Source organism: Robertmurraya sp. GLU-23 (genome assembly GCF_052983275.1).
Window position 1 is genome coordinate 1 of sequence record NZ_JBRKCV010000016.1, and the last position, 57,671, is coordinate 57,671.

At 36.5% G+C, this 57,671-nt stretch carries 50 protein-coding genes, 1 tRNA gene, 1 rRNA gene, 2 pseudogenes and 1 riboswitch (1 of these 55 running past the window's edge); of the genes and pseudogenes, 19 read left to right on the forward strand and 35 right to left on the reverse strand.

Annotated elements, in window-relative coordinates:
• A 16S ribosomal RNA gene (locus tag ACVBAX_RS19765) occupies positions 1-60 on the reverse strand; the annotation flags it as partial.
• A gap of 356 nt (positions 61-416) precedes the next feature.
• Between ACVBAX_RS19765 and ACVBAX_RS19770 the strand changes: the two genes are divergently transcribed.
• Positions 417-593 (forward strand): hypothetical protein, encoded by a 177-nt coding sequence (locus ACVBAX_RS19770; RefSeq protein WP_430776522.1) that lies wholly within the window; start codon positions 417-419, stop codon positions 591-593.
• A 35-nt stretch (positions 594-628) separates the two neighbouring features.
• Here ACVBAX_RS19770 and ACVBAX_RS19775 read toward each other — a convergent pair whose 3' ends face one another.
• The 3 genes from ACVBAX_RS19775 to thiC all read right to left on the reverse strand — a co-directional run bounded on the left by ACVBAX_RS19775 (position 629) and on the right by thiC (position 4,296).
• On the reverse strand, positions 629-1,549 hold the full coding sequence (locus tag ACVBAX_RS19775) for a DMT family transporter (RefSeq protein ID WP_447118513.1): 921 nt from the start codon (positions 1,547-1,549) through the stop codon (positions 629-631).
• A 37-nt stretch (positions 1,550-1,586) separates the two neighbouring features.
• Positions 1,587-2,288 carry an MgtC/SapB family protein gene (locus tag ACVBAX_RS19780; protein WP_447118514.1) on the reverse strand — a complete coding sequence of 234 codons (702 nt, stop codon included), beginning with the start codon at positions 2,286-2,288 and terminating at the stop codon, positions 1,587-1,589.
• A 223-nt stretch (positions 2,289-2,511) separates the two neighbouring features.
• Positions 2,512-4,296: a phosphomethylpyrimidine synthase ThiC gene (thiC, locus tag ACVBAX_RS19785; RefSeq protein ID WP_447118515.1), complete on the reverse strand. Its 1,785-nt coding sequence runs from the start codon at positions 4,294-4,296 to the stop codon at positions 2,512-2,514.
• Positions 4,297-4,438: 142 nt separating this feature from the next.
• Positions 4,439-4,553, reverse strand: a riboswitch (TPP riboswitch).
• A gap of 265 nt (positions 4,554-4,818) precedes the next feature.
• Between thiC and ACVBAX_RS19790 the strand changes: the two genes are divergently transcribed.
• A tRNA-Ala gene (locus ACVBAX_RS19790) sits at positions 4,819-4,891 on the forward strand.
• Positions 4,892-5,129: 238 nt separating this feature from the next.
• Here the strand turns inward: ACVBAX_RS19790 and ACVBAX_RS19795 are convergent.
• The 4 genes and pseudogenes from ACVBAX_RS19795 to ACVBAX_RS19810 form a co-directional block, all read right to left on the reverse strand.
• Entirely contained in the window at positions 5,130-5,273 is a 144-nt protein-coding gene (locus tag ACVBAX_RS19795) for a tyrosine-type recombinase/integrase (protein ID WP_447118516.1), read from the reverse strand.
• Positions 5,274-5,300: 27 nt separating this feature from the next.
• Positions 5,301-5,560, reverse strand: a pseudogene (locus ACVBAX_RS19800) (aminomethyltransferase beta-barrel domain-containing protein); the annotation flags it as partial.
• Positions 5,561-5,679: 119 nt separating this feature from the next.
• Positions 5,680-6,924: a sensor histidine kinase gene (locus ACVBAX_RS19805; RefSeq protein WP_447118517.1), complete on the reverse strand. Its 1,245-nt coding sequence runs from the start codon at positions 6,922-6,924 to the stop codon at positions 5,680-5,682.
• Between the two features lie 9 nt (positions 6,925-6,933).
• A complete protein-coding gene (locus ACVBAX_RS19810) occupies positions 6,934-7,605 on the reverse strand; it encodes a response regulator transcription factor (protein WP_447118518.1) in 672 nt (223 codons plus the stop codon).
• A gap of 443 nt (positions 7,606-8,048) precedes the next feature.
• Between ACVBAX_RS19810 and ACVBAX_RS19815 the strand changes: the two genes are divergently transcribed.
• The 6 genes and pseudogenes from ACVBAX_RS19815 to ACVBAX_RS19840 form a co-directional block, all read left to right on the forward strand.
• Positions 8,049-9,032 (forward strand): efflux RND transporter periplasmic adaptor subunit, encoded by a 984-nt coding sequence (locus tag ACVBAX_RS19815; RefSeq protein ID WP_447118519.1) that lies wholly within the window; start codon positions 8,049-8,051, stop codon positions 9,030-9,032.
• A gap of 1 nt (position 9,033) precedes the next feature.
• Entirely contained in the window at positions 9,034-9,774 is a 741-nt protein-coding gene (locus ACVBAX_RS19820) for an ABC transporter ATP-binding protein (protein ID WP_447118520.1), read from the forward strand.
• Positions 9,722-10,891, forward strand: a complete 1,170-nt coding sequence (locus tag ACVBAX_RS19825; protein ID WP_447118521.1) for an ABC transporter permease — start codon at positions 9,722-9,724, stop codon at positions 10,889-10,891. Before ACVBAX_RS19820 ends, ACVBAX_RS19825 begins: the two co-directional genes overlap by 53 nt.
• Positions 10,892-11,003: 112 nt before the next feature.
• A complete protein-coding gene (locus ACVBAX_RS19830; protein WP_447118522.1) occupies positions 11,004-11,435 on the forward strand; it encodes a hypothetical protein in 432 nt (143 codons plus the stop codon).
• Between the two features lie 232 nt (positions 11,436-11,667).
• A complete protein-coding gene (locus ACVBAX_RS19835; protein WP_447118523.1) occupies positions 11,668-13,002 on the forward strand; it encodes a cadherin-like beta sandwich domain-containing protein in 1,335 nt (444 codons plus the stop codon).
• A 143-nt stretch (positions 13,003-13,145) separates the two neighbouring features.
• Positions 13,146-13,351, forward strand: a pseudogene (locus tag ACVBAX_RS19840) (DegT/DnrJ/EryC1/StrS family aminotransferase); the annotation flags it as partial.
• A gap of 567 nt (positions 13,352-13,918) precedes the next feature.
• Here the strand turns inward: ACVBAX_RS19840 and ACVBAX_RS19845 are convergent.
• The 14 genes from ACVBAX_RS19845 to ACVBAX_RS19910 all read right to left on the reverse strand — a co-directional run bounded on the left by ACVBAX_RS19845 (position 13,919) and on the right by ACVBAX_RS19910 (position 28,232).
• Positions 13,919-14,044, reverse strand: coding sequence for a hypothetical protein (locus tag ACVBAX_RS19845; RefSeq protein WP_447118524.1), 126 nt, complete (start codon positions 14,042-14,044; stop codon positions 13,919-13,921).
• 117 nt (positions 14,045-14,161) lie between these two features.
• Entirely contained in the window at positions 14,162-15,670 is a 1,509-nt protein-coding gene (gene putP, locus ACVBAX_RS19850; protein ID WP_447118525.1) for a sodium/proline symporter PutP, read from the reverse strand.
• Positions 15,670-15,855 carry a hypothetical protein gene (locus tag ACVBAX_RS19855; protein ID WP_447118526.1) on the reverse strand — a complete coding sequence of 62 codons (186 nt, stop codon included), beginning with the start codon at positions 15,853-15,855 and terminating at the stop codon, positions 15,670-15,672. Before ACVBAX_RS19855 ends, putP begins: the two co-directional genes overlap by 1 nt.
• A 95-nt stretch (positions 15,856-15,950) precedes the next feature.
• Positions 15,951-17,003: a proline racemase family protein gene (locus tag ACVBAX_RS19860; RefSeq protein WP_447118527.1), complete on the reverse strand. Its 1,053-nt coding sequence runs from the start codon at positions 17,001-17,003 to the stop codon at positions 15,951-15,953.
• 60 nt (positions 17,004-17,063) lie between these two features.
• Positions 17,064-18,032, reverse strand: a complete 969-nt coding sequence (locus ACVBAX_RS19865; protein ID WP_447118528.1) for an ornithine cyclodeaminase family protein — start codon at positions 18,030-18,032, stop codon at positions 17,064-17,066.
• 26 nt (positions 18,033-18,058) lie between these two features.
• Complete coding sequence (locus tag ACVBAX_RS19870; protein WP_447118529.1) at positions 18,059-19,360, reverse strand: TRAP transporter large permease; 1,302 nt, start codon at positions 19,358-19,360, stop codon at positions 18,059-18,061.
• A 24-nt stretch (positions 19,361-19,384) separates the two neighbouring features.
• Entirely contained in the window at positions 19,385-19,915 is a 531-nt protein-coding gene (locus tag ACVBAX_RS19875) for a TRAP transporter small permease (protein WP_447118530.1), read from the reverse strand.
• 113 nt (positions 19,916-20,028) lie between these two features.
• Positions 20,029-21,039 (reverse strand): TRAP transporter substrate-binding protein DctP, encoded by a 1,011-nt coding sequence (gene dctP / locus ACVBAX_RS19880; RefSeq protein ID WP_447118531.1) that lies wholly within the window; start codon positions 21,037-21,039, stop codon positions 20,029-20,031.
• 38 nt (positions 21,040-21,077) lie between these two features.
• Positions 21,078-22,649 (reverse strand): L-glutamate gamma-semialdehyde dehydrogenase, encoded by a 1,572-nt coding sequence (gene pruA, locus ACVBAX_RS19885; protein ID WP_447118532.1) that lies wholly within the window; start codon positions 22,647-22,649, stop codon positions 21,078-21,080.
• Positions 22,650-22,673: 24 nt separating this feature from the next.
• Positions 22,674-23,588 (reverse strand): proline dehydrogenase family protein, encoded by a 915-nt coding sequence (locus ACVBAX_RS19890; protein ID WP_447118592.1) that lies wholly within the window; start codon positions 23,586-23,588, stop codon positions 22,674-22,676.
• Positions 23,589-23,627: 39 nt separating this feature from the next.
• On the reverse strand, positions 23,628-24,794 hold the full coding sequence (solA, locus tag ACVBAX_RS19895; RefSeq protein ID WP_447118533.1) for an N-methyl-L-tryptophan oxidase: 1,167 nt from the start codon (positions 24,792-24,794) through the stop codon (positions 23,628-23,630).
• Positions 24,795-24,846: 52 nt separating this feature from the next.
• On the reverse strand, positions 24,847-26,106 hold the full coding sequence (locus ACVBAX_RS19900) for an allantoate amidohydrolase (protein WP_447118534.1): 1,260 nt from the start codon (positions 26,104-26,106) through the stop codon (positions 24,847-24,849).
• A 488-nt stretch (positions 26,107-26,594) separates the two neighbouring features.
• Positions 26,595-27,464, reverse strand: coding sequence for a MurR/RpiR family transcriptional regulator (locus ACVBAX_RS19905; protein WP_447118535.1), 870 nt, complete (start codon positions 27,462-27,464; stop codon positions 26,595-26,597).
• A 168-nt stretch (positions 27,465-27,632) separates the two neighbouring features.
• Positions 27,633-28,232, reverse strand: a complete 600-nt coding sequence (locus ACVBAX_RS19910; protein ID WP_447118536.1) for a HutD/Ves family protein — start codon at positions 28,230-28,232, stop codon at positions 27,633-27,635.
• 288 nt (positions 28,233-28,520) lie between these two features.
• Between ACVBAX_RS19910 and ACVBAX_RS19915 the strand changes: the two genes are divergently transcribed.
• Positions 28,521-29,819, forward strand: a complete 1,299-nt coding sequence (locus ACVBAX_RS19915) for a Glu/Leu/Phe/Val family dehydrogenase (RefSeq protein ID WP_447118537.1) — start codon at positions 28,521-28,523, stop codon at positions 29,817-29,819.
• A 146-nt stretch (positions 29,820-29,965) separates the two neighbouring features.
• Here the strand turns inward: ACVBAX_RS19915 and ACVBAX_RS19920 are convergent, their stop codons facing one another.
• The 6 genes from ACVBAX_RS19920 to ACVBAX_RS19945 all read right to left on the reverse strand — a co-directional run bounded on the left by ACVBAX_RS19920 (position 29,966) and on the right by ACVBAX_RS19945 (position 38,339).
• Positions 29,966-31,333 (reverse strand): PTS transporter subunit EIIC, encoded by a 1,368-nt coding sequence (locus ACVBAX_RS19920; protein WP_447118538.1) that lies wholly within the window; start codon positions 31,331-31,333, stop codon positions 29,966-29,968.
• 222 nt (positions 31,334-31,555) lie between these two features.
• Positions 31,556-32,440: a LysR family transcriptional regulator gene (locus ACVBAX_RS19925; RefSeq protein WP_447118539.1), complete on the reverse strand. Its 885-nt coding sequence runs from the start codon at positions 32,438-32,440 to the stop codon at positions 31,556-31,558.
• A 75-nt stretch (positions 32,441-32,515) separates the two neighbouring features.
• Positions 32,516-33,481 carry a formylglycine-generating enzyme family protein gene (locus tag ACVBAX_RS19930; protein ID WP_447118540.1) on the reverse strand — a complete coding sequence of 322 codons (966 nt, stop codon included), beginning with the start codon at positions 33,479-33,481 and terminating at the stop codon, positions 32,516-32,518.
• A 47-nt stretch (positions 33,482-33,528) separates the two neighbouring features.
• Entirely contained in the window at positions 33,529-35,301 is a 1,773-nt protein-coding gene (locus tag ACVBAX_RS19935) for a sulfatase (protein ID WP_447118541.1), read from the reverse strand.
• Positions 35,302-35,393: 92 nt separating this feature from the next.
• On the reverse strand, positions 35,394-37,298 hold the full coding sequence (locus ACVBAX_RS19940; protein ID WP_447118542.1) for a beta-glucoside-specific PTS transporter subunit IIABC: 1,905 nt from the start codon (positions 37,296-37,298) through the stop codon (positions 35,394-35,396).
• 279 nt (positions 37,299-37,577) lie between these two features.
• Positions 37,578-38,339, reverse strand: a complete 762-nt coding sequence (locus ACVBAX_RS19945) for a MurR/RpiR family transcriptional regulator (RefSeq protein WP_447118543.1) — start codon at positions 38,337-38,339, stop codon at positions 37,578-37,580.
• Between the two features lie 272 nt (positions 38,340-38,611).
• On the opposite strand from ACVBAX_RS19945, the gene ACVBAX_RS19950 reads away from it, so the two are divergent.
• Complete coding sequence (locus ACVBAX_RS19950; protein ID WP_447118593.1) at positions 38,612-39,442, forward strand: sulfite exporter TauE/SafE family protein; 831 nt, start codon at positions 38,612-38,614, stop codon at positions 39,440-39,442.
• Between the two features lie 71 nt (positions 39,443-39,513).
• Positions 39,514-40,755: an anaerobic sulfatase maturase gene (locus ACVBAX_RS19955; protein WP_447118544.1), complete on the forward strand. Its 1,242-nt coding sequence runs from the start codon at positions 39,514-39,516 to the stop codon at positions 40,753-40,755.
• Between the two features lie 223 nt (positions 40,756-40,978).
• On the opposite strand, the gene ACVBAX_RS19960 is transcribed toward ACVBAX_RS19955, so the two are convergent.
• Positions 40,979-42,178 (reverse strand): coiled-coil domain-containing protein, encoded by a 1,200-nt coding sequence (locus ACVBAX_RS19960; RefSeq protein ID WP_447118545.1) that lies wholly within the window; start codon positions 42,176-42,178, stop codon positions 40,979-40,981.
• A 796-nt stretch (positions 42,179-42,974) separates the two neighbouring features.
• Between ACVBAX_RS19960 and ACVBAX_RS19965 the strand changes: the two genes are divergently transcribed.
• The 5 genes from ACVBAX_RS19965 to ACVBAX_RS19985 all read left to right on the forward strand — a co-directional run bounded on the left by ACVBAX_RS19965 (position 42,975) and on the right by ACVBAX_RS19985 (position 47,196).
• Positions 42,975-43,337, forward strand: coding sequence for a winged helix-turn-helix transcriptional regulator (locus ACVBAX_RS19965; protein ID WP_447118546.1), 363 nt, complete (start codon positions 42,975-42,977; stop codon positions 43,335-43,337).
• 149 nt (positions 43,338-43,486) lie between these two features.
• Positions 43,487-44,131 carry a 3-hexulose-6-phosphate synthase gene (hxlA, locus tag ACVBAX_RS19970; RefSeq protein WP_447118547.1) on the forward strand — a complete coding sequence of 215 codons (645 nt, stop codon included), beginning with the start codon at positions 43,487-43,489 and terminating at the stop codon, positions 44,129-44,131.
• 6 nt (positions 44,132-44,137) lie between these two features.
• Entirely contained in the window at positions 44,138-44,695 is a 558-nt protein-coding gene (gene hxlB, locus ACVBAX_RS19975; RefSeq protein WP_447118548.1) for a 6-phospho-3-hexuloisomerase, read from the forward strand.
• A gap of 584 nt (positions 44,696-45,279) precedes the next feature.
• Positions 45,280-46,116: a Cof-type HAD-IIB family hydrolase gene (locus ACVBAX_RS19980; RefSeq protein WP_447118549.1), complete on the forward strand. Its 837-nt coding sequence runs from the start codon at positions 45,280-45,282 to the stop codon at positions 46,114-46,116.
• A 69-nt stretch (positions 46,117-46,185) separates the two neighbouring features.
• Positions 46,186-47,196: a Gfo/Idh/MocA family oxidoreductase gene (locus tag ACVBAX_RS19985; protein WP_447118550.1), complete on the forward strand. Its 1,011-nt coding sequence runs from the start codon at positions 46,186-46,188 to the stop codon at positions 47,194-47,196.
• Between the two features lie 266 nt (positions 47,197-47,462).
• On the opposite strand, the gene pfkA is transcribed toward ACVBAX_RS19985, so the two are convergent.
• Positions 47,463-48,422 (reverse strand): 6-phosphofructokinase, encoded by a 960-nt coding sequence (gene pfkA, locus ACVBAX_RS19990; protein WP_447118551.1) that lies wholly within the window; start codon positions 48,420-48,422, stop codon positions 47,463-47,465.
• Between the two features lie 402 nt (positions 48,423-48,824).
• On the opposite strand from pfkA, the gene ACVBAX_RS19995 reads away from it, so the two are divergent.
• Positions 48,825-49,133 carry a hypothetical protein gene (locus ACVBAX_RS19995; RefSeq protein ID WP_447118552.1) on the forward strand — a complete coding sequence of 103 codons (309 nt, stop codon included), beginning with the start codon at positions 48,825-48,827 and terminating at the stop codon, positions 49,131-49,133.
• A 419-nt stretch (positions 49,134-49,552) separates the two neighbouring features.
• Here ACVBAX_RS19995 and ACVBAX_RS20000 read toward each other — a convergent pair whose 3' ends face one another.
• Positions 49,553-50,089 carry a D-glycero-alpha-D-manno-heptose-1,7-bisphosphate 7-phosphatase gene (locus tag ACVBAX_RS20000; RefSeq protein WP_447118553.1) on the reverse strand — a complete coding sequence of 179 codons (537 nt, stop codon included), beginning with the start codon at positions 50,087-50,089 and terminating at the stop codon, positions 49,553-49,555.
• Positions 50,090-50,303: 214 nt separating this feature from the next.
• On the opposite strand from ACVBAX_RS20000, the gene ACVBAX_RS20005 reads away from it, so the two are divergent.
• Together ACVBAX_RS20005 and ppdK are read left to right on the forward strand one after the other, a co-directional pair.
• Positions 50,304-51,119 carry a pyruvate, water dikinase regulatory protein gene (locus ACVBAX_RS20005; protein ID WP_447118554.1) on the forward strand — a complete coding sequence of 272 codons (816 nt, stop codon included), beginning with the start codon at positions 50,304-50,306 and terminating at the stop codon, positions 51,117-51,119.
• A 2-nt stretch (positions 51,120-51,121) separates the two neighbouring features.
• On the forward strand, positions 51,122-53,791 hold the full coding sequence (ppdK, locus tag ACVBAX_RS20010) for a pyruvate, phosphate dikinase (protein WP_447118555.1): 2,670 nt from the start codon (positions 51,122-51,124) through the stop codon (positions 53,789-53,791).
• 548 nt (positions 53,792-54,339) lie between these two features.
• Here ppdK and ACVBAX_RS20015 read toward each other — a convergent pair.
• The 4 genes from ACVBAX_RS20015 to ACVBAX_RS20030 form a co-directional block, all read right to left on the reverse strand.
• Complete coding sequence (locus ACVBAX_RS20015; RefSeq protein ID WP_447118594.1) at positions 54,340-55,248, reverse strand: sugar-binding transcriptional regulator; 909 nt, start codon at positions 55,246-55,248, stop codon at positions 54,340-54,342.
• A gap of 174 nt (positions 55,249-55,422) precedes the next feature.
• Positions 55,423-56,160, reverse strand: coding sequence for an SDR family NAD(P)-dependent oxidoreductase (locus ACVBAX_RS20020; protein ID WP_447118556.1), 738 nt, complete (start codon positions 56,158-56,160; stop codon positions 55,423-55,425).
• Entirely contained in the window at positions 56,157-56,864 is a 708-nt protein-coding gene (locus ACVBAX_RS20025; RefSeq protein WP_447118557.1) for an SDR family NAD(P)-dependent oxidoreductase, read from the reverse strand. The genes ACVBAX_RS20020 and ACVBAX_RS20025 overlap by 4 nt, the downstream gene beginning before the upstream one ends.
• A 14-nt stretch (positions 56,865-56,878) precedes the next feature.
• On the reverse strand, positions 56,879-57,671 hold the 3' portion of the coding sequence (locus ACVBAX_RS20030) for a zinc-dependent dehydrogenase (RefSeq protein WP_447118558.1). The gene runs 287 nt beyond the window's last position; only the last 793 of its 1,080 coding nucleotides appear in the window; its start codon lies off the right edge, out of view; the stop codon is at positions 56,879-56,881.

Genomic DNA, 57,671 nt, shown 5'->3' on the forward strand with positions numbered 1-57,671 from the left:
TTGCATGTATTAGGCACGCCGCCAGCGTTCGTCCTGAGCCAGGATCAAACTCTCCAATAAAGAGTAAGATTAGCTCTTAAAGTTAAAACGTTGGCTAGTGTATTTTTCAACACTAATCATTTTTTGTTGACGTATGATTTGTTTAGTTTTCAAAGAACAATTTGTTAGGTTATCGCTCAAAAGCGACTTCCATAATATATCACATCGTACATTTTAAAGTCAACAACTTTTTTACTTTTGTTTTTTCAAAACGTTGCTTCCTCGTGAGGACAAGAAATAATATATCACGAATAAAATTCAATTTCAATATAATTTTAAAAAAGTTTTTCTTTTAAAAGTAGAATCTCTTAAGAGGAGTAATAGATTTGGTTTGCTAGCATATAAATACTATAAAAAATAATAGAAAGGAGTAACACATGCTATTAGAATCATTCTCCTTATACCTATCACTATTTATGGCCATCTTCTTATTTTACTATGCTTACTGGGAGGGAATTCGAATCGCCAATAGCGAAGGCAAAGTATACGGTGGTACATTTATCTTTACATTCGTTTCAGCTTGTATTTTTTCTGGATTTACCTACACACTCTAAAAGAAGGAGAACCTTTATGTTAAAGGTTCTCCTTCTTATTCAACGATTTCTTTAAGTGTATCTTTTTTAATTTTCTTCTGTTTTCCACTTCTCTCATTTAATAAAAACAAGGAGATACCCACTATAACAACGCTTCCCCCTAATACCTGAGTAAATAAAACTTTTTCTGATAAAAGATAATACGCAAGGATTGTTGCTCCGATCGGCTCAAATAAGATAGCCATCGATATAACGGAAGTACTAATCCACTTGATTGCCCAATTGAATAAGGAATGGCCTAATAAGGTAGGGATAAGTGCTAATAAAATAAAGTTCCACCACTCATTTTTCGGATAGGGATATAGAGATTCTCCGACAATAAGGACATAAAGCAATAAAACAATCGAGCTTATACTATATACAACAAATGTATAAGTAACTAAAGAAATTCTCTTTCTTACTGATTGTCCAAACATTAAATACGCTGTAACAAGTGCACATGCTAGTAATGCAAGAATATCCCCAAATAAAGCTGTTCCACTTACTTGAAAATCCCCCCAGCTAATGATGACACTCCCTACAATCGCTGCTACTGCACAAAGTATGGCTTTTAATGTAAAGCGCTCTTTAAAAAACAAAAAAGTACCGACAAATGCAAACAACGGCTGAAGCGTGACAAGTACAGTAGAACTCGCCACAGATGTGTAGTTTAAAGATTCAAACCATAATATGAAGTGAAAGGATAAAAACACTCCAGCAAGAATTGCATATAACCAATCTCTTCCCGAGATAAGCGCCAATTCCTTTACATACTTCATTAAAAAGACCGGTAACATAAACAAAACAGAGAAAAGTAGTCGGTAAAAAGCAATTACCCCCGAAGGAGCATCAGAAAACTTTACAAAAATGGCGGAAGCTGATACTGCAATTACACCGACGATTAATGCAAAATACGGATTGACTATTGTACGATTCATTCGTTTCCCCTTCTTAATTCCTCCCTGATATCACTATTTACTCAACGCTTTCGACTTCAACTTGGTTTACACCATTAATTGATTTTAACTCGTAATAAATATCTGTGGTGTAAATACCTTTATAGGTTGTGACTAAGCAACTAATCAAAATATCATCTGTCTCTTCTTTGACCTTTAAGTGTTTCACCCCTAACTTTCTACCTTTAATTTCTTTAATCATTTCTGTTAAGTTGGTTGATTTCTCTAAAAATAACTTCACTTTAATTTCTTTCTCTTTTAACTTTTTCGGCCCAATTTTATCAAATAAAAATGGTATTACTTTAATACCGAAAATTAAGAATGATATGCCAGCGAGAGCCTCTATGTAAAAACCAGCACCAATCGTAATTCCAATTCCAGCAGATGCAAGAACCAACGAAGCAGTTGTTAGACCGGAAATGGCTTCATTCCCTCTCTTCATTATTACCCCTGCTCCCAAAAAGCCAATACCACTAATGATATATGAAGGAATTCTGCCTGGATCCATTGGTCTTGAATACTCTTTAGCATATAAAAAGGCGGATTCATATGACACTGTCGTTAACAAACAAGCCATGACAGAAATAATGAGACAAGTTTTCAATCCTAGTGGCTTCCCTTTTAGTTCTCGTTCCAATCCGATGACAATCCCAGCAACTGCAGCAAAAGATAATTTAAAAAGAACATCGTAACGAGTAAATTCTATAAATAGTTCTTTCATATATTATCCCCCTTAATGATGTAGTTATATTTTTGGTGAAAGAATTAGGAAACGATGCGTATATCATATATACCTATTCCATCCGAGCTCCATTCATTCCGTCAATATATTATATGAAATATAACACACAAAAAACGATTTTCCATACAATTTAATTTAATAACGAAAATAATAGAAGGAAGTCAATTGGAACGACTTCCTTCTATATATTTATTTGCATATATTATCGATAGATACTTCCACCTGTTTGTTTAAACTCGTCAGCTTTTTCTTTCATTCCTTTCACCATAGCTTCATTCGTATCAAGTTGGTTTTCTTTTGCGTAATTACGAATATCATGTGAAATCCTCATGCTGCAAAACTTCGGTCCACACATAGAGCAAAAATGGGCTGTTTTAGCTCCCTCTGCAGGTAAGGTTTCATCATGGTACTCCAATGCCCGTTCTGGATCTAAAGATAGATTAAACTGATCTCTCCAGCGGAATTCAAATCTTGCTTTTGATAGAGCATCATCTCTCTTTTGTGCGCCTGGATGACCTTTGGCTAAATCAGCCGCGTGAGCCGCAATCTTATAGGTGATTACCCCTTCCCTAACATCCTCTCTATTAGGTAAGCCTAAATGTTCCTTTGGTGTCACATAACAAAGCATGGCCGTACCATACCAACCGATCATCGCAGCCCCAATGGCTGATGTGATATGGTCATACCCTGGAGCAATATCAGTCGTTAAAGGCCCTAATGTATAGAATGGAGCTTCCTTACAAACCTCTAACTGTTTATCCATATTCTCTTTAATGAGATGCATTGGTACATGCCCTGGCCCCTCCACCATTACCTGTACATCATGCTCCCATGCAATCTGGGTTAGTTCTCCTAATGTCTCTAGTTCTGCAAACTGTGCCTCATCATTTGCATCTGCAATAGAACCAGGACGTAAACCGTCCCCAAGAGAGAACGCTACATCATAAGCCTTCATAATTTCACAGATTTCGTTAAAATGAGTATAAAGGAAATTTTCCTGGTGATGATACAAACACCACTGAGCCATGATCGAGCCACCTCTTGAAACAATGCCCGTTAATCGTTTCGCCGTTAGAGGAACGTACCTTAAAAGAACCCCGGCATGGATGGTGAAATAATCGACACCTTGCTCTGCTTGCTCAATTAATGTGTCACGATAAACTTCCCAAGTTAAATCCTCGGCAATACCGTTCACTTTTTCAAGTGCTTGATAAATAGGAACTGTACCTACCGGAACGGCAGAATTACGGATGATCCATTCTCTTGTTGTATGAATATTTTTTCCTGTTGATAAATCCATAATGGTATCTGCCCCCCAGCGGGTAGCCCATGTCATTTTTTCCACTTCCTCTTCAATGGAAGAGGAAACAGCTGAGTTTCCGATATTCGCATTTATCTTCACGTGAAAATTACGTCCGATGATCATTGGCTCCATCTCTGGATGATTGATATTCGACGGAATGATCGCTCTTCCTTTTGCCACTTCCTCACGAACAAACTCTGGTTTCATATTTTCTCTAATGGCGATAAACTCCATTTCAGGAGTGATAATCCCTTTTTTGGCATAATGAAGTTGGGTTACATTCTGACCTTTTTTCGCTCGTAATGGTTTTCGGTTGAGTCCCGGAAAGATTTTATGATTCGCTCTTGGGTCATGATCATCTTTAAATCCATTGTCTTCCGGCTTTATTTCTCTTCCTTTATATTCTTCTACATCTTCTCTTTCTCGTATCCAGTTATGTCTTAGATTAGGTAAGCCTTTAGTTATCTCGACTGAAAATTGGTTATCGGTATATGGTCCACTTGAATCGTATACCCGAACTGGTAGATTTTCTTCTTCACCAAAAGTTCCAGATGTAGGACTAAGTGCAATTTCTCGCATAGGTACTTGAATATCAGGTCTTGAGCCTTCTACATATACCTTTTTACTTCCTGAAAAACTTGACATAATGGAAATACTCGATTGATTTAATGAAGTTGATGCCATGATAAATCTCTCCTTTTATAAAATGTAATAAAAGGACGAGATCTAGAAAAAACGGGGGATCGAAGTAAGAAAAACACAATAAAAAAGCCGGGTCCAAAAATAGACGGACCCGGCTTAATATGTAGAAGTGTAATCTAAATTAATAGATTGTTATTAACTTCCCCACGCTGGTATGATCCAGATCAGGTCCAAAGGGTCAAGAAACTTAAACGTGTCTCTCTCTCAGCCCAAACTATTGGACTCCCCTAGTTATTGCTATTCAATTCTCATTTATTATACATGAAACCATAGGAAATGGAAGGGTAAATTTTCCTGAATAGTTATAAAAGACCACGATTCAGAACCACTTTATGAAAGATTCGGAAGTTATCGTATAAAGGTTACGAGTTATTCATAACTGCCCTATGAAGCCCTGATATTACATGCCTCCTACAATATTTAGCTTAGGCAAAAAAATGCGTTTTCAGGTATTGTAAAAATACAATGATGTAGTATAATATTTTTATATCGTTTCAGAAATTCGGGGCATTAGCTCAGCTGGGAGAGCGCTACGCTGGCAGCGTAGAGGTCAGGGGTTCGAGCCCCCTATGCTCCATAACTATATAAGACCTATTATACCGCAGGTTCTTCCTAATGAAGAGCACCTGCGGTATTTTAGTTTATGTGCCAAACAGTTCACAAGTGTTCACAGGTTTTTATGACGAAGATAGCCTTGCTCCACCTTTACCGCTGCTTCATCCTGGATATCTTGTGTGACTTGAGAATAAATAACGAGTGTGACAGCACTTCTATGATGACCAAAACGTTCTTGAACGACTTTGGGATTGACTCCTTCAATTCAATAAATGGGTCGCATGTGAATGCCGCAGATTATGAAAAGCCATGCGCTGTAAGCCCGCTTTTTCGATGATGCCATAAAACTCACCCAGGAGGTTTCTTGGATTTTTAAAGCCGCCAAAAGAATTGGGAAATACCAAATCATTGTCTTGGTAGATATTTCCAAGTTATTCTTTCATTTTGTCTAGTTTGATTTTTTGTTGCTTTAAAGCATCACCTACATAAGTTAATTGTTGTTATCACGGTAAACATCTGTTATTGTTCCTCCACCTAGGCATTCTTCTCCTTTATAGAAGACAACTGCTTGTCCTGGTGTTATGGCACGAATCGGTTTGTGGAAATTAACTTTAACTTGGGAATCATTCAACCATTTTACCGTTACTTCATTGTCCTATTGACGGTACCGGAATTTTGACATACATTCTAAAGTACTAGCAATCGTTTCCTTTGATAGGGTTACCAAAATCCTACTATTTGCTGACTCTATCACCTCTATCCCTTGAGCCCACCCCTTATCAACTGCTTTAATAATAGGAGAAACCTAGATTATCTTTTTTGAGCTTTAGGAAAACTTACTTCAATTGTTGTGCCTATACTTGGAGTGCTTTGAACCTTCACTTTTCCATGATGCTTATCAATAATCCATTTAGCTATTGACAAACCTAATCCTGTTCCCTCCTCAGATGTTCTGGCATTATCGCTTTGAAAGAAACGATCAAAAATTCTGGGGATGTCCTTTTCCGGAATCCCAATTCCGTTGTCACTTACCGTAAAGACAATCAAGGAATTTGTCTGAAGACAAGACAATAGGATTTCTCCGCCTTTATCTGTATATTTTATGGCGTTATCCAATAAAATAACAATCAACTGATGTATCCTTTCCTTATCCGCAAAAAATTTAATGGAATCTGAAACTTCTAATTTCAGGGACTTATCTTCATACAAAGCAAAATCTTCATATTGAAACACAATTTCTTTTAATAGTTCGTCAAATAGGAAGACCTGCTTCCTCATTTCTATTTGATCAGAGTCAGATCTTGCTAGAGTCAATAAATTAGCAACCAATTTGGAGAGCCTTCTTGACTCAGCAGAAATGGTTGATATATCTAGTATTTTATCTTGAATAGTCGAATACGGATTCCTGAAAAGTATATCTGTTTTGATTTGAATGACAGATAAAGGCGTTCGCAGTTCGTGCGAAGCATCTGAGACAAATTCTTGTTGTTTTTGCCATGCACTTTTTATTGGTACAAGGGCCCTTCCCGCCAAAAAGTACCCCGCAGCAATCGCACCAATGACTCCAAGACTGCAGCCAACAAGTATGATTAACAAAAGCCTATCCATTAGCTCTTTTTCAGAATCAACATTTCGAATAAATTGAACAGTAACTGTACCAAATTTTGATTCAAAATCAAAAGCAATATACCGATAAATATATCCCTCAACCTCAATATCCTCTAATGAATTTTTTTTCTTGGGACGAACTAACTCTTCTCTATCTCCAAATAAATCATCCGCCCAGATTTGTTCCGTTAAAAGCTTTTCATCTTGCCATATAAGAGTCATGATTCTTGGATCTCTTCTTATAAATGGTGGTCCTATCCAATCAGGATTTTCACCGAGAGTAGGTGGCTGTTGAAAGTTATCAACGGATTGGAGTAAAGACTGGTTTACATTCTCGTATAATCTATTTTCTGTAAAAAGATAAATAACGCTTCCCAGTATACTTATTAACACAATAAAAACTAAGGAGTTTAATAAGGTAAGTCTGACATGAGTTTTCCGAAACATAACTTTCTCCTACTCTTCATTCAACATATAGCCGACACTACGTATCGTTTTAATATCGGAATGATAACCAAAGGGTTCTAATTTTTTGCGAAGATGATGCATAAATACTTCAACGACAGCTATTGTAGTATCTGAGTCAAATCCCCAAACGCGGTCATATATTTGTTCCCTTGTTAGAATGGCCCCTTTATTTTGAATAAGATACTCCAATAGCTCATATTGTTTTGTCGTTAGCTTGACCTGTTCTCCCTCAACTATAATATCGCGTTCCTTCCCCAGTAATTCAATCCCTCGATATCTAATTGTTTGATTAGTTGTTAGGCTGCCACTTCTCCTTAATAATGCACGAATTCTTGCCTTTAATTCAGCAGCTTGAAACGGCTTTACTAAATAGTCATCCCCTCCACTATCTAATCCTTTCACACGATCTTCTAAGGAATCTCTAGCGGTTAAAAATAGAACGGGTACCTTAATCCCCTCTTTCCGTATTCTTTTAAGAACTTCAAAACCATCGATTTCAGGAATCATGACATCTAGAATAATCACATCGTGAATATTCTTCATCGCTAAATATAATGCATCTTCCCCTGTTGTTGCTTGATCCACTTCAAATTCATGTGATAAAAGCTGAACGATGGATTCTAGTAGGGAAAGATTATCTTCTACTACTAATAAATGCAAGTATACCACCTCTTGATTATATGACTTATTGATTAAACGACCATGTTCGGGATGTTTCGACTCTTTTATATTATTTACATCATGCGTGATATTCTCTTCTTATTGAGAAAGAATGAAACAAACCAATCGTACTTCAGAAGTAAACACTCTATAATTCACAATTATTCTAATAATCCCATTATGTATCTTTTTCCTTAATTTCACCTTAAGAAGAATAATGATATGTGAAAATAAAAAATATTATTTACCACTTAAAGCCCGCTCCCAGTTATATGCGATGTTATTGAATAACCTCCTTAATCTTCCCTTCCACTTCTAAATCACCATCTCAATATTCTTTTTAATAATCGTTGTCTTAAGGAAAAGTTAAGAAAAACTTTTTATAATCAGTTCGCATAAGGGAGCTAATAATTTTGCCATCCATACTAAAAGGAGGAATAGTAGTGAAAAAATGGATTTCTATAGTTGCAATCGTGCTACTTGTCGGTGGAGGTGGCTTTTGGTTATTCAAAAGCCAGCAAACTGCCGAACCTGCTGCCGCACAGATTATGACAACTACAGTTCAAAAAGGGGACATTAAAGTCCAGGTCAGTGGAGCTGGTACTGTATCTTCAATTAACAGCACTGATATCACGTCAAAATCAGAGGGTATTGTCGATGAAATCTTGGTTGAAGTCAACGATAAAGTGGAAGAGGGAGACGAATTAATCAGCTTTACGGATGGAAGTGACCCAATTACTGCTACTCATGCTGGTACTATTACTTCCTTAGATATCGAGAGTGGAAACCGAATCCAATTATCACAGGTAGTCGGTCATATAACAGACTATGATTCATTACAAACTGTAATCAGTGTAGATGAGCTAGATATAGTCAGTATTAAAACAGGACAACCCGCTGAAATAACAGCCAGTGCCTTCCCTGATGAAACATTTAAAGGGACAGTAACGGGGGTTGCCAAAGAAGGAGAATCACAGAATGGAGTTTCAAGCTTTAATGTTACCGTACAATTTACGGATCCGAAAGACTTGTTAATTGGAATGTCAACGGAAGTAAGTATCACAACAGAAAGCAAGCAAGATGTTCTATATGTTCCAATTGAGTCAGTCAAGAATAACGGTGGAGAAAAATATGTAACTATACAGGAATCTGCTTCGAGCGATAATGCAGAAGCAAATACAAAGAAACAGGTAGTAGAAACAGGAATAAATGACAGTCAAAATATTGAAATTACTTCTGGATTAACAGAAGGTCAAATTGTTCAATTAGCGTTAACCATTTCATCTGAAAATCAGTCAGGTAGAAACCAAGGGTTCCCAGGTGCCACTGGAGGACAAGGATTCCAGGGTGGCAGAGGACAAGGATTCCCTGGTGCTGGAGGACAAGGATTCCAGGGTGGAGCAGGAACAGGTGGAGGTGGCCAATAACATGGGAAAACCAATCATCGAGATTGACAGATTGTCAAAATCCTATGAGCTTGGGGGTGAAACTGTCCATGCCCTCCAAAGGGTTTCCCTTCAAATTAATGAAGGAGACTTTATCTCAATTATTGGTCCGTCTGGTTCAGGAAAATCTACATTTATGAACATGATTGGCTGTCTCGATAAACCAGATTCTGGGGTATATCTACTAGATGGTAAAAATGTGGCCAGAATGAGAGATAATGAACTTGCATCCATACGGAATATTAAAATAGGTTTTATATTTCAGAACTTCAATCTGTTAAATAAGTTATCAGCAATAGAGAATGTTGAGCTTCCCCTCGTCTATAGAGGAATGGGAGTGAAAGAGCGAAGAGAAACAGCTAATTCCTGCCTGGAAATGGTAGGATTGCACGGTCGGCAACACCATTTGCCAACCCAACTATCTGGTGGCCAACAGCAAAGAGTAGCCATTGCTAGGGCACTTGCCGGTAAACCTTCTGTCCTACTTGCTGATGAGCCTACAGGAGCTTTAGATAGTAAGACGAGTAAAGAGGTGCTGGAGTTGTTAAAGGAATTAAATGCAAAAGGACATATTATCATTTTGATTACACATGACTTAGATGTTGCGAGAGAAGCAAAACGGGTTGTTCGTATTCATGACGGTCAATTATATGAAAATGGAGGTGACTGGTTTGAATTTACTGGAATCCATCAAGATGGCCCAAAAGAGTATCAAAAGCAATAAACTAAGATCTTTTCTAACAATGCTTGGTATTATTATTGGAGTTGCTTCAGTCATTACATTGGTTTCTGTTGGTCAAGGCTCCTCACAATCGGTAACCGAAGAGATTGGTAGTTTAGGGACAACCTTATTGACACTTAGTGTTACAGATACAGAGTCAGTGCAGCTCAAAGAAGGTAATCTTGATCAATTCGAAGAGTTTAATGGTATTTCTGAGGTGGCTCCCCTTGTTTCCGGAAGGGTGTTTGCGAAAAATGGAGAAAATTCAACACAAGTTTCCATCACAGGTACAACTTCATCTTATTTATCTGTAAGAGATTTATCTCTTAGTCAAGGCCGCTTTATTTCAGACATGGATCATGAATTAAGGCAAAAGATTGTCGTTCTTGGTTCAGATACGGCTGAAACTTTATTTCCAAGAACAAATCCGGTTGGGGAAAGCCTCCAAATTGATGGTGTCTCCTTTAAAGTGGTCGGTGTTCTAGAGTCAGTTGGAAGCTCACTTGGTACAAGTGGCGATAATGTCATTATCGCCCCTCTTTCCACTACTCAAAGAGTGACGGCTAATACCAACATAGGCACTATCTATTTGAAAACAGAAAATGAAGACATGGTGTCCCTAGCAAAGCTTCAAATCCAAGGTGTCATGACTACCTTATTTCCAAATCTAAGTGATGCATATTCTGTTTCGAGCCAAGATGATTTAATGGAAACCATGGGTTCTGTATCAGATACAATGACACTTATGCTAGGCGGAATTGCAAGCATATCCTTGCTAGTCGGCGGAATCGGTGTTATGAACATTATGCTCGTCTCCGTTTCAGAACGGACAAAGGAAATCGGGATACGGAAAGCCATCGGAGCTAATCGAAAATCAATCCTCATTCAATTCCTTATTGAGGCTGTAGTTTTAAGTACTATGGGTGGACTTATTGGTGTCCTTTGCGGTCTGGGTACTTCAAAGTTGATTGAGGTATTCACTAGTATGAACATCATATACTCGCCTTCGGTTACACTAGTTGCTTTCCTTTTCGCTTTTGCCATTGGTCTCATCTTTGGAGTATTCCCAGCAAACAAAGCTTCTAAATTAAACCCTATTCAGGCTTTACGCCATGAATAATAAATCACGTTTAACCTCAACATGACTTCTAGAGGGAAAGAATTTGTAAGAGTAAGGTCAAGAATTCATTATAGAATACTAGATTAAAATAATTGATAAGGAGACGGAACAAATGAGAAAAATATTGACTTGGGTTGGTGTCTTAGCTTTAGTTTTACTAATCCTCCAATCAACCATTGGTATTGCAAGTTATACCCTGGGTGGTACATCACAAGGTTTTGCAAATGGGGCTAATCGAATGATGGGTAATAATGAAGGAAATGGATCCAGAGCTATGCCTCCTCAGAATAATAGCACAGGAACGGAAGGTGCTTCAGAATCCAATTTTAGAAATTCAATGCCAGCAGCTCCACAAAATGGTGAGATGACCGGTGCTGGGATGAATTTCGGGCAGCAATCTAGTCTCTCTTCAAGCTTGCGAAATCTTGAAAATGGATTGCCAGCTTTCATTATGAATTGTACGTCTCTTGGATTAGGAATTGCATGGTTTATCCTTCTTGTATTAACTAGAAAACAGCAAAAGTTAAAGAACCTTGAGGTTTAAAGGGAAAATATTGAAACTTATCTTTTATTTGGCTTATTCACAAACTTTGTTGCTTTACGTACTTTTGACTAGCTCTAACAAGTAGCACCTTTTCTTTATACTTTACCCTACACCTAAAGAAACTACTTTTTTAAGATTTAGAATAGGTTACTAAAGCAACACTTCTTCAAAAAATAGCCTTGAGTAAATAGGGTCTGTTGGTTTAATTTACAAATATTAAGAGGTGATTTACATGCGACTAAATAAAAGGATAAAACTGATAGCGGTTGGATCAATTATTGGGTTAGCAAATGTCTCTTTTTCCCCAATCGGACATTCATATGCTGAGGAGTTAACAATTCCAGTAAACTCTGCCGCTTTACAATCGTTAAATATTGAAGAGTTTCAGCTTGACCAGGAATTTTCAGCTGATGTACAAAATTATACTGCCTCGGTAACAAATGATATAAAAAGCATGAATTTACTAATTGAGACTAACGAAGACTCAGCTTCAGTAACAGTTAATGGAGAAACAATGACAAGTGGCGAGAAATCAAACCTCTTGTTGGAGACAGGAGAGAACTTGTTTACCATCATCGTTACAAACGGCAATGATGTTTCTACCTATACCATTACCGTGGTACGTGCACAAAATGAAAATAATAAACTTGCAAACCTTACGTTATCCAGCGGCGAAATTGAATTTGATCCAGAAGTCACAAGCTATAGTATAAATGTAAATAACGAGACAAATAAAGTTACAGTAGCAGCCGTTGTAGTTGAAGACACCTCCATTGTTCAAGTTGACGAGACTGTCATCAATTCAGATGGTTATTTGGTTGAACTTCCTGTAGGTCTTACTACTATTAGTATTATCGTAACTGCAGAGAATGGCAGCCAAAGAACCTACACGGTGAATGTTACACGTGCAGAAATAGAAGACGAACCCGAACAAAATCCTGAGACATCTACTGAACCAGAAAATGAGGGTACACAACAGCCCGCAACACCAGAACAACCGGTAAGAAACACGTCACCCGGAACTCAGACAGTTTCAAAGGGTCAGTATAGTAGTAGCATGTCCCAAACTACGGTAAATACTGGCGTATTGGGTGTTACAGAGACAAACACAAAGGCAAATCTTGATTCATTAACAGTCTCTATCGGCACATGGAATAAGTCGTTTGCCTCTGACGTGTATACTTATCATCTAGATGTAGCTACTGACGTAACAAGTGTAACCCTTTCAGCAGATGCAGCGGAGAGTGATGCTGAGATTACCATTGATGATAAAGTTATTTCATCTACCTCGGAAGTAAACATAGATGACAAAGCAAAAACTGTTATCTCTGTTGTTGTCACACACGATGAAGATCGAAAAACCTATATTTTAGTATTTGATAAGGATATCAATGAAGAAACAACCGTCTCTACAGCAGAGAATGAGGTTGAGTCGGAAGTTTCTGTAGATTCACAAACAGTAAATGCTAGAGAAAGTGGGAGTAGCAGTCAAATGGACCTTGCTGGAGAGTTTAATAGAGAATCCGACTCAGTTTGGCAAAGAATTCTCTCATTTTTTGGTTTGTAAGAATAACCCTTTATTGTTATGAACTCAGATATAGTTATAATATTTTTTGTACTTCAGTCGACCTCATATCCCTTTTTAACGCAACTTGTCGAGTAAATTTAAAACGTCTCAACTCTTGGTAACAACGGGGTTGAGACGTTTTAAAACAGGGTGTAACCACAATAGTGTATTATCCACTGCCTCTTCACGTACAACCTGTATTTGAGAACCTAAACTATCAAGTAGGAGATTTACCAATCTGAAAATGTTGCAAAAGAGGCACTGTCACTCCCAATGTTTCCAGAGTTAGAAAATTGAACAACAAGAATATGTTGTAATGAAGATAGCTGAGTTGTATGGAAAATACTGATTTTAAATTATTATTGGATGCATAATATGTACTGCATCCTTTTATTTCACTTTTTACTCCTGCAACATTCTTTTTTCACTAAACTCAAATTGTTTTTTACCAATGGCAAAGAATATATGTATTAATTTTTTACTTTAGAGGATTATCAAAACGCTACCTCATTCAAAACAACTAAGGATTCTCGTACAATGATATCTTTAATCTCTTCTGCATTACCTTCTAAACCACAATTAGTACAAAGTTTATCCCCCTTCGTAACTAAAGGAGACAAACATAAAGAATTTCTTCCCAAAGTCTTTTGCTTTCTGCCTCCTTTTTTATTCTTTAATTTTTGCTGGATTAGTTCAAATGTATCATCTAATAAATATGTCACTATTAAAAATAATCATTTCATTTATTTTTATTTTGAATATTCAGTCTATATGTTTACCATAATTCGCCAATAAAATAGGGCCCTATATTTTCTTACTTGTAAAAAAATAACCCTCAAATTCCAAAGGGAATCGGAGGATTATTTGGGATATAATAAGCCAAGATCCAGTCAGTTAATAGTAAAGAAAATCTATTTTAGTAAACAATTTCTGATATGATTTTATAGCCAAATATATTTTTAGAGGCTTCCCTTGCTTCTTCTTCTGTGTCATATTCGAACATTCTAATATTTTTATTTAAATAAACTGTTATAACCCACATAATGGACCCCCTATAATAATTACACAATAACTTATTAACCTTTACGAAGTAGCTTTGAAATTTAGAGGATCTGTATGCACCAACCAACTTATTTTTTAATACATTGGTTGTCCTCAACTAAATATTACTCACTCTAACCACATCAAATTCTTCCACCATTTCTTTACTAGGTCTTGGGCCAATTTTAGAAAAAACAAAAATGGCTAGTAGAGAAAAAACAAATCCTGGAACAAGTTCGTATAGATAGAATGGAATAAATGCCTCTGATTGTGCGAGTTTTACCCCGTCCGGTCCAATTGGTGGAGTTGATAATAGACTCCAAAGAATCACCGTGATACCACCAACAACCATTCCAGCAAGTACCCCATTTTTAGTAGTTCCTTTCCAAAAGATAGCAAGTATGATGGCTGGGCCAAAAACTGAGCCAAATCCAGCCCACGCATAACCAACCAAACCTAATACAGAACTTTCTGGATTAAGGGCTAAAAAGATCGCAAATAATGAAATCGCTAAAATCCCTATTCTAATAACCCAAAATAATTCTTTTTGACTTGCTTTTTTTCTAAACAACCCTTTGTATAAGTCCTCAGATAATGCTGTAGCACAAATCAATAATTGAGAACTGATTGTGCTCATGATGGCAGATAGGATAGCTACTAATAATACACCAGCCACCCATGGATTGAATAGAGCTTGAGCAAACTGAATAAATACGGTTTCGGGATTAGATAATGGAGCATCAGCAAAATAAACGATTCCTGCAAACCCAGTAAAAACAGCTCCAAAAAGGGCTAATACATTCCAGATGGTATAAATAGACCGGCCGATCGTAATATCTCTAGATGAGGTCATAGACATGAAGCGAACAATTACATGAGGTTGCCCAAAGTACCCTAAACCCCAGGCAAGTAAAGAGATTATACCTAGCGTTGTAGTATTAGCAAAAACATCTAAATGTTCCATAGAAATGGTACCAGCTTCAGCCACGGTATTATTCCATCCACCAAGGTAGGTGAAGGAAACAATTGGGACAATTAGCAGAGCCACGAACATTAACATTCCTTGAAAAAAGTCTGTCCATGCAACTGCAAAGAACCCTCCAATACATGTATAAAACACGATAACTAAGGACCCTACCCATAGTGCAGTAGTGTAAGGAATCCCAAAGGTCTGCTCAAAGAGGATCGCCCCTCCAACAAGACCTGAAGAAATATAAAAGGCAAAGAAAATTAATATAAATAGAGAGGATATAATTCTAAGAGATTTCGATTTATCCCGAAACCGATTTTCTAAGAAATCTGGAAGTGTCTGAGAATTATTGGCCACCTGAGTGTACACACGAATTCTTTTTCCAACAAACTGCCAGTTAATATAAGCACCAATCGCCAACCCAATCGCCAGCCATATCCCCGAGATACCTCCAACATATATAGAACCTGGTAGACCTAAGAGCAACCAACCACTCATGTCCGAAGCACCTGTACTTATCCCTCCCACAAATGGACCTAATTCTCTTCCTCCTAAAATATAATCAGAGAAGTTTTTCGTTCTTCTATAGGCCATATACCCAATTAAAAAAAGGAATCCAAAATACAGAATAAATACTGTAAGAGATATATAATCCATTATGACCCCTTCTTTCCAACCGCTGTTTTTTGATAAGATACTGGTACACTTACATTATTGACAAAGTTTTTTTGTTTTTTTTCACGTCGTATTTGTTTGAAAAGAGAAACTAGAGAAAATAATATTAAAAGCGGCATCGGGACTAGTAACCAAAACCAAGTAGCAACAGTAAACGATGGTTCCATTTTATCGCTCCTTTTTAATTTTCAGCATCTATCAATCTACTAATGACCGTTTATCACCCTTATTCGAGTTCAAACAGTATTAGAAACCAATTCTTTTATGCCCAAATATCTCCAATTTTAAATCCATTAGGAAAAGGATCAGTAGGGTCAAGTACATAAGTATTAAATCCAGTGATCCAGGCCTGGCCACTAACGGTTGGAGTCACAGCTTTGTAGTCACCAAGTTGCACTTCCTCAACAAGACGGCCATTAAATACTGTCCCAAGAATCCCCTCATGTCGAAAGTCTTGATGTAAGTCCAATTCACCCTTGGCATACAAGGTTGCCATTTTCGCACTAGTTCCAGTACCACAAGGACAACGATCCAAAGCTCCCGTCCATGTAGAAGGGTCATCCCAGTCAAGATCTCCGGAAGCAACGGTTACGACATTCTTCCAATCTGATTCAGAACTTGTAGATGGTCCAGAAAGCTGAGAAATAGTAATCCCGACTCCTGGATAATCAGGATGTTCCACAGGCAATTGTTCCTGAGCAGCCTTACGAATCATAGAGGAAATACGAGCGATTTCACTACCATGTTCAGGAATAAGTTCAAGTCCTTTGAACTGACGGACGTCGGCAATTACATAAAACATTCCACCCCATCCTACATCTACCTTTACTTTTCCTAAATGAGGCACATCGATTTCTGCATCTATATATGGTGCAAAAGCTGGCACATTTCTAAATGTAACACTAGTAACTTTACCGTTTGAACATTCTGCTTTAACTTTAATCAGCCCAGCAGGAGCCTCTAGAGTAAGTTCCGTTACAGGTTCATGCATAGGTAACATACCGGTTTCCAATAAGACTGTAACAACAGCTATCGTATTCCCCCCCGACATCACTGGGTACTCAACCTGCTCCATAATAATATAACCAGCATCTGCACCAGGATGCTTCGGAGGCACGATCAGATTACAACAAAGAGGTGGATATCCCCTTGGTTCTCTTAACATAAGCATCCGAAGTTGATCATCATTTTTTTCGAGCCAATGCATCTGCTCCAAAACTGTCGTTCCTGGTATATTAGGAATTCCTCCCGTGATGACACGCATCGGCTCCCCAGAATGTGTATCCACAGCATGAATCATTCTCTTAAAACTCATATGTTTAGACCTCCACTTTTCATAACTTTATAGATTTATATAAAATGGAACATTATATTGTTAAAGCCTTATCTCTTGACCAATCCCTAATTTATTTGCCTTCTTAAATACATAATTGCCGATACATGCATCAAATAATGCCATGCTAACAGTTTTAAATACTATCGGATTTTTGTTTCGAGCTGCAGGTAATTCTCCCTTTAAAAAATCGGATAACAATACAATCTGGTTATCTTTAATCCATCCATTTTCTAATGGGTCTATAATATCACCGCATTCTACTTTTCCTTGTTCAGAGTCTATATAGTAGTAATCTAAATTTTCGAATAATTTTCGAGGTAATTCTCTCATATTGCTTTTGTAGGACCCAACTCCAACAATTAATTTATTTTCATAAATACCTGATTCATTTGGAAGAACAGGGGAAACAGAAGTTGTGGAAGTTATGATAATTTGTGAATTACGAACTAATTCCATTATGTCAAAAACAGGTATGATATTGATATCACTATCAGAAATTTCTCGGAATTCTCGAATAAAATTTTCCATTTTTTCACAAGACCGATTAAATAAGTAAATGGTTTGTACTGAAGTACTTGAGATAGCTGCAAGAAGTTGATACATACCCTGTAATCCAGTACCTACTAATCCAATTGTTTTGGCCTCTTTCATAAAGATCTTCATAGCAACTCCTGAAACAGCCGCTGTTTTTATAGCTGTTAATTTGGTGCCATTTATTATTGCTAATGGGTCCCCAGTTTCTCTGTTATTTATTAACACTAACCCCTGTGTAACCGGACTACTAGTCGTATTATTTGATGGATATGATGTGACTACCTTTAAACCTATACAGTCGTCTACAAAACATGGCATTATCAATAAAGTGTCTTCATTTTTAACTTTATAGAAGTTCCTATCAGGCATAACAAATTCATTTTTGGCATATTTTAAAAGTGCTTCTTCTATCACATCGATTGCTTCTTCCATCGATAGGGATTTATCAATATCTTTTTCAGATAGTAGTAACAAAAAAACTCCTCCTTTCTATAGACCTCTTATTTACCTAGAAGTAATTCCGGTAGAAATAAAGCTACCTCAGGAACATATGTGGTAATCAATAAAGTTGGTACCCAAGCAAATAAAATCATCACCATTGTTGGCCCGAGTAAGTCTTTTATAGGTGCTTTACTCAATCGACCACCAAGATATAATAAAGGAGCTGTTGGTGGTGTAAGAAGACCTAAACCTAAGTTCACCCCAATAATAGCAGCGAAATGAATGGGATCAACACCTAAACTCACAACAATAGGTAACAAAAGAGGGGTTGAAAGTAAAACAGCACTTACATCATCCATTAACATTCCTATAATAATCAAAAATAAATTAATGATTAACATTAGTAATAACGGATTTTCTGTAATTTTAAATAATAAATCCATCAATACATCTGGGACATTTTCCATAATAATTATTCGACTAAGAATCATAATGGCATATAACATAACCATGAGAACACCCGTTGTAGTAGCGGCCTCAACTAAAGCTTCATAAAGTCCTTTAATCTTTAATTCTTTATAAAACCAAAAACCAACCGGAATCGCATAAACTACTGATATAGCTGCTGCTTCAGTCGGGGTCATTATTCCTCCATAAATGCTACCTAAAACAATAAATGGCATTATTAAACCTGGCGAAGCGGCTAGTGTTCTCTTTTGAAATCTTTTACCTACAGACAATAATATATCATCTGGATTTTCAACTTTTTTAATATGTCTTTTTCTCATATAAATGACATTAATGATACTTAAAAAAATCATTAAAATAATACCTGGTCCTACTGTAGCAAGAAAACTTGCTAATACAGATTGGTTCCCAATCCAGGCATATAAAATAATAAGAGCACTTGGGGGAATGAGTAGACCGAGGACAGAAGCACTTGAAATTAATGATGTAGCAAAGCCTTTTGAATAACCACTTTCCTCCATACGAGGTAACATTATTTTTCCTATACTAGTAAGAGCAGCCGCAGCACTACCGGACATAGCACCAAAAAATGCACAGGCTATTATGGTGACAATGCCCATTCCGCCTTTCACCTTCCCTATAAATAACTCCGCAAACTCAACAATTCTTCTTGCAATACCACCTGTGCTCATGATGGAACCAGCCATAACGAAAAGTGGGATGGCCAATAAAACCATATTATTTAATTTACTAAATCCATAGGGGATCAAAAAGCTAGGGTCATATCCTAATGAAAAAATTAAATAGATGACTGTAGCTAAGAAAACAAATGGGATTGGTACACCGATAATCATTGTAAGTATTAAAATGAATAAAGCGATTAACATTTCCATACAATACCCCCTTACTCTTTCTTATTAAGTTGAGGAATTACCTTCCAGATCTGTTTTTATAGAACGAATAGCTTTGCCCTTTTTCATTTCATCTCTAACCATACCAATTTGGCGGGCAAAATCTATTAGTGAATAAAGAGACATTAATAGGAAACCAATTAGAACTGTTCCATGTGGAATATATAGAGGTATTTGGTAACCTGCTGTGTTACCACCATTATGGAAACTCCACACTAAGTACTGTGTATTCCAAAATGTTATTATTAAACAAACAATTAGTGTTACTAGTGAAGTAACCATTCTATTCCATGCTTTAATCTTTTGATTTTTAATATAGGAGTCTACAATATCTGCTGTAATATGACTCTTTTCATAGCTACCTTGAGCAGCACCAATAAAATACAACAAGAATATGGGGATAAGAAGCAGTTCTTCAATTCCAAATAAGTCCATTTCAAGAACATAACGGAAACATACAGATAGAAATAAGCCCATAAGTATAATAAGGCTGGATATGATCATAATCCCCTTCTGTACTTTAACTAAAATATTCAATCAAACCTCCCCTTTACCATTAATTTGATTAATTCTATTTTTAAAAGAAAGATGATTGGTTTAAATTGTATGGAAATGACATTTTTACAATAATGTCATTTCCACTTAATAGTTTACTGCTTTAGTAATTCATCAACGATATCTGTACCTAAAGTTTTTTCAAGTTTTGGCCAAGTGTTTGCACGAACATACTCCGCTAATTTATTAATTTCTTCTTCACTTATTTCAACAACCTCTATACCCTCTTCTTTCAATTTTTCCGTGTATTCCTTATCATACTTTTCAGCTGTTTCAATACTTTCAGCCATCATTTCATTTGATAGCTCCTCAATTAATTTACGATCCTCTTCATTAAGGCTATCAAATAGATTTTTATTTATAAGAAAAGCATCTGCGTTAAAGAAATCATGCGTTTGGTAAAAATATTTTATAACATCTCGGTAGCCTAGATAATTTAAGGAAGCTTCCCCACCAGCCCATCCATCTGCTGCACCTGTTTGCAAAGAAGTATAGAGATCGGCAAATGGAATGGTTACCGTTTGAAAACCAATATCATCCATTGGTAGTTTAAATACATCATCCGGTGGTACGCGCAATAATACCCCTTTCTTCTCCCCGAAGTCTAATAAATTATCTACTTCTTTGGTCGTACCCACTCCGCCAAATCCATTTGCATGAAAGCCTAAAAATTGAACCCCTTGCTCATTATTAACTTCTTGTAACTTCTTAAAAACATAAGAGTTAGTACCAATGGTCGTTTCAATATCGTCATAATCTTCTATTAAATACGGTACAAAATTTAATCTTAATCGATTGTCAAGTTCACCCGGAAGAGAGACTAAAGCCATGTCAATGGTTCCCTGTCCTACCTCTTGATAAACCGTTGTATAATCTCCTAATTGGTTAGCTGGATAAACCTTTACATTAATTCGGCCATCCGTTTTTTCTTTTATCTGTTCTGCGAACTTATACAAAGCTTGAGTACTCGGATGATCTTCTGGTGATTGTCCTGAAATTCGTATCTCAATAGTATCTAAATCTGACCCACTTTCAGTTGAACTACAGGCTGAAATGAAAAGTAATGCAAGAGATGCAGCAAGCAAGCCAAAAATCTTTTTTTTCAAATGTATTCACCCTTTGTATAATGGATTTTTTTAGCTTTCTAAATTTTTTGAGCATGCAATTTCCCTTGACTAAATAATTTCAGGTAATCATAACTTCCGGCTTTGGAGTCTGTTCCGGAGAAATTAAATCCGCCAAATGGATGAACACCCACGAGAGCACCAGTAACATTTCTATTAATATAGAGATTTCCACAGTACATTCGTTCAATCGCTTGTTCAATACGCTCTTCATTGGACGAGAAAAATCCGCCTGTCAGACCATAATCTGTATTATTGTAAATATCGATTGCTTCCTCCCAATCTTTGGCTTTAGCAATGGTTAGTACCGGACCAAAGATTTCTTCCTGCATGATCCTGCAGTTCGGGTCTGCATCGATGAAGATCGTCGGATTGATGTAAAAACCTTCCTCGCTACCTTTATCTCCGCCTAACACAAGTTTTGCCTCCTGTTTTCCTATTTCAATGTAATTTAAAATCGTATTATATGCCTTTTCATCTATTACAGGACCAATAAAGTGGTTGTCTTCTCCATTTCCAATCTTAAGATCTTTTGTTAACTGAACCACTTTTTCTACTAACTCATCGTATATCTCCTCTACAATAATAGCTCTAGATCCCGCCGAACACTTTTGTCCTTGAAAGCTGAAAGCTGAGGCAACAATCGATTTTGCTGCTGCATCTAAATCAGCCGTTTCATCTATCACTATCCCGTCTTTTCCACCCATCTCTGCATTTACTCGCTTGATCCACTTTTGGCCTTTTGCTGTTTTTGCAGCAAGTTCATTGATATGAAGACCAACGTTCTTTGAACCGGTGAAACTAATGAATCTTGTGAGTGGATGACCCGTAATAAAGTCTCCTATCACAGACGAATCTCCTGGGATGAAGTTGATAACACCGTCTGGTAGACCCACTTCTTCCATTAACTCCATAAATTTATAAGCTATAATAGGAGTAATCGAAGCTGGCTTCATAAGTGTTGTATTCCCGGTCACCACAGCCGAAACGGTCAAGCCAACGCAAATGGCTAATGGGAAGTTCCAAGGTGGAACGATAAAGCCTACCCCTAATGGAATGTAAGTCAATCTGTTTTTTTCATTTGGAATGCTTTTTACGAAGTGAGTGTCCTCTTCTAATTGGATCATTGACCTTCCGTAGAATTCCATAAAGTCGATCGCCTCAGAAACTTCTCCATCAGCTTCTGCATAGTTTTTCCCTGCTTCAAGGATGAGTAGAGCAGAAAATTCATGACGTTTTTGTCTCATTAGTTCAGCAGCTTTGAATAGATATTCAGCTCTCTTTTCGGCTTCTACTTTTTTCCAAGAATTAAAGACTTCCGTAGCTATATGAATGGATCTCTCAGCCATATCGCGGTCCACTTTACTTACATACCCTATAATTTCTTCTTTTTTCCCAGGATTAATTGATGTTAGTTTATCTTCAGTGAAGATTTTTTCTCCCCCAATGATCACGGGATATACTTTTCCTAATTCCTTTCTAATAGAAGAGATGGCTCCCTTTAATGCTTCTACTTCACTGGCGATTGAAAAATCTGTATCGGGTTCGTTACGAAACGTAGCGAGTTTAAGAGTATCAAGTGTTTTAGTCATTTTATTTCCTCCTAATATATGATTCTATTTAAATGAATTTTTCAAAACAAACGTAACGTTTTCAGGGCGTTCGGCGAGTCTTCGCATGAAATAACCAAACCAGTCAACACCGTATGGTACATATACACGTACTTTATAACCTTGGTCAGTAAGTTTTTTTTGCAGGTCAGAACGAATCCCGTATAACATCTGAAACTCAAACTGGCATTTAGGAATATTCTGTTCCTCCGTAAATTGAATAATTTTCTGAATTATCACGTCATCATGCGTAGCGAGACCAGCGTAATTTCCATTTAATAAGTGCTTTTTAATAATGGCTTCATAATTTTTATCGACGTCTGATTTTTTAGGGAAAGCGACATCCGCTGGCTCTTTATAAGCACCCTTTACTAGACGTAGATTAGCATTATATTTGTTTAAGTCCTCAATATCATCTTCTGTCCTATAAAGATAGGCTTGGAGCACTGTCCCGATATTATCGTATTCTTTTTTCAATTCTTTATAGATGTCTAAGGTCAATTGACAGTGTGAAAAATCTTCCATTTCAATTCGAACAAAATTACCATACAACTTGGCCCGATCCAAAATTTGTTTTAAATTCTGAATACATAGTTCTTTACTCACATCCAGCCCTAATGAAGAAGTTTTGACAGAAAGATTACTGTCAATGCCGGACTGATGAATGGCATCTAATGTTCTTATACAGTTTCTCGTAGCCTCTTGTGCAGCCTTTTCAGAAAATACATATTCTCCTAAATAGTTCAACATGGCAACCATACCATCTGCATTTAACTTTCGAACACAATCTATAGCCTGGTCTATCGTATCCCCAGCTACAAATCGTTTAGCTCCGAATTTCATCCCATATTTTTTAGCCATTTTATTAGCCACTTTATTTTTTGCAAGAGTCTGAAAGGTATTGCTTAATACGTTTTCCATCCTTCTCATCATCTTCCATTCCATTTAAATTTATCCTACTTATATAGTAGCTTTTAAAAACCGATTCAAGCTTAAATAGGAGATATCAAGACTCGTTTTCCCTTCAAGGACTAAGTCAGATAAAATGCTTCCTATTGCACTAGCAAATTTAAAACCATGACCTGAAAATCCTCCTGCAAGAACCACATTTCGATGTTGAGGGTGTATATCCACAATAAAGTCAGAGTCAGGGGTATTTGAGAACATACAAACTTTTCCGTCAAGTAACTTGCCCGCTGCTTTTGGCATATAGTTCTCTAAGAATCTCCTAATATCTCCTTCGTCCTCTTCATAACTACCAAATTCACGGTTTACATTGTTTGGATCAACGTTATGTCCCTCGTCCATGCGGCCTAACTTCACACCTGAACCATCAAAATCAGGAAACCCATAATAATGACCATCTGATTCAGTATCAAAAACGAAAACAGGGAAATTTTTGTTATACAGCTGATCTTGCATAGGCTGAAACCATCCAATTGTTTTTCTAATTGGTTGAATAGGCAAATCCAAGCCCTTTAGCAACTCAGGAATCCAAGCCCCTGCTGTAATTACTAGTTTAGAAGACATATAAACTCCACTACTTGTTGTAACTTCTGCTGAATCTTCTTCGATTGATATGTTAAATACTTTCTCATTTTCCAAGACGGTAACACCTTGAGCAATGGATTGCTCTTTAAAAGCTAGGATACATTCTTCACTGAATAAGAACCCTGACTCCGGATCATAACAACCAATATAATTGTTTGGGACTTTAATTCCAGACCATCTTTCCATAATCATTTCTGCATCCATTTTTTCATATTCAAGATTGTATTTTATGGAACTTTCAATGGATTCTTTTACGAAAGATGACTCAGGATGACCAACCGATAATGCACCTGTTTTGGTGTAGAGGGTTTTACCTGTCTTCTTTTCTAAATCCTTCCATAGCGCTAACGATTCTAGTGCTAATGGGACATATTTACCGCCATTACCATATCCCAAGCGAAGTATTCTTGTGTGACCATGATGGCTTCCATATAGATTTGGAATAGAAAACTGATCAATCATTAGTACACGTTGATTTTGCTTGGCTAAATAATAAGCAGCAGCCGTTCCCATTGAGCCACCCCCTACAACAATAACGTCGAAAATGGACTTTTCATTCAATTCCTTCAACCTCACTTTAAGGGTATTTAGTGTTATAGTGTTATTTAATAGATTGGTTACCTGCTTATTAATCTAGTTCTTGATCCAATTTTAAAATGGTATGAAGTAACACATTAGCAACTTTTTCGATGTCCTCCATTCTACTTTCCTCATCTGGGCAATGACTCTTTCCATCAATACTTGGAACAAATAACATCCCGCTTTTTGTAATTGATGCCATGTGAGTCGCATCATGGCCTGCCATGCTACCGAGTAGGCAAGAAGAATAACCTAGTAAATTTGCCTGTTGCTCAATTATGTTAATAACGGTTTTATCCATAGGGGCAGGCTTTTGATCTAGAACTACTTTTCTCCTCAACTGAATAGAACGATTACTGCTTATTCTCTGTAAATTTGTTTCTAATTCAGTTAATACTTCCCTTATTTCGTCATCTGTTTTCCCACGTATTTCTATAGTTAACTTCACTTCTTCGGGGATGATATTCGCCGCACCAGGGAATACCTCTAATTTCCCAATTGTTCCCACAACCTCATTAGAAGGATGTTGTTTACTTGTTTCTTCTAGAGCTAAAACTATTTCAGCAGCTGCAACTAAAGCATCTTTTCTGTCTTCCATTAATGTTGTTCCTGCATGGTTCGCTTGACCAAGTACCATAATCTCTTCTCGATATATCCCAGTAATTGCTGTAACTACTCCCACTGGAATGGACTGATTTAACAACCTTTTTCCTTGTTCAATGTGTACTTCTAGAAAAGCACTAAATTCATTGGGGGAACGAACAACTTCCTCAAAAGAGTTAAAGCTTCCACCTGCACTTGCTAGAGCATTCGTGAATAATTGTCCTTCGGAGTTCTTCACATGTTCTATATCGTCCTTTTTCAACTTATTAGTAACTGCTCGGCTTCCAAAAGTGGATAAACCAAATGGATTAGGCTCCTCAGCACTAAAAGAGACAATTTCCAGTGGATGTCTGGTTTCAACTCCCATTTCCTCTAAACTAGTAATTATTTCTAATGCAATAAGGACACCTAGAGCACCGTCATATTTGCCTCCATTTGGAACAGTATCGATGTGTGATCCAAAAGAAATTACCGGCAAGTTCTCCTCCTTACCTTTCCGTGTTGCCCAAATATTAGCAGCTGGATCAACTTTTATAGTAAGATGCAAATTTTCAAGTTTCTCCTTCAACCAGTCACGTGCAGCCAATTCAGGTTTTGTAAAAGTCGTTCGATCTAATCCTCCTTTCTCATTTAAGCCAAATTGACCGAGCTCATATATCATTTCTTCTAAACGTTTAGCATTGATACATAATTTTGTAAGTTCCATTCAAAGTTCTCCTTCAAGTTAATTTTGGAAGTTCTCTAATAACCGGATTATAAATTCCTTTTTATTAACAAAAGGAACAAATTATCCTTTGTGTTATCTGAATATTAAATTATATCGAACTACTACTTCAAGCAACCTGTCATTTTATCTAACCAAAAAAGTTTATTAACACATTGATTAACTTAGTAATTAGTCACATCTAGCACTTCTATTTATCCGCGATTTGGCAACGCTTACAAATCTCTCATTAACAATAATCTATATTTATATTACTCATATAAACTCCCCTTTTGTTTGAATAGTCTAAAAATTCACTTACTTCAAGTGTATATTAGCACCCATTAGATTGGTTGTAAACCACTTTTTTTAAAAAAGGTTTATTTGTTCCTTTCGGAATGAATTGCTCCCAAAAATAAAAAGACATTACCTTATACGTTTCATACGAAAAACGCTTGGTAATGTCATATTTTCTAATATATAAAAAGTCGTTAATCAACTATGATATTTTTTTCTTTTAAAGTTTCGACCAAATTTCTAATCTTCTGTATTGATGTTTTTGATTGTCTTTTGCCTAATTCAACCACTATTGCTTCGACAAGTGCAATAATTGGGATGATCGAAAAATGATTATCCCCTGTTTCTAATGTTAAAATAACACTTGAATAGCTTGCAAAAGGACATGATAAATGGTCAGTAATTAGTACAATAGGAATACCTTGTTTATAAGCGACACTCGCAGCATCGATCGTCCGCTGAGTATACGGTGAAAATCCAAATAATATTATAACTTCACTTTTTTCAAACTGAAGTATTCTTTCGAACATTGACTCACTATCATAACTAAGCTGTCTTGTATTTGATTGGAACTCCTCAATCAGTAGTTCTAAGTATATAGCTACAGCTTTATAAGGACGTAATCCAAGCATATTAATTCTCGAAGCATTTTCAATTAAATCCATTGCCTTTTTAAAACTCTCAACTAATTGGGGATTAAGGGATTTATCCAACAAATGTACTCCTTCTTCCCAAACATTTGAGAGCGTTTTGAAGTCCTCGTTCTCATCACCTTTTCCAAAAGATTTTTGTACATTTTCCCATTTATCAGAATAATTCTTCTGAATATTATGGAACTCCTTTCTTAAATCAAAAAAACTTTCATATCCTAATACTTTCACTAATCGTAAAACAGTCGTTGTTCCAACATTAGCTCTAATTGATAACTCTTTGACTGTAAATAATCCGATATCTTGGTGATTTTCTAATATATAATCACATAATTGTCTCTGTTTATTGGGTAACGAATCTTTAACAGAAATAATATGATCTAATACATTCGTATCCTTTTCTGTTTTTAACAAAGACCCACCTGCTTTCATTTGAAATTTTATATAACTACATATTTTTAATAAGTATATCGAAATATTTGTATATCCACAACGTAATTTGAATTTTCAGAAACTTAAAGATACTAATTAAAATCTAAAAAAGAGTAATCTCTTAGAATAGTTTATTTACATTTTCTAGATTCAAAAGTAAATACTTGCTCTTAATACATTTGCAATTTCCTCATTTTCATTGGATAGTATGATGTCTATCTGTTCCTTTTTATCAAGCATTGTTAATAACATTAAGTCACCTTCTAGCAAATCGATAGACTCACTTTTTTCAAGAGTTATTGTGACTTTTTTATTTATACAATAAAAAGCCTCCACACTTTCCTTTTTAGAGTTAATAATAAATCGTTTATGATGATTTCCTTTTTGTAGATGAAGAGAGGATATTTCTCCCTTCCCCCCCTCTGCCACCATTAGGTTGAAATTTTTTACCCTTCCCTTACATTGAGTTTGCCATTCCCCACTATAACTGTCTTGTTCAAATGGTTTTAATAGAATTTGATGATGCCCCTTGTGTTTAAGAAGCATTTCTCCTTCAATGACCATAGTTTTTCTCCAAATGCCATGAATTACAGTAAATATTGATTCCTCCTCGTCTACAGTTGCAATACTGATTCTCCACTTAAAATTACGCTTATTAAATGCTGAGTCTTCTGGATAAATAGCTATTTCGGTTGTTTCACCACCCGACCAGGAATTCGTTAGTTGCTCAAATCTTTTAATTATTTTCAATGAATACGAAATACAAATCTCCCCCTTAATCCCCAAATCAAATTACATAATAATTTAATTTGGCAAAATTTCTAACATATAGTTGGAATAAACGAACCTATTTTTTATATTATAGGATTATTCATTCCTTTTTGGTATTAAATTAATTTAGTAATTTTTTAAATTTAAAGTAATAAATTGATTAACTTTAGGAGGGAGTGCTTAGAGAAAAAGTGGAATTCTAGGTAATAGTTAACTTGATAATTTATGTTTTTGTGGAAACCAAATCTAACTTATGAGGTGTAGAGAATGAAAGTAGCAGCCCCTGCTAATAATGTACCGTTTCAAAAACTAGACAATAACAATACCGAAGTAGTCGATTTATTAAAATCCACTCAGTTATTAATAAAAGAAGCCATTCAGAAGTTAATGTACAATGATGACATGTACGAATTATTAAAAGAACCTCTGAGAAATTTCACTGTTCGGATTCCCGTACGAATGGATGACGGCTCTATTAAAGTGTTTACTGGCTTTCGTTCCCAACATAACGATTCAGTTGGTCCAACAAAAGGGGGAGTTCGTTTTCATCCTGAAGTCAATGAGCAAGAAGTAAAAGCCTTGTCCATCTGGATGAGTTTGAAATGCGGTATTGCTAATTTACCCTATGGTGGGGGAAAAGGTGGTATTATTTGTGACCCAAGAAACATGTCGTTTAGAGAGATTGAGAGATTAAGCCGAGGATATGTTCGGGCCATAAGCCAAATTGTAGGACCTACTAAGGATATACCTGCTCCTGATGTGTTTACAAATTCACAAATTATGGCTTGGATGATGGATGAGTATAGTCGCCTTCGAGAATTTGATTCCCCTGGGTTTATTACGGGTAAGCCAATTGTTTTAGGCGGATCACAAGGTCGCGAGACAGCTACTGCACGTGGTGTCACAATTTGTATTGAAGAAGCTACTAAGAAAAAAGGGATTGATCTTCAAGGGGCTAAAATTATCATCCAGGGATTTGGAAATGCCGGGAGCTTTCTAGCACAATTTATGGAAAATAAAGGAGCAAAAGTGATAGGTATTTCAGATGCATATGGTGCTCTTTATAATCCTGAGGGACTCGATATCAATTATTTACTCGAGAAACGCGATAGTTTTGGCACAGTTACAAATTTATTTACTAATGTTATTACAAATCAAGAATTACTAGAAAAGGATTGTGACATACTTGTTCCAGCAGCCATTTCAAATCAAATTACATCACAAAATGCTCACCATATCAAAGCACCAATTGTAGTCGAGGCTGCAAACGGCCCGACCAGTCTTGAAGCAACCAAAATATTAGATAAAAGAGGGATTCTTATTGTACCTGATATACTAGCAAGTGCTGGTGGGGTAGTCGTTTCTTATTTTGAATGGGTTCAAAATAATCAAGGTTATTACTGGGCAGAGGAAGAGATAGCTGAAAAACTACAAAAAGTAATGGTTAACTCCTTTGAAACGATTTATCAAACTTCCCAGGCTTATAAAGTGGATATGCGGTTAGCAGCTTTCATGGTGGGAATCAAGAAAATGGCTGAAGCATCACGATTTCGTGGATGGGTCTAAAATTGGGACCGATGGTTTAAATTTTTATTTGACAATAGATTTCCTCTGGAACCTAGAGGCCAAATTTTACCCATAAGAAGTAAAAAAGCAGGGAAACCTCTTCTTTGAAGTTTCCCTGCTTTTTCAAATGTCTAACAAATAGCACTCTAGCTAAACTTTCTAGCTTTTCCCACTACATAAGTTAGGATAAACGCGGCACTACAACCAACAGCATAACTAATTAGGTATTGTAAGTAATCCCCATTTGCAATTAACGGAATGGCAGACATACCCGCTGCACCAAAAGCAGAGGAATGTACATCAAATAACCTAATCATGATTCCTCCAATCCCAGCACCAATAGAAGCGGTAATAAAGCCAAAACCGGAAGGGAGAACCACTCCATACATTGTCGGTTCACCTACTGCCAGGAAAGTAGTTGGGATAGCTCCCTTCGCAATTTCTTTCACCTTTGAACTAGTAGTTAAGAAGTAAATAGCAAGACCAGCACCAACCATACCCGCATTACTCATGATTTGTACAGGAAAGATTGGGTCAGATCCTGTTGTATTGATTAATTCAGTATGAATAGCTGAAAGGCCATGATGTAACCCCGTTGCAATTAAAGAAGGGAATAATGCCGATAATACAAATCCACCTAATATACCACTATACTCAATTAATGACATAATTCCATTGATTAACCATTCAGATAAGATTCCGGCAAGTGGCATAATAGTAAATAAGAAAATGGCACCTGTAATTACTAAAGCTAACGTCGGAGTAACGACTACATCCAAAATATTCGGTATCATTCTTCTTAGTAATTTTTGAATTTTTGCCAAGAGATACACGCCTAGAATAACTCCGAATAATCCACCCTCACCATTTGATAAACCAATTACTCCTAAAACTGACCCTGAAATGGAAACTGCACCCAAAGCGCCACCAAGAATAACATCTGTTTTAAATTCCTTAGCGGCAGTTATACCGGTATATATTGCTAAAAATGCAAACGTTGCTGATGCAAGAATAGCCAAAACTGTACTCACTTGAAGCATATTCCAAGAATCTAACACTACTTGTGTTGCGGTTAGAGTTTCTGTCCCCTTAACTCCTAGCTCTTTCGCTTCTGCAGAAGCCATATTTGAAATAATATTATTTACTCCTTGAAGAATACCTGAGGCAATTATCGCAGGAATGATAGGTACAAAAATGTTTGAGATTATCTTCAGAAAACCTTTTTTCTTTTCTGAGCTTTCTTCTCCGTCCACCAAGTTTGTACCTGATGCATTAATAGTATCTTCTATCTCCTGCCTAACTTTATTACTACGTCCAGGTCCTACAACTATTTGTGTACTATCTTCTTTAATAATTCCTAGAACACCTTTTAATTCTTTTATCTTTTCAAAGTCTACCTTTGAGTCATCCTTATACTTTATTCGTACTCTCGTCATACAGTTGGTAAGTCTGTTAAAGTTTTCAACTCCCCCAGATAAATCTATTATCTTTTTAGCTAAAGTCTTGTCGTCCATTTTTCTACCTTCCTTCTAAACTCATTGATCATGGAACCGCTTACCCAAATAATTGTATTTTACTAACCCTTTTATTAATAGCTGTTTCACACGTTTTGGGAAACGGCTTCAAATTCTGGGACTATTTTTGAGTACAGTTTTTTTATAGAGATATAAAAACTAGGATAATATTGTTTATCCTAGTTCAAAATTTAGATTCACTTTATTTAAACTTATAAAAACTTATAGACCACGAATATGCTCAACAAATTTATTTAAGCCAGTCTTAGGAAACCGATGATTCCTTTGTACCAACCATAAGTCTCTCAGTAATTGGAAATCTTCAATTTTCACCTCTCGCAATACCCCATATTTCAATTCCCTAAGAACAGTTAACTTGGGAAGAATACTTATTCCTAGCTCAGCCTCAACCGCACTTTTAATAGATTGTGTACTTCCTAGCTCCATAGAATGATTGATATGTTCAAGTACACCAAACTTATTTAAAGCATCTTCAACAATATGTCGTGTTCCTGAATCTGACTCACGCCAAAGCACTTTTTCTTCTGATAATTCTCTTATACTTATACGCTCTCTCTTTGCCCATCGATGATTAGCTGGAGCTATTAAAACTAATTCATCGTCTGCAAATTTCTCAGTGATAAGATCTTTATTACTTACCGCACCTTCTACTAATGCTATATCAATGTCGTTATGCTCTAGTTTACTTAGTATTTCTGGTGTATTCTTAACGGTTATACTGAACTTTATATTAGGATAGATTTTACTGAAGTTCCCAAGTATATCAGGCAATAAATACTCCCCGATGGTTAAGCTTGTACCCACATTTAAAATAGTTTCAGCACGACCAGTAAGTTCATGCACGGCATCAAATGATTTTTGTGTATATTCAATAATTTCCTTTGCATAGGGATAGAGTACCTTTCCCGCCTCAGAGAGCTTTAGTTTTCCATCCACTCGATCAAACAAATGAGTACCATATAATTCCTCAAGCTGATGTATTTGTCTTGTTACCGCAGGTTGAGAAACAAAACCTATCTTAGCTGCCTTAGTAATACTTCCTTCATCCACGACATGGCAAAACATCTTTAAACTTTCTAAATTCACTAAAAATACACCGCCTCTCCCTTATCGAGGTAAATGAAAGGAGGCAAAGAGAGATTTGCCTCCTTTCAACCATGTTTATCGAATGTCAGATACACAACGAAACCCTAAATTACTGGAAGAAGTATCGGGTGGGTTTGAATTACGGGCAGCAACTCGGTATCGATTGCAGTATGAATCATGACAAAGAAATGATCCACCTCTCATTGAACGCGTTCTTCCTCTTATAGGTCCCCGAGGGTCTTTTATTTGGCTATGGTTATATCTAGGGTCAAAATAATCCGAACACCATTCCCAAACATTCCCTGACATATTATAAAGTCCATAACCATTTGGCTTAAAAGTATCTACAGGTGCTGTTCCTATATAACCATCCCTCATATCGTTATAAGTAGGAAATGTCCCTTGCCATATATTACAACGATGCTCTCCATTAGGAGTTAACTCATTCCCCCAAGGAAAACGCTTTTTAACTAGACCACCTCGTGCCGCAAATTCCCATTCCGCTTCAGTCGGTAATCTTTTCCCAGCCCATTCACAGTAAGCCATTGCGTCATTCCATGTCACCTGAACAACAGGATGGTTCATACGGTCTTCTATAGATGAACCTTTCCCTTCAGGTTGTGACCAATAAGCATCTTTAACAGGTAGCCACCAATGATTAGACGGTTGCACTAGTTCAACCTTGTCCTGATCAACAAATTGATAAAATACAAAAGACCACCCATATTTCTCAGATTCTGTAATATAACCTGTATCCTTAACAAAAACTGAAAAGTCCTGATTGGTTACAGCAAATGGATCCATGTAAAAAGGAGATATTTCAACTTTTTTTACTGGGGCTTCTCCATCTTGAGGGAAGCCTTCCTTATATGAATCTCCCATATAAAAGGTTGCCCCTGGAATCAAGACCATATGTTCACCGGCATTCTTGGATTGCTCCAGGAAGGACTCTCTTTCAGAATCGTTTCCCATCGTTTCTACATTATTTGCAACTTCCTTCCTATTGATAGAACAACAGGTTTTTCTATTCTCCGTATTCATAGGGGACTCCTCTTTTAACTTAATAACAAGTATCGGGTTGTTTTAAATTAATCAATTCTTAAAGCCATATTTAATTGATAAATGGTAAAAGGTTGTTCTTCTTTATTCACATATCCTTCTACCCAATGTAGAAGTTCCTCAGCGTCAATTATATGACTCGGTCCAAGTGAGACAAAGTAATTAGTTATTTCTTCTTTCATCTCACCTTTTAATATACCCTGTAGCAATAAGTAGCCCTCTTTTGTTCCACTATTTCTAAATGTAAGGCCATTTAATGAGAATTCCTTCTCTTTTCCTATTTTATCATGCTCATTAATTAGGTCATTTTCAGAATGTAAATTATCAAGTCCATAATAAGCATAAAGCTCTTGTGGCGCTTCATTTTCTTCCATTAAACGTTTCATTCTTTGAATCATTTCAAATTCCTTTTTTATATCGTAAATAGGTTGTTCTTGTTTTGGATCCTCTTTATAGTTATAAAGTCTATTTTGATATCGTTGGTAACTTTTCATCATACCAGTATCAGATTCAACTTTTAGCACACTGATTCCCTTTGTAAAACGAAACGAACCATCCAACGTTATATTAGTTAGTTCTTTTGGTGAGAAACGTCTTTCCATTCTCATTGGTGATAAAGTGTACTCGTATAATTTGCCCTCATAGTTGGGACTTGGAAACCTCATATAAACATATTGCCCATTAGATATGTTTATACTGCTTGCATATGCGCCAAATAATACATCCTCATGATTTGGATGTTCCTCATTTATAATTGTTGTAAGTGGTTTTCCATCCATATCACTTGGAATTGTTAAATTAAAGAATTCTAATATGGTCGCAGGAACATCAATGGTCTGAGCTAATTGCTCACAATGAACATTTTGTATCTTACTACGAGGATCCCAAATAAAAAATGGCAATTGAGCAACCTCATTATAGAAAGGCATAATATTTTTACCCCACCACTCATGTTCACCTAGTAAAAAGCCATGATCTGTATTTACAATAAGCATGGTATCTTCCCATAGATTCCATTCATCCATATAATCCAGTACTTTCCCTAGGTATTCATCACACATCATAACTAGGGCTTTATAGTACCCCTGTACCATGTTTCTTTTTTCATTAGAAAAATCATCATGCGTATAAGTTATCCATCCATCATACTCTTCACAAACCCCACACATATCCAAATATTTCTTTGGTACAAAAAACGGTTCGTGTGGATCAAAGCATTCAATTTGTAAAAACCAATTGTCAGCATCTTTATTTTCTTCTAAAAAGTGAAGTCCTGCTTTCACTGTTCGATAGAGAGGATGATCCTCTTCCCTTTGCATATATTCTCGGTTCACCAAATCCTGAGTAATACTGCCTAATTTCCTTTCCTTCATTTTCGGATGTAGGTTCTCTAAACCCTTAACTTCCATATTCTTCATTACCCTTGGCTTCCACCGATCACCTTCCTGACCTCTAATCAATTCATAAGAAGAATAACGAGGGTGATAAGTTGCACCACCATCTCTCCAATAATGTTTATGGTCTGTTACCAAATGAGTATATACTCCATTTTCTGTTAAGATTTCTGGCATCGAGTCATCAAACGGTTCAACTGGTCCCCATCCTCTATGAAGAAAGTTGTAACGACCAGTGTGAAGTTCACGACGAGCTGGCATACATGGTAAACTTCCAGCAAAAAAGTTATCGAATCGAACTGATTTTTCGGCCAATCGATCAAAGTTTGGAGTACTTATGTCCGTTCCTCCATATGGAGTTAAATAATCTCTTCTTAGGGTGTCAAACATTACTTGAATTACTTTCATTTGGTACTCAGTCCTTTCACTTGTTCACAACTTCACTTAATTAAACTAGAAGGAAAGTAAAATAAATTACCTTCCTTCCCTATAACAATGTCTTAACTTACTAGAGTTATTAAACTATCACCATGACTAATGTGTTGTTTGCTAGTTGCTATAAAATCATTATACTTATCGGTATTTGTGATCACGACAGGTGTTGTTAAAGAGTAACCTGCCTTTTTAATCTCTTCAATATCAAAAGCAATTAACAATTGGCCCTTTTCTACCCTTGCTCCTTGATCAATATGAGTAGAGAAAAACTTCCCTTGTAGTTGTACCGTATCCATTCCTATATGAATCAAAATTTCTGCACCATCATCAGTTGTTATACCTACTGCATGCTTTGTTGGGAATATTGCTGTGATCGTTCCAGAAACCGGTGACAACAATTTACCTTCAGTTGGCTCAATTGCGATGCCTTTTCCAAGTGCACCTGAGGAAAAAGCTACGTCCTCAATTTCTGACAACAATCTTACTTCACCTGTTAGAGGGCTTGATATTTCCTCATTCTTTTTCGATTTTTTATTTGTCTCTTTTCCTTTATTAGGATCCTCTAGTTCCTTTTCCTTCCCAATACCACCGAAGAAGTAAGTAAGCGTAAATCCAAGTATTACGTTTACAACCATGGCGATAATACCACCCCAGAATCCCAAGGTAATACCTTCTGGGCTAATCTTAGACGGTATACCAAAAATACCCATTCCACCCATCATATATATTCTCGTGTCCATTAACCCCATAATTGCGCCTCCAACTGCAGAGGTAATAAGGGTTATAATAAATGGTCTTTTTAAAGGAAGTGTAATACCATAAAGCGCAGGCTCTGATACTCCAAAGAATGCTGAAGCTGCTGCTGGAATACTAAGTGTCTTTATTTTTTGCTGTTTTGTCTTAACGAAAACAGCAAGCACAACACCAAGTGTTGCCATTGAGGTAGCTGATGTAAAAGCTAACAAAGAATCACTACCATGAACACTTAAGTTGTTAATTCCAATCGGAATAAGTCCCCAATGAAGTCCAAACATAACAAATAATTGCCATAATCCACCAATCACTAATCCACCTATTACAGGACTTAACTCGAAAATTCCTACTGAAACATTTCCTAAAAGCATTCCTATCCATGTTGCAACTGGTCCAATTACTAGGAACGTCAGTGGAACAACTACTAACAATGTAAAAAATGGCACCAAGAAAGTCTTTACAACATCTGGAATTATTTTAGTAAAAAACTTTTCTAGCTTTGCCCCTACAAAAGTTGCAAAAACAATGGGAATCACTGAAGATGAGTAAGTCATCAAAATAACGGGTATCCCAAGGAATGTAATATAGACAGGTGATTGAAACATTGTTCCTTCAAATAAAGTGTAAAGTGGTTCTCCTGCCCTTAAACCACTCAAAGCTGGATAAACTAATGCTGCTCCTATTGCCATCCCAACAAACTGATTTCCGTTAAACTTCTTCATTGCCGTAAGACCTAGAAAAATCGGAAAGAAAAAGAATAGTGCATCACCAACAGCATTTAAAATTTGATAAGTTCCTGTTGTATTTGAATATAAGCCTAACGCTACAAACATAGCATTAAAACCTTTAATCATACCGGTTGCAGCTAACACGCCTAATGTTGGAGCAAATATTCCCGATATAATATCAATAAATTTATTAAAAAGACCTTGGTTTTTACCATCCTCTTCTTCTGAGGATACTTCAGATTGAAAACCTCCAACTTCTACAACTGCTTTATAAACATCAGGAACATGATTTCCAATAACAACTTGGTACTGGCCACCACTTTGCATAACCGTGACGACCCCATCCATATCTTTTAATACATCCGTGTTAGCCTTTCCCTCGTCTTTTAGCTTAAAACGTAAGCGGGTAACACAATGAACAACACTAATAACATTTTCTTTGCCGCCAACATTTTGAATGATGTCTTTTGCCAATTTTTCATATTTCATATTGACCCTTCTCCCTTTTTTATTTATTAATGGACCTAATGGAGATAGAAAACCCCTTTGTAGTGTTTATTAGTTCTGCTATTCCCTATAAAACTGAAAGCGCCTTCCTCTGGATTATAGTTTAATAACAAAGTGAGTTGTAGTATAATTAGGCCTTTTGGGAAACGGTTTCAACGTTTGGGAAACTTCTAATCTAGCTTGTAAAAAGGCTAAGAAAAAACGGGATAATTTGCAGACCCCATTTTTATTCAACACAATTTATAGTTTAGTTTAGAACTACTATAAATTTTTATATTTTATATAACTATAGGCCAATAACTCAATAATTACATTGAAGGGGCTAGATATAGAAAGCAAATTGGATATTTGATTATCCATGTCAACATAAGCAGGAATGCTAAATGTTGAATGATTAGCCAACCAGTTATTACTATTAGAGGTGATTCCAAGTATTTTTACATTTTTAAGAATGGGTGTTGATAGTTCTTCCTTTAATATTGGGTTATTACCTGACCCAGAAAATACAATAAGTAGGTCATGTTCGTTCATTCTCTCAATCATTATTTGATAAAGAGTAGTCTGTAGCCCAATAGGGAGAACTTGCATTTCCTTACCTAATCCTAGGAAAATTCTTTGCATTTGTGCAGCCATACCTTGCTGGGAAAGTCCTGTCCCAATTAAGTAAATATGTTCACTCTCGTCGATTGCCTGATGAATGTTATCGAGATTCAAGCTCTTGAAATTTTCTATTGTTTTATAAATACTCTCGTTGAGCAGATCCCCTAATTCACTATGTGTGATTGAATTCTCCGAAAAAAAGTTTCCCCATTTCAGAAAATTTTTCATTTCCGTAAATCCAGAAAAACCTAGTTTCTGAGCAAATCTTAAAACAGATGATTTTGAGGTCAAACTATTTTTAGCTAGTTGGTTGATACTCATTTTCGGAATAGTTTCTGTATTGTTTAATAAGTATTTTGCTATGGCTATATCACCCTCGGTGAACGAAGTATAGTTTTCTTTTATCAGATCTTCAAATTTCATTTTTACCCCTCCTCTAAATAACTTTCATATTTCCGCCACCTTTTATTAACAAACAATTATATATGAAATCTCTTAGAAAAAAATATATAAATTTTACTATAGTATTGTTTTATTATCCGAATTATAGTAAGTGGTCTCTTACTATATAAACCTGCATTATTCATACCTCATTAGTGGGTATTACAGCTGCTTATACCCTATAAAATTATTCAAATATACAACGTTCCATACCTCTGATAGCCTTAAGATATAAGGAAAAAGGAGGGACAATGATGGAATTATCAACAGGCTTATTACTACTTGCAGTTGGCACCTTAGCGGGCGGTTATGGAACAATCGTAGGAGCTGGAGGGGGCTTTATATTTGTCCCAGCACTTCTTATCTTGTTTCATATGGACCCTTTATTAGCGGCAGGTTCTGGAATAGTTATTGTCTTAATTAACTCCTTATCCGGTGTCATTGGTTATGCAAAACAAAAGCGAATTCATTATCATACTGGTTTTACCCTAAGTATCGGGGCACTTCCTGGTTCTATCCTTGGTGTATGGCTACTTCAAATCTATTCATCTAATTATTTCTACGTCATTTTTGCTACGATTTTAGTTGCTTTGGGAGTTTTCTTATTCGCAAATAATTCTCCTTTAGCTAATATAAAGAAGAAAAAGGCTCATTTAATGAGTAGAGAAGGAAGTTCATATGGGGCTATTCAACAGACGGTGCCTTCTACAACTTTAGAAAAGAGCGGACGTCTCCCTATCAAATATATTCTCCCAATTGGTTTTATTATGGGTGTCCTATCAAGTTACCTTGGAATCGGAGGTGGTTGGCTGCTTGTTCCTATATTAATTTATGCTTTTAAGGTACCAACCCATACGGCAACAGCTACCTCCATCTTTTCTTTAACTCTATATTCTTCGGTTGGAGTCATTTCACAAATATTTTATAGCAGCATAGACTGGCAGACTGTATTATGGGGTGGATTAGGAGTGATTGTTGGCTCCCAGATTGGAGTTATTCTATCCAAAAAGATCCCTGGAAAGGTAATTCTTCAAATGCTATCTGTTCTTTTAATTGTTATTGGCTTTCGTATGTATCTGAATTAGTGATGTATATCATATCCACTTTCCAAACTAGTTAATAATATATAGGTATCACCTTTTGGGAGTGAACATAAATGGCAACAACAGCTATGGTAACACCAAAATCATTATCTGGAGTCATGTGGAAAACAGTCTCTGAAGCTTGTAATCTGGCCTGTGATTACTGCTATTATAGCCGGTGCAACGGGAGACCTGACAACATTCAGAAAATTGAAGATGATGTTCTTGAGAAATTTATAAAAGAATATATGACCTTAAAACGAGGGGTTGTTCCATTTGTATGGCAAGGTGGAGAGCCATTATTAGCAGGGCTTGATTTTTTCAAAAAGGTCGTTCAATTACAAGCGAGATATGCCCCTAAAAATACAATTATTAGTAACTCTATACAAACGAACGGAACTTTAATAAATGAAGATTGGGCTACTTTCTTTCGGGAGTATAAATTCTTTGTTGGGGTAAGCTTAGATGGTCCAGAGGATCTTAATGATAGTCGGAGAGTAACTGGCTCTAGAAAAGGTAGTTTCCGTTCGATTATGACAGGAATTGGTTATTTACGTGCTGCAGGGGTAGATTTTAATATCCTTACTGTTCTACATGAGGATAATATTAACCATCCTAAGAAATTAATGAGCTTTTATGGAGATAATGGGTTTAATTATGTTCAATTTATCCCCTGTATGGATTTCCTTGCTCAAGACATTAACAAACCTAGTGGATATTTAATAACCCCAAACGAGTATGGAAATTTCCTTTGTGAAGTATTCGATATTTGGTTTAACAATGGACGTCCGGAAATGTCTATTCGTTTTTTTGATAATATGTTTGCGGCTTATCTTCATCAAGAACCTCAGATCTGCACCAATCAAAAAATTTGTTCCAATACACTTGTTTTTGAGCAAAATGGAGATGCATATCCTTGTGATTTCTTTATTGATCCACAATTTAAATTAGGAAACATTAAAACGGATTCGCTAGAAGAAATCCTTTCAAGTCCGAAGATGAACTTGTTCCAATCGATGAAACCTACTCTTCCTGCTTCTTGTGAATCTTGTAAATATCTCTCACTCTGTCACGGAGGTTGCCCACGTAATCGCATGACTAATAATGGAGAAATCGGAGTTGACTATTTCTGCAGTAGCTTTATACAAGTTTATGAATACGCTCATGATAGGATGCTAAAACTTGCTAATATTATCAAAAAAGACCGTATAAATGAATTAAGAGCTAGAGGTTATCAAGTTCCAAAAAGAAACGAACTATGTTTGTGTGGGAGTGGGAAGAAATTTAAAAAGTGCTGTGAACCTTTCCTGGTGTAACTGTTACTCGTACACATTGTGTGCACAAAAGTGTGTACAGACTTAATTGTTTTTAATTGATCGTATTTTCCTTTGGCAGCGTAGAGGTCAGGGGTTCGAGCCCCCTATGCTCCATACACAAAAACTCTTCATTAGAAACAGGTCCACAATCCTCTAGTGGTTTTACACTTATGCCAGGACGCACATAAAAAAAGACAAGGAAAATTCCCTGTCTTTTAATCTACTAATGAATAACTCTCATCACTCTACCATTAAACGTATTTGCCCAATATCCACTCGACATATTAGCAATGGCTACACCTGTTGAACTTTGCGATCCAATAAATTTGCCACCGCCGATATAAATTCCAACATGTCCATCCTGTTTGTATGTATTAAAGAATACCATATCACCCGGACGCATCTCATTTACAGATACAGGTGTACCCGTATTTTTTAAAGTATCCGTGCTAGCACCAACGCGAACACCAGCCTGAGAAAATGCCCAAGAGACAAATCCAGAACAGTCAAAACGTCCATTGGCGATGTCAGAGGCTGTTCTTCCACCACCAAATACATAAACTGAATTACCAATATATTTATTGCCTGCATTAATAACAGTCGAAATAGAACCAGATGACACTGCAGTATTTGAAACAGGTATTGAATTAGAGCTGTTAACTGAAGTTCCTTTACTTGTCCCAGTTTGTGATTTCGGTGAGACAGAACCCGCTGTTAGCGCTGCCTCTGCAGCTCTTTGTAATTCTGCTTTCTGCTCTTGAAGACTTGAGATTTCTGCTTTACTATCATTTTCTTGGTTTACTAACTGTGCTCTTAGAGCCTCATTGTTTGCCTTTTGCTCAGCAATTTGAGCTTGCATTCCCTCTAGTTCAACCTTCATATTGTTCAGGTCGTTTAGCTTTTGCTCAACTTCCTTGTATTTCTCTTGTACTTCCTTTCTATCCGCTTCATGCGCTTCTATCATTTCCCGGTCAGCATCTAGTATTGTTGCTACTACTCCAACACGGTCAATAAAATCACCAAAACTTTTTGAACCAAATACTACATCGAAATAACTTAACTGACCACCGCTAGCTTGATACGAAACAGCACGGGCTTTCAAAGTTTCATTACGGGCCGTAATTCGTTCTTCAATCTCGGAAATTACTTTGTTTAGTTGGTCAATTTCAGCCTGATATTCAACAATTTGGGCATTTGTAGATTCAATTTTAGCGCTGTTGTCAGCAATAGCTTGTTCATTTTTTTGTATTTGTACTTCTACTTCCGAACGCTGTGCTTGTAAACTACTAAGCTGTTGTTGGGCGCTTACAATATTACTTTGAATATTTTGAATGGATTCGGCATTTACTGGTGAAACAGTAAGTAAGCTACCTATTCCAAGTGTTACTGTTGTAATTAATGTAGTTAATGTAGATTTCTTCAATTTATTTATCCTCCCTGCTTCTACGCAGCGACACAATTTATATGTATAATTAACATTTCGACAAATACCTATGATAATAGTATTATATCATCAAAATCTGACAATAAAGATTACAAATATATTTCAAATATTACTAAATTCAACATGATTTTTAAAAAAATAATAGAATTCTAGTTCAACACAACTGGTACCCCTGAATGGTTGGACCGTGTTTCATACGAAGAATATGAGGTTGTAACTAAATTACTTTTAAAATATGTATCTAAGAAAATGACAAAGCAGACAAAGAAAAAGGCATTAATCCCTTTGGATCATAAATGTAGTTTTTCCTTAATTGAGGAACCAACCAAAAGGAAAATAAGCGGAGATTTTCCGGTAAAAACAAAATGAAGCTCATTTCGGGGCAAATAAGGGGAGACTTTCCGGTTAAGCATAGCAACCCACACCCATTTTCACGTTTCTCGCGCCAATAAGCGGAATCTCTCCGTCTATTAAGACTATTTTTTAATTTATTTCCTACTTAAGCGAAGTTTTTCCGCTTATTTATCAGATAGATCCTCAGAAAACAAGAAACCATAGCAGTTCTAGCCCCTGAAAAGTCATAAAATCTTGTTGGTGAAAAACTGTCTCAACACTCATGTTCCTACCTCCCTTTTTTCGTTTGATAGACGAATAAGCATGATTGGAAAAATCTGTACAGCGCTGAGTATAACTGTTATACTTCCTTTAAGTAAGTACACACTATAATATCATATAGTTACAAAATATATACTTAACTGTAAAAGGAGTGGGAGATTTGGGACACGTTTGTTATCGTGAATATAGTTGTGAAAAGGAACTAACGTTAGCTGTTATCGGTGGGAAGTGGAAAATGCTCATCTTATGGTATTTAGGAAAAGAAGGTACCAAACGATTTAATGAATTAAAAAACTTAATGCCTTCTATTACTCAAAGAATGTTAGTTAACCAATTACGAGAGCTTGAATCCGACTTTATTGTTCATCGAGAAGTTTACCCAGTCGTCCCTCCGAGAGTGGAATATTCCCTAACTGAGCGAGGAAAAACATTAATGCCCATCCTAGAAGCCATGTATGAATGGGGAAAAGAATATAAAGATTTTATAGAAACAAATACTGAAGAAGAAATCCAATTGAAATAATGACAAGGACATGTACGGTAAAACGTACATGTTTTTTTGTATGCACAGTATACTTTTTGTTACTATATGAGTTTAATGTGCGTACTTCACTATCTGAACATCTTGTATTTATAATAAATTCATACCAAAAAAAAGGAGAGAAGAATATTATGAAATTGCAATTAGCATTAGATTTAGTCGATATCCCAGGTGCCATTGAATTAGTGAAAGAAGTAGAGGAACATGTTGATGTAGTAGAAATTGGAACACCAGTTGTCATCAATGAAGGTCTTAGAGCAGTAAAAGAAGTTAAGGCAGCATTCCCTAATCTTACTGTATTAGCCGATTTAAAAATCATGGACGCTGCTGGATACGAAGTCAGCCAAGCTTCTGCTGCAGGAGCGGATATTGTTACTATTCTAGGTGTAGCTGAAGATGAGTCCATTAAAGGTGCAGTGGAAGAAGCAAAAAAACAAGGTAAACAAATTCTTGTAGATATGATTTCAGTAAAGGATATTGCCTCACGTGCTAAACAATTAGATGAATTTGGAGTCGACTATATCTGTGTTCATACTGGATATGATTTACAAGCGGTTGGTAAGAATTCATTTGAAGATCTTGCAACAATTAAGAGAGTGGTTAAGAATGCAAAAACAGCTGTTGCAGGAGGAATTAAACTAGAAACTCTTCCAGAGGTAATTGATCAAAAGCCAGACCTAGTGATTGTAGGCGGTGGAATTACTGGAAAAGATGATAAGAAGGCAGTAGCGGCAAAAATGCAAGAACTAATTCAAGAAGCAGTTGTCCAAGGATAATAAATCATGAATATCACCCAATATTTAGAGGAAGTGGTTCAGGAATTAAGTAAAACCGTTGATTTAATTCCTGAATTAGAAGCTGATAAATTACTGCACACCATCCTTGAGTCCAAGAAAATCTTCGTGACTGGTGCTGGAAGGTCTGGCTTAATGGGAAAATCCTTTGCCATGAGAATGATGCATATGGGGCTTGATGCATATGTCGTCGGAGAAACGGTAACAGCTAATTTAGAACAAGGCGATTTATTGATTATTGGTTCAGGCTCTGGTGAAACGAATACGTTAATTCCGATAGCAGAAAAAGCTAAGAAATTGGGTGGAATAGTTGCATTAGTAACAACCTCCCCTGAATCTACACTTGGGCAAATTGCGGATATCATTATTTCACTCCCAGGTGCACAGAAGGATAAATCAAACAGCGATTACCATACCATTCAACCTATGGGTTCTCTATTTGAGCAGACCATGCTGTTATTTTACGATGCTTTAATTTTAAGATTTATGGAGATTAAAAGATTAGACTCTAATAAGATGTACGGAAAACATGCAAATTTAGAATAGAGTATACCTAAAAAAACCTCTCACAACAAGGACCCTCATAACTAAGAGGGTCTTTAATAACTTTGTTTACGAAGCACGTTAGTCCGTGCAGATGATAAATTAGGAGATTTAGCCCCCCTACAAAGAAATTATTAATTGTATCATATACTTTATGAATTCCAACAATAGCCATGATTCAACCAGAGAAGTAACCGTTTCTGATTTCCAATGACCGTATGGATGATTCTTAGTAGCTGATTAAATTATTTTTAACAAACTCTTCTTATCTTCTTCTCTATTTTCTATTCCCTAATTATAAAGTACCATTTTCTAAAAATCAGTTGGATCCTCTTCATAAAATATCCGATTAATGGGGCAAAAGAAATTTAGTGCAATATTTTTGAACCTCCATCACAAAACTAATAATGGCACAAGGTGTTTCATTTTTGTAACTCATTTTTTTAGTTGTCATCCATAACAAGAAAACCATGACCTATTTTCTATTCAACAGAACAAAAATAAAATAGATATAATCTGACTCTATTAAATTAGAAGAGATATCAAATATACTTGTCTTCAAGATGAAGAATAGGAAGGTTTAAAAGATGAAAAAGGCTATTTTTTTGGACATCGATGGAACTTTGGTGAACGATAAACTTATCATACCTGAATCAGCCAAACTTGCCGTACAAAAGGCTAGAGAAAATGGCCACCTAGTCTTTATTTGTACGGGAAGGCCAAAATCGCTCATTTCCCCTGATATACTGGAAGTTGGGTTTGATGGGATGATCGGTTCTGCTGGAGGGTACATAGAAATGGATCAAGAGGTGTTACTACACGTAAATGTAAAAAGAGAGGATGTAAAGCATGTTGTAGACTTTTTTAACCATCATGGAATCGAGTTTAATCTGGAATCAAACATTGGTATATTTACTCGTAAAAATGGTAACACTCGTATGCGTTCCATTTTAGAACAATTACATAAAGCTGATCCTACTTCAAAGATAGACATAGAAAAAGGATTTGAGTCTATTTTCGATACTATTATTGAGAGTGAAGACTTACTTAGAGATGATATTAATAAGATTTCCTTTTTTGGATCAAAATTACCGCTTGAGAGGATAAAAGAAGAATTCGCATCTAAATTCACGGTCATTCCTAGCACAGTAGCTGCTTTCGGAGAAAATTGTGGTGAAATATCCATTCTTGGTGTAAATAAGGCGACAGGTATTGAAAAGATCATTAATCACTTAAATATAAAAAAAGAGGATACCTTTGGATACGGTGATAGTTGGAATGATTTAGAGATGCTTGAATTCGTCCACTACGGAATCGCAATGGGAAATGCAAATGAAGCAGTCAAGAAAATAGCTAATGATGTGACAGGTACACATGATAATGATGGTATCTATAATAGTTTTAAAAAATATGGACTGATCTAAATAAGCGTTCTCAGTACTTATCATACCAAATATAATCAAGCTAGCAAAAGAGAATTGGAGGCGTTTTTTATGTTAACGATTGCCTATATCGCAAATGGAAAAAGTACGAACCGCTATCACCTACCTTTTTCATTAAAAAACGAAAACATTCGAGTGAAAACTATATACTCTCGACGGGATAACAGTGTTTGGGAGAAAATACCTGAAGTGCATTATGTTCATGATTTAAATCAAATCTGGCTCGACGAAGAGATTCAGTTAGTCGTCATCTGTACCCCAGAAGAACATTATGAATATGCTAAATTGGCTCTAGAAAAAGGTAAACATGTACTAGTTGAAAAACCATTCACACAGACTTCTGACCAAGCAAAAGAGTTATTTGCCTATGCAAAAGAAAAAAATCTATTTATTCAATGCTATCAAAATCGCCGATTTGATTCAGATTTCCTAACCGTACAAAAGGTGATTAATAGTGGTGTATTAGGAGATATTTTAGAAGTGGAAATGCACTATGATTATTTCAGACCTGAAGTACCAAAGTCTTTAAAGTTTTCTAGAGAACACAGCTATCTGTATGGACATGGATGCCATACAATAGATCAAGTTCTCTCTTACTTTGGTAATCCAAATCATATTACTTATGATGTGAGACAACTTCTTGGAAAAGGACATTTTAATGACTATTTTGATTTGGATTTCTTTTATGACTCCACAAAGGTTTCTGTTAAATCTAGTTATTTCCGTCTGAAAGAACGTCCTAGCTTTATCGTATATGGTAAAAAAGGTGTGTTTGTGAAACAAACAAAAGATAGACAAGAAGAACACTTGAAACTATTTTATATGCCAACCAATAAGGATTTCGGGATTGATTTACCAGAACACTATGGCGTTCTAACCTATGTGGATGATGATGGAAACTACCATGAAGAAAAAGTCATTTCTGAAGTTGGTGACTACGGGCGAATTTACACTGGAGTATATGAATCGATCATTAATGGAAAAGAGAAAATTGTTAAGGATGAGGAAACCATACGGCAAATGGAAATTTTAGAAGAAGGAATAAACCTTATCAACGAATAAAATTATTTGTTCGCTATTTATCATAAGAAAGAGGTCATTCACTTTAAACTTGCAATACTAGGTTCTGGCCAGATAGTCGCAGATTTCACAACAATGGCGGGAGATTTACCAGATATCTTTGGAACAGAACAAACCAGCAGTTGATAGAGTTGCACCTGTACAATACTAATAATGAAACCTCTTCAATTAAATGAAGAGGTTTCACAAAGACAGTAGGCAAACTTACAATCCTACGAGTTTGAATTTCATTTTTTTATTCTAAATTACTACATGGATAAACTAAGTGCTAATTGATACAATGACATATCAATTTCGTGTATTTCTGTCGAAGCTTGTTCAAAAGTGGTGTAAGTGATTTTACCATTCTTTACACTAACCATACTTCCATGATCCCCACTAATGAGGATATCCACAGCTTTTGCCCCCATTTGACTACCTATCATCCGATCGTAGGCAGTAGGCGTCCCACCACGTTGTAAGAATCCTAGTACAACCACCCTAGTATCTAGTTGTATGTGGTCTTGTAACTCTTTTTTTATATCCTCAGCACTACACACACCCTCTGCAACAATGATGATACAACCCTTTTGTCCACGATCCCTTGCCGTATGAATACGTGCAATGACATCTTTAATATCGTAAGTTGCCTCCGGAATAATGATTGATTCTGCTTCCGAACAAAGACCAGCCCATAAGGCAATGTCCCCCGCACCACGTCCCATAACCTCCACAATCGAAGTTTTTTCGTGTGAATAAGCAGTATCACGAATTTTATCAATCGCATCAATTGCAGTACTCACTGCTGTATTAAAACCTATTGAATAATCGGTACCAGATATATCATTATCTATGGTGCCAGGTATGCCCACAACAGGTAGTCCCTTTTCACATAATTTCAACGCACCTTGAAAAGATCCATCTCCACCTATTACAACAAGTCCATCAATATTTAAATCCTTTAAATTTTGGATTGCTTTATGTTGCGATTCCTCAAATTTAAATCGCTCACTTCTTGATGTACGTAGTATCGTTCCCCCACGCTGTATAATACCATCAACAAACTTTTGATTCATCGGAACGATATTTCCTTCTAAAAGACCCTCATAACCATTGTAAATACCGAATACTTCTAACCCCTTATCGATCCCTCTCAAAACTACCGCCCGAATGGCAGCATTCATTCCCGGAGAATCTCCACCACTAGTTAGTACAGCAATTCTTCTCATAATTCCCCTTCTTTCATTATGTAATTTATAAAGCAGTTTCAGTTGCATGCCTACTTAGCTATTCTCTAAGTATTAAATATTAAACTACTTCTTTTTATTTCTCTACGAAGTATTTTAATATTTAATATATTTTTCTTCTTCGTTGGTGTCAACTATCTATAAATAAGAGCATCTTATTCATAATAATTCCTTCATCGCACGTGCTAAAAGTCGAAACTCTTCCATGTATACTCCATTAGACTTCCAAAAGTCTGAATATGTTTTTACTTTTTGATTAAAACCCTTATAAAAACAAAGGAACTTCTATTGCTGCCAATTACAATCTACGACCATTACTCTCCAGTTATAAACACCCTATGATATGTCAATAACTAAAACATAATCATAAGGAGTTGGAGTATTATGATCCACAAATTAAATAAACTAGGTGATACCGATAATAATTGGTCCAATCTTAAAATGGTTGGAATTAGCTCAGAAGACCACTATCAATGGTTATGGGAAGTTTATCTTCAGTATGGAGAAGTAAAACGTATACTAAGTTCAAAGAGAGCGCTTGGTATGTATGGAGGAAGAGAAGCAGCGTGGAATTCTGTTGGATATACCCCTCCTGAAATCGAGGAATATGTTAGTAATCTTGGTAAAATGATCGGACAACTGTATATTTCCACAAAGGATATCGAAAACCAACACATTTCAGATATATCATGACAACAGAAAATTAGCGGCCTCATCTCAAAAGAGTAAGTGGTTCAGTTTTGTGGAGAAACATTAGAAATAACCTATCAAATCATAACCCCAATCCCATAGTGATTGGGGGCTTTAATAAATCTTATTAAATCAACGATTAATTATTGAATTATTCTACATGAATTAACATAACAGTTATCCGTCTAAATCTCAGGATGACAATATCTATTGTCAACTTGTTTATTAGAGTGCGAATTCTTCTGTTAAAATACTCCTGTTTTGAATAAACCACTTATTCGGACAACTATAGGCAATCTCACGGTCTTCCTGTCCGAATCCACCTCGTATTCGGACAACAATAGGCAATCTTCCAGGTCATCCCTTCCTAATGAACCTCGTATTTGGACAAGAATAGGTGCTAAATAATATGTTCATTTTTATCAAGATTTTGTAGCATCTTCTATAATCCAATCAGATGCCCTTAATAAATCAGGAAATACAGCATCAGCTAATGGATCACTGTCTCCAAGAAATACCCCTTTTGTTCCTACTTTCTTCCCTGCTTGGATGTCTGTGTCCGTATCTCCGACCATATAAGACTGCGCTAGGTCAATCTGATATTTTTCGGCTAAGTCAGTAATCATTTTGGAGCCAGGTTTTCTGCATTCACATCCCGCTTTTGGTTTATGAGGGCAGTAGGCCACATCTTTGATAACTGCTCCCTCCTTTTTAAGTTCACCTATCATGTGTTCATGGATTGTTTCCAGTTGATTCACTTTCATGAATCCTAGCCCCACTCCCCCCTGATTAGTCACAACAAAAATGTTATCTCCAAACACATTATTTAATTTTCGAATAGCCTCTGGAACACCAGGTAAGAAAAATAATTCCGATGGCTTGTTTACGAATTTCACTCTTTTTGTTAACACTTCGTTTATAACGCCATCTCTATCTAAAAATACAGCTTGTTTACTCATCTTTATACCTCCTCATTATTTATTGTAATCAATGAAGTATCACTATAAACATTTCTATAAAACAAGATGATAAACCCTCATAGATTTAATTTTCTAAATATTTTCACTTTGTTATTGACTCAGGTGACAAAACATTATAATATTTTTACAAATGTAACGCATATGAACAATTGTAAAAATAAACGATGTTTATTCTGGGGAGGTGACTTTTACTTTGGTACATAAAAAAATCGTTTACGTGGTTTCAGATTCAGTTGGGGATACAGCTGAGTTTGTAGTAAAAGCAGTGGCAACACAATTTAATGGTGGTCTAGTAGAAATTCGCCGCAATTCATATGTAAACGACTTTGAAGATATTGATCATGCGATTATCCAAGCAAAAAATGAATATTCTATTATTGCCTATACCATTGTTGTTCCATATTTAAAGGATTATTTAGACAGAAGGGCAAGAAAAGAAGGAATAGTAGCGGTTGATTTACTTAGTCCATTAATGAATGCGTTTGTTACTAGGTTTAATACAGAGCCTCATCATCAACCGGGCTTAATGCGAAAACTGGATGAGGAATACTTTAAAAAAATTGAAGCGATTGAATTTGCGGTGAAGTACGATGATGGACGGGATCCAAGGGGAGTGACAATGGCCGATATCGTATTGATTGGGGTGTCACGGACTTCAAAAACACCTCTGTCAATGTATCTGGCTCATCAACGATTTAAAGTAGCTAATGTACCATTGGTGCCTGAGATAGACCCGCCAGATGAACTGTTTGAAGTTCCACGAAAAAATTGTATTGGTTTGATTATTTCACCGGATAAATTAAATGAAATTCGTATGGAACGGCTAAAGGCTATGGGTATCCCCTCTCATGCCAAATATGCAAGTTTCGAACGAATTCTTAGCGAACTAGACCATGCTGAAAAAATAATGAAACGAGTTGGCTGTCCGATCATTGATGTTTCAAATAAAGCAGTAGAAGAAAATGCTGGTTTAATTTTAGAAGTGTTAAAAAAGAAAAGGAGCTATTAAAAATGGATAAATTCGTATATTTATTTGATGAAGGTCATGGTGGTATGAAGGATTTGTTAGGGGGAAAAGGTGCAAATCTAGCAGAAATGACAAATATTGGTCTCCCGGTTCCCTTCGGATTTACGATTACTACCCAAGCTTGTAATTCTTACTATGAATCTGGTAAATCGATACCAGATATAGTAGAAAAACAAACTTTAGAAGCTTTAAATTGTTTAGAAGAAAAAATGGGAAAAAAGCTGGGTGACTCACAAAATCCTTTGCTAGTGTCCGTTCGTTCCGGTTCCGTTTTCTCAATGCCTGGAATGATGGATACCATTTTGAACCTTGGAATGAATGATGAAACAGTAGTTGGTATGGCTAAATTAACAGATAACCCGCGTTTTGCTTATGATTCGTATCGCCGTTTCATTCAAATGTTTAGTAATGTCGTCCTTGAGATCGATAGTTATTATTTTGAGCAATTTTTAGACGAAGTGCGCGAGCAAAAAGGCTATACCTCTGACCCTGAAATGACGGCAGAAGATTGGAAAGAGGTAATTGATGGCTATAAGGAAATCGTGAAAAATCATACAAAAAATGAATTTCCTCAGAACCCATTTGAACAGCTTTTCCTAGCGATTAATGCCGTATTTAATTCCTGGAACAACCAGCGTGCCATTGTCTATCGCCGCCTGAATAAAATTCCAGATCATTTAGGAACTGCGGTGAACATCCAAAGTATGGTGTTTGGAAATATGGGAAATGATTCTGGAACCGGTGTTGCCTTTACTAGAAATCCCTCAACTGGTGAAAAGATTCTTTACGGCGAATACTTAATCAATGCCCAGGGCGAAGACGTTGTTGCAGGCATACGTACACCACAGCCCATTGCTACTCTAAAGGCAGATCTGCCTGGGGTTTTCAAGCAATTTGCCGAAACATGCAACCTTCTGGAGAATCATTATAAAGAAATGCAGGATATTGAATTTACGGTAGAGAGAGGGCAGCTTTTCATACTACAAACTCGTAATGGGAAGCGCACAGCACAGGCAGCGATTCGTATTGCAGTTGAAATGGTGGAAGAAGGTTTGATTAATAGAAAGACCGCCTTAATGCGTGTAGACCCAGATCAATTAAACCAATTGCTTCATCGTCGCATCGATGATAAACATCCGCGGACATTGTTAGCAAAAGGATTACCTGCATCGCCAGGAGCAGCTACTGGTCAAGTTGTATTCGATGCAGATGAAGCCGAAGTTTTAGCGAACGAAGGAAAGAAAGTCATCCTCGTTAGACCTGAGACAACGCCAGATGATATCCATGGTATTGTAGCATCCCAAGCGATTGTAACGAGCCGTGGAGGGATGACAAGCCACGCAGCAGTCGTTGCACGTGGAATGGGGAAAGCTTGTATTTGCGGGTGTGAACCCTTAAAGATAAATTTGAAAGCCAAGCAGTTTACGGTAGGAGAAACCATTGTAAATTATGGTGATATCATTACGATTGACGGATCCACTGGTGAAATTATGCTGGGAGAAATACCAATGATTGATCCTGATCTATCTGATGAGTTTCAACTTTTGCTGGCTTGGGCAGACCAAGAACGAAACATTGGAGTTCGTGCCAATGCTGATAACCCGGATGATGCTCTGAAAGCATTTGAATTTGGAGCAGGTGGGATTGGATTATGCCGAACTGAACATATGTTTATGGACGCTAAAAGGATTCCAATCGTACAAAAAATGATTTTAGCTGAACAATACAACGAAAGAATAGAAGCGCTTAAAGAGCTTTTACCAATGCAACAAAGCGACTTTGAAGGAATATTTGAAGCGATGCAGGGTTATCCAGTTACCATTCGTTTACTAGACCCACCTCTTCATGAGTTTTTACCTGATAAAGAAGAAATTTTGGTGGAAGTGACAAAGTTGCAAATGACTCATCTAGATTCAGATGAATTAAAGGAAAAAGAGCAATTGCTGAAAAAGGTTAGCCAGTTAGTTGAGTTTAACCCCATGTTGGGGCACCGTGGTTGCCGACTTGGTATAACTTATCCAGAAATCTATGAGATGCAGGTAAAAGCCATTTTTTATGCGGTTGTCACACTTGCTAAAAAAGGGTTGAAAGTACAGCCAGAAATTATGATCCCGCTTGTTGGCCACGTTAACGAGTTAAAGACAATGCGCCAGTTGGTCGTGGATACAGCCTATCTTGTTCAGGAAGAAACAGGTGAAACGTTCAAGTACACCATTGGAACAATGATTGAAATTCCGCGCGCAGCCTTAACAGCTGACCAAATTGCAAAAGAAGCGGATTTCTTCTCGTTTGGAACGAATGATTTAACACAAACAACATTTGGTTTTAGTCGTGACGATGCAGAAGGAAAATTCCTGCAAGCCTATATTGAAAATAAAGTGCTACTGGAAAATCCATTTGCTGTTCTTGATCAAGATGGTGTGGGTAAGTTAGTTGAAACAGGTGTAAAGCTTGGACGTGAAACAAATCCATCTTTAAAAGCTGGTATATGTGGTGAACATGGAGGAGAAAAGTCTTCAATCGACTTTTGCTATCGTGTTGGCCTGAATTATGTTAGCTGTTCACCTTACCGTGTACCTGTCGCACGATTGGCTGCTGCACAAGCAACTATCCGACATGAGCAAAATAAAGAAGACGTTTATATAACAACGTAAAATTTTCAAAATGAGACGGTATCCGATTGATACCGTCTGTTTTTAAATAGATTAAGTGTGAATCATTCTCTAAAATAATCATTTGAAATTTTTTAACTTTTTGAGGGCTTCCCTTGTTTCATCTACATATCTCATCAAACGATACGGTTTACTCAGTGCCCGTTTTGGAAACTCCCCAATGAATTTGTTTAAATCATCTCTATATTCTTGTGTAAGTCTAGTTGGTTTCGATAGTATTCGGTTATAAATCTCTTTATATAATTCCCTTTTAGGATTCAGGTGCATATCAATTTTACGGTGACAATTTGTACACTCGGTACTAGAAATTTTATCGTTTAAGTACTGAACACAATGAAGTGTTTCTTCATGACATCGTGAGCAATATAGGGAGACATCATACTCTGTGATTTTCAAATCAACCCCTCCTTACCATATATTCCATTAATCACCTTTAATAGGAGTATCTTTCCGTATTATTATGCCGATTTAGACTAGAAATTAATATTATATAATATTCGATTTTTCCTCAAAAAGGTACAAAGTAAAGTTTAATGATTAACTTTTTTTAGAATAGCACTTGCAGTTAATTCATCAGTAATTAAAACATCAATAAACTTTCCTTTTAATGCGCCTAATATACTTTCTACTTTATGTGCCCCTTCAACAACAGCAATCACTTTTTTTACACTTTTTAGTTCTTCTAATGTAATGCCAATCACTTTCGTATTTAATGTATCATGGATAGGCTGGCCATTTTCATCAAAAAATCGAAAACCAATATCTCCTACGGTTCCTACTTCACGAAGATGGAGTAAATCCTCTTCTTGAAGATATCCAAGTTTCATTAAAGTGGAATCAGTAAAAGGGTTGCCAATACCAATCAGTGCGATATCTACATTCCTTCCACTTTCTAACACGGTTTGGACATCCTGCATTCCCATCAGTCGGTCCTTCAATTCTTCCGTTTCAACAATGGCAGGAGCATATAAATAAGTACAAGTACTATGTAACTTTTTGGCTAATTCACTTGCAAGCTGGTTCGCATGGATTTGCACTTGTCTTACACCCATACCACCCTCCAGTGGAACTACCGTAACCTCTTCTCTTCTCTCAAATGGGTATTCAAGGACCACATTAGAGAGTGTCTGTCCCCATGAAATCCCAATGCTTTTAACATCTTTCAGATTATTTGAAATGTAATTAGCACCAGCTTGACCTACTTCCCGCTTAGCCATTTCACCGGTTAATCCGTTATTTGGAACAACCACCACATCATTAAGACCAAAATATCGTTCTAGCTTCCGCTCTAATTCAACTGTGTGGACACTTTCATCCTTAATATACACCTTAACGATTCCTTCATCCTTAGCCTTTTGAAGCAATTTGGATATAACAGGTCTTGAAACACCTAATTTTCCGGCAATCTGTGCCTGCGTCCAGCCATCATTATAATACATACTGGATACCTTCACTAATTGTCTCTTCTCTTGCCAATCCACATTAGCCATCTCCCTTCACGGCAATGATTTAATAACAAATGTAATGTATATGAACATTTTAAACCATAATTTTCAAAAAATCATCTCACCTATAGCAAAAGTGCCGAGAATATTCATTCTCGACACCTACCTTTAAGAACTCTTATATGTTCTCCCGCCATCCAGTAGTAAAATTTGGCCATGTACATATTTACCCTCATCATCGCTTAAATATTTTACAGCATTACATACATCTTTAGGAGTACCCAGACGTCCAATTGGTATTTCTTTTCTTAAACATTCCTTTGACTCTTGTGTCGGATATAAAACATCTAGCATATCCGACTCGATTACCCTTGGTGCTACAACATTTATATTTATATTGTTATACCCCAGATCGTTAACAAGAGCTCTCATTAAACCAAATGCTCCACCTTTTGATGATGAATAGTGGATTCCCCCACCAGAACCTGTGATCGCAGAACCTGATCCAATAATAACGACACTTCCACCATGTTCGATTAAGGGATAAATAGTCTTAATACTATAAAATAGTCCATGAAGATTAACAGCCATCGTCTTTTTCCAAGTAGCCCAATCTATATCAAGGAAATTTAACGTTCTAGTGATACCAGCCGAATAAACAAGTGTATGAATAGTTCCAAACTTCTCCTGTATTTCATTCGCCAGGGATTTCACACTCTCCCATGAACCTGCATCCACCTCAAAAGGAGATAGATTATTCAAGCCACTTTCAGAAATCATTTTGTTTAACATATTAATATTAATATCAGCAACCGCAACACGATGACCTTCTGCACCAAAATCCAAAGCAATTTCTTTCCCAATCCCGTTTGCTCCACCAATAATAAGGATATTTTTTTCTTTCAATTTTTTAACACCTCATTATCCCCGCTTAGTTCATTCACTTCATAATCAAGATATGGTGAACATAGAAGTAGAGCCTTATTAGCCATTGCCTCTATTATTTTTGCTTTTTCATAAATACCTAGCCTTTTATCGTGAAGAGATGCAGGTGGAGAAACTAGCTTCACTTTAATACCTTTTCCCTTAAACTCTCTAGAAAGGCCTTTAGTAAACGATTCTAAGGCACTCTTAGTTGCAGCGTATTGTGGTCCTATCTCTCCTGTTTCAGCTGAACGTGAAGATATATTAATAATTGTCCCTTCTCCAACTTGAAGCATTAGTGGTAAAATTTCTTGACAACAAAGAAAAGGGACATCTAAATTCGTTTCAAATGTGTCTAGCCATTTCTCTGTAGTTAGCTGATCTATAGATTTTATTGAAACCTTTTCTGCATGATTAACAAGTATATCAATTTTACCACTTTTCTCGATAATCTTACTTACAACTGACCTAACAGCCTCAGGTGTTTGAAGGCTATTTGTTATTACATAGGCAGCGCCACCAAAAGAAAGGATCTTTTCTTGAAGATTATCAGCATCCTCCTCATTAAAGCGATGAATCCAAACCTCTGCTCCAGCCCTAGCAAGCTTTTCACAAATTTTTGCACCTAGATGATCGTCCACACCAGTTACAAGTGCTACTTTATGATTTAATGTTAAATCAAACATGACTTCCCTCTTTTCTACGGTTTTATTAGTACTTTTAAAACCTTTTCGGATGGATTATGTGCACATTCAATTGCTTTATCCAGCTCTGATAATGGAAAACGGTGGGTAATCATTTTTTCTACATCAAACACGTTATTTCTTAACATTTGGATGGCACTCTCATAGTTATATGGATTAGATGAATAAGAGCCAATTACTTTTATTTCATCATTAAAAAACCTTGAAGCTGGTATGGCTATATCTGTGTCTTTAAAGGGAGCAAAAACTAATACAGTACCACCTCTTGCTACACACTCCATTGCTTGAGGAAGAAGGGACTGAATTCCTGCTGAAATAATAACAATATCTGCTCCCTTTCCATTTGTTAGCTCCATCACCTTTTTAACTACTTCTTCATCTTGGCTGTTTATTGCTTCATCTGCTCCAAATTCAATTGATTTCTCGAGACGATAAGGATTGATATCGCTAACAATAATCTTTGATGCTAGCAAATGCTTTACGATTTGAATTTGAAGGAGGCCGATTTGGCCAGCGCCCATGATAAAAACTGTATCTCCAGGTTGAGTGTCAATTAATTCAAACCCGTGGAGACAGCAAGCGATTGGCTCTACGAGGGCTCCTTCCTCATAACTCAACTCATCCGGGAGCCGCCCCATTGTATGTCTTACGTGTAAAGCGGGAACACGAATATATTCTGAAAAACCACCCGGGTCAAGATTTGTTTGTTTAAATTGATCACAAAGGCTGTATGAACCTCTTTTGCAATAATGACATGTGAAACACGGAACATGATGGGCCACAAATACT

Coding starts and splice junctions, on each gene's coding strand:
- ACVBAX_RS19770 (WP_430776522.1), top strand. CDS start 417: ATGCTATTAGAATCATTCTCCTTATACCTATCACTATTTATGGCCATC.
- ACVBAX_RS19890 (WP_447118592.1), bottom strand. CDS start 23,588: ATGGAAAACGTATTAAGCAATACCTTTCAGACTCTTGCAAAAAATAAA.
- ACVBAX_RS19820 (WP_447118520.1), top strand. CDS start 9,034: ATGGGAAAACCAATCATCGAGATTGACAGATTGTCAAAATCCTATGAG.
- putP (WP_447118525.1), bottom strand. CDS start 15,670: ATGGATTATATATCTCTTACAGTATTTATTCTGTATTTTGGATTCCTT.
- ACVBAX_RS19985 (WP_447118550.1), top strand. CDS start 46,186: ATGTTAACGATTGCCTATATCGCAAATGGAAAAAGTACGAACCGCTAT.
- ACVBAX_RS19930 (WP_447118540.1), bottom strand. CDS start 33,481: ATGAATACGGAGAATAGAAAAACCTGTTGTTCTATCAATAGGAAGGAA.
- ppdK (WP_447118555.1), top strand. CDS start 51,122: ATGGATAAATTCGTATATTTATTTGATGAAGGTCATGGTGGTATGAAG.
- ACVBAX_RS19805 (WP_447118517.1), bottom strand. CDS start 6,924: ATGTTTCGGAAAACTCATGTCAGACTTACCTTATTAAACTCCTTAGTT.
- ACVBAX_RS19780 (WP_447118514.1), bottom strand. CDS start 2,288: ATGAAAGAACTATTTATAGAATTTACTCGTTACGATGTTCTTTTTAAA.
- pfkA (WP_447118551.1), bottom strand. CDS start 48,422: ATGAGAAGAATTGCTGTACTAACTAGTGGTGGAGATTCTCCGGGAATG.
- ACVBAX_RS19940 (WP_447118542.1), bottom strand. CDS start 37,298: ATGAAATATGAAAAATTGGCAAAAGACATCATTCAAAATGTTGGCGGC.
- ACVBAX_RS19920 (WP_447118538.1), bottom strand. CDS start 31,333: ATGGACGACAAGACTTTAGCTAAAAAGATAATAGATTTATCTGGGGGA.
- ACVBAX_RS19980 (WP_447118549.1), top strand. CDS start 45,280: ATGAAAAAGGCTATTTTTTTGGACATCGATGGAACTTTGGTGAACGAT.
- pruA (WP_447118532.1), bottom strand. CDS start 22,649: ATGACTAAAACACTTGATACTCTTAAACTCGCTACGTTTCGTAACGAA.
- ACVBAX_RS19835 (WP_447118523.1), top strand. CDS start 11,668: ATGCGACTAAATAAAAGGATAAAACTGATAGCGGTTGGATCAATTATT.
- ACVBAX_RS19845 (WP_447118524.1), bottom strand. CDS start 14,044: ATGTGGGTTATAACAGTTTATTTAAATAAAAATATTAGAATGTTCGAA.
- ACVBAX_RS19775 (WP_447118513.1), bottom strand. CDS start 1,549: ATGAATCGTACAATAGTCAATCCGTATTTTGCATTAATCGTCGGTGTA.
- thiC (WP_447118515.1), bottom strand. CDS start 4,296: ATGGCATCAACTTCATTAAATCAATCGAGTATTTCCATTATGTCAAGT.
- ACVBAX_RS19900 (WP_447118534.1), bottom strand. CDS start 26,106: ATGGAACTTACAAAATTATGTATCAATGCTAAACGTTTAGAAGAAATG.
- ACVBAX_RS19935 (WP_447118541.1), bottom strand. CDS start 35,301: ATGAAAGTAATTCAAGTAATGTTTGACACCCTAAGAAGAGATTATTTA.
- hxlA (WP_447118547.1), top strand. CDS start 43,487: ATGAAATTGCAATTAGCATTAGATTTAGTCGATATCCCAGGTGCCATT.
- ACVBAX_RS19955 (WP_447118544.1), top strand. CDS start 39,514: ATGGCAACAACAGCTATGGTAACACCAAAATCATTATCTGGAGTCATG.
- ACVBAX_RS19945 (WP_447118543.1), bottom strand. CDS start 38,339: ATGAAATTTGAAGATCTGATAAAAGAAAACTATACTTCGTTCACCGAG.
- ACVBAX_RS19860 (WP_447118527.1), bottom strand. CDS start 17,003: ATGAGTTTTAAGAGAATGATTCATGCTGTGGATACACATTCTGGGGAG.
- ACVBAX_RS19995 (WP_447118552.1), top strand. CDS start 48,825: ATGATCCACAAATTAAATAAACTAGGTGATACCGATAATAATTGGTCC.
- hxlB (WP_447118548.1), top strand. CDS start 44,138: ATGAATATCACCCAATATTTAGAGGAAGTGGTTCAGGAATTAAGTAAA.
- ACVBAX_RS20000 (WP_447118553.1), bottom strand. CDS start 50,089: ATGAGTAAACAAGCTGTATTTTTAGATAGAGATGGCGTTATAAACGAA.
- ACVBAX_RS19915 (WP_447118537.1), top strand. CDS start 28,521: ATGAAAGTAGCAGCCCCTGCTAATAATGTACCGTTTCAAAAACTAGAC.
- ACVBAX_RS19950 (WP_447118593.1), top strand. CDS start 38,612: ATGGAATTATCAACAGGCTTATTACTACTTGCAGTTGGCACCTTAGCG.
- ACVBAX_RS20015 (WP_447118594.1), bottom strand. CDS start 55,248: ATGTATTATAATGATGGCTGGACGCAGGCACAGATTGCCGGAAAATTA.
- ACVBAX_RS19855 (WP_447118526.1), bottom strand. CDS start 15,855: ATGGAACCATCGTTTACTGTTGCTACTTGGTTTTGGTTACTAGTCCCG.
- ACVBAX_RS20025 (WP_447118557.1), bottom strand. CDS start 56,864: ATGTTTGATTTAACATTAAATCATAAAGTAGCACTTGTAACTGGTGTG.
- ACVBAX_RS19870 (WP_447118529.1), bottom strand. CDS start 19,360: ATGGAAATGTTAATCGCTTTATTCATTTTAATACTTACAATGATTATC.
- ACVBAX_RS19830 (WP_447118522.1), top strand. CDS start 11,004: ATGAGAAAAATATTGACTTGGGTTGGTGTCTTAGCTTTAGTTTTACTA.